65 protein-coding genes, 3 tRNA genes and 1 pseudogene (1 of these 69 running past the window's edge) are annotated in these 53,939 nt (G+C 61.3%); 30 read left to right on the top strand and 39 right to left on the bottom strand.

Annotated features, from left to right (window positions below):
- Positions 1–354: the 5' portion of an NYN domain-containing protein gene (locus O2S87_RS05790; protein WP_475407850.1), read on the bottom strand. Its footprint begins 93 nt before the window's first position; only the first 354 of its 447 coding nucleotides appear in the window; it begins with the start codon at positions 352–354; its stop codon lies beyond the left edge, outside the window.
- Between the two features lie 145 nt (positions 355–499).
- On the opposite strand from O2S87_RS05790, the gene O2S87_RS05785 reads away from it, so the two are divergent.
- The 7 genes from O2S87_RS05785 to O2S87_RS05755 all read left to right on the top strand — a co-directional run bounded on the left by O2S87_RS05785 (position 500) and on the right by O2S87_RS05755 (position 6,463).
- Positions 500–805 carry a DUF7999 family protein gene (locus O2S87_RS05785; RefSeq protein WP_475407849.1) on the top strand — a complete coding sequence of 102 codons (306 nt, stop codon included), beginning with the start codon at positions 500–502 and terminating at the stop codon, positions 803–805.
- Between the two features lie 56 nt (positions 806–861).
- Positions 862–1,119, top strand: a complete 258-nt coding sequence (locus O2S87_RS05780) for a DUF7999 family protein (protein ID WP_475407848.1) — start codon at positions 862–864, stop codon at positions 1,117–1,119.
- Between the two features lie 180 nt (positions 1,120–1,299).
- Entirely contained in the window at positions 1,300–2,400 is a 1,101-nt protein-coding gene (gene gcvT / locus O2S87_RS05775; RefSeq protein WP_475407847.1) for a glycine cleavage system aminomethyltransferase GcvT, read from the top strand.
- 45 nt (positions 2,401–2,445) lie between these two features.
- On the top strand, positions 2,446–2,826 hold the full coding sequence (gene gcvH, locus O2S87_RS05770) for a glycine cleavage system protein GcvH (RefSeq protein ID WP_475407846.1): 381 nt from the start codon (positions 2,446–2,448) through the stop codon (positions 2,824–2,826).
- 19 nt (positions 2,827–2,845) lie between these two features.
- The gene (gene gcvPA / locus O2S87_RS05765; protein ID WP_475407845.1) at positions 2,846–4,174 is read left to right on the top strand and encodes an aminomethyl-transferring glycine dehydrogenase subunit GcvPA; all 1,329 of its coding nucleotides are present in this window, start codon (positions 2,846–2,848) and stop codon (positions 4,172–4,174) included.
- Entirely contained in the window at positions 4,174–5,598 is a 1,425-nt protein-coding gene (gene gcvPB, locus O2S87_RS05760) for an aminomethyl-transferring glycine dehydrogenase subunit GcvPB (protein WP_475407844.1), read from the top strand. The genes gcvPA and gcvPB overlap by 1 nt, the downstream gene beginning before the upstream one ends.
- A 67-nt stretch (positions 5,599–5,665) precedes the next feature.
- The gene (locus O2S87_RS05755) at positions 5,666–6,463 is read left to right on the top strand and encodes an SDR family oxidoreductase (RefSeq protein ID WP_475407843.1); all 798 of its coding nucleotides are present in this window, start codon (positions 5,666–5,668) and stop codon (positions 6,461–6,463) included.
- Between the two features lies 1 nt (position 6,464).
- On the opposite strand, the gene O2S87_RS05750 is transcribed toward O2S87_RS05755, so the two are convergent.
- From O2S87_RS05750 to O2S87_RS05725, 6 genes are all read right to left on the bottom strand, one after another.
- A complete protein-coding gene (locus O2S87_RS05750; RefSeq protein WP_475407842.1) occupies positions 6,465–6,845 on the bottom strand; it encodes a DoxX family protein in 381 nt (126 codons plus the stop codon).
- Positions 6,846–7,009: 164 nt separating this feature from the next.
- On the bottom strand, positions 7,010–9,061 hold the full coding sequence (locus tag O2S87_RS05745; RefSeq protein ID WP_475407863.1) for a SpoVR family protein: 2,052 nt from the start codon (positions 9,059–9,061) through the stop codon (positions 7,010–7,012).
- Positions 9,058–10,374 carry a DUF444 family protein gene (locus tag O2S87_RS05740; protein ID WP_475407841.1) on the bottom strand — a complete coding sequence of 439 codons (1,317 nt, stop codon included), beginning with the start codon at positions 10,372–10,374 and terminating at the stop codon, positions 9,058–9,060. Before O2S87_RS05740 ends, O2S87_RS05745 begins: the two co-directional genes overlap by 4 nt.
- Complete coding sequence (locus tag O2S87_RS05735) at positions 10,365–12,629, bottom strand: PrkA family serine protein kinase (protein ID WP_475407840.1); 2,265 nt, start codon at positions 12,627–12,629, stop codon at positions 10,365–10,367. Before O2S87_RS05735 ends, O2S87_RS05740 begins: the two co-directional genes overlap by 10 nt.
- Positions 12,622–14,697: a PrkA family serine protein kinase gene (locus O2S87_RS05730; RefSeq protein WP_475407839.1), complete on the bottom strand. Its 2,076-nt coding sequence runs from the start codon at positions 14,695–14,697 to the stop codon at positions 12,622–12,624. Before O2S87_RS05730 ends, O2S87_RS05735 begins: the two co-directional genes overlap by 8 nt.
- A 4-nt stretch (positions 14,698–14,701) precedes the next feature.
- Positions 14,702–14,833, bottom strand: a complete 132-nt coding sequence (locus tag O2S87_RS05725) for a hypothetical protein (RefSeq protein WP_475407838.1) — start codon at positions 14,831–14,833, stop codon at positions 14,702–14,704.
- Between the two features lie 389 nt (positions 14,834–15,222).
- Between O2S87_RS05725 and O2S87_RS05720 the strand changes: the two genes are divergently transcribed.
- On the top strand, positions 15,223–15,606 hold the full coding sequence (locus O2S87_RS05720; RefSeq protein WP_475407837.1) for a DUF5820 family protein: 384 nt from the start codon (positions 15,223–15,225) through the stop codon (positions 15,604–15,606).
- A 51-nt stretch (positions 15,607–15,657) separates the two neighbouring features.
- The gene (locus O2S87_RS05715; RefSeq protein WP_475407836.1) at positions 15,658–16,101 is read left to right on the top strand and encodes a UPF0179 family protein; all 444 of its coding nucleotides are present in this window, start codon (positions 15,658–15,660) and stop codon (positions 16,099–16,101) included.
- A 23-nt stretch (positions 16,102–16,124) separates the two neighbouring features.
- Here O2S87_RS05715 and O2S87_RS05710 read toward each other — a convergent pair whose 3' ends face one another.
- Positions 16,125–16,928, bottom strand: a complete 804-nt coding sequence (locus O2S87_RS05710) for a M14 family metallopeptidase (RefSeq protein ID WP_475407835.1) — start codon at positions 16,926–16,928, stop codon at positions 16,125–16,127.
- 103 nt (positions 16,929–17,031) lie between these two features.
- Positions 17,032–17,511, bottom strand: a complete 480-nt coding sequence (locus tag O2S87_RS05705; protein WP_475407834.1) for a DUF309 domain-containing protein — start codon at positions 17,509–17,511, stop codon at positions 17,032–17,034.
- Between the two features lie 88 nt (positions 17,512–17,599).
- Here O2S87_RS05705 and O2S87_RS05700 point away from each other — a divergent pair, with 88 nt between their 5' ends.
- The 3 genes from O2S87_RS05700 (at position 17,600) to O2S87_RS05690 (ending at position 20,090) form a co-directional block, all read left to right on the top strand.
- Complete coding sequence (locus O2S87_RS05700) at positions 17,600–18,853, top strand: PQQ-dependent sugar dehydrogenase (protein ID WP_475407833.1); 1,254 nt, start codon at positions 17,600–17,602, stop codon at positions 18,851–18,853.
- Between the two features lie 236 nt (positions 18,854–19,089).
- Positions 19,090–19,356, top strand: a complete 267-nt coding sequence (locus O2S87_RS05695) for a hypothetical protein (RefSeq protein WP_475407832.1) — start codon at positions 19,090–19,092, stop codon at positions 19,354–19,356.
- A 338-nt stretch (positions 19,357–19,694) separates the two neighbouring features.
- Positions 19,695–20,090, top strand: a complete 396-nt coding sequence (locus O2S87_RS05690) for a YbaB/EbfC family nucleoid-associated protein (protein WP_475407831.1) — start codon at positions 19,695–19,697, stop codon at positions 20,088–20,090.
- A 156-nt stretch (positions 20,091–20,246) separates the two neighbouring features.
- Here the strand turns inward: O2S87_RS05690 and O2S87_RS05685 are convergent.
- The 4 genes from O2S87_RS05685 to O2S87_RS05670 all read right to left on the bottom strand — a co-directional run bounded on the left by O2S87_RS05685 (position 20,247) and on the right by O2S87_RS05670 (position 23,498).
- Positions 20,247–20,320, bottom strand: a tRNA-Thr gene (locus tag O2S87_RS05685).
- 50 nt (positions 20,321–20,370) lie between these two features.
- A complete protein-coding gene (hpt, locus tag O2S87_RS05680; protein ID WP_475407830.1) occupies positions 20,371–20,937 on the bottom strand; it encodes a hypoxanthine/guanine phosphoribosyltransferase in 567 nt (188 codons plus the stop codon).
- Positions 20,938–21,017: 80 nt separating this feature from the next.
- Positions 21,018–22,661 carry an SDR family NAD(P)-dependent oxidoreductase gene (locus tag O2S87_RS05675; RefSeq protein ID WP_475407829.1) on the bottom strand — a complete coding sequence of 548 codons (1,644 nt, stop codon included), beginning with the start codon at positions 22,659–22,661 and terminating at the stop codon, positions 21,018–21,020.
- A 66-nt stretch (positions 22,662–22,727) separates the two neighbouring features.
- Positions 22,728–23,498: a hypothetical protein gene (locus O2S87_RS05670; protein ID WP_475407828.1), complete on the bottom strand. Its 771-nt coding sequence runs from the start codon at positions 23,496–23,498 to the stop codon at positions 22,728–22,730.
- Between the two features lie 250 nt (positions 23,499–23,748).
- On the opposite strand from O2S87_RS05670, the gene O2S87_RS05665 reads away from it, so the two are divergent.
- From O2S87_RS05665 to O2S87_RS05655, 3 genes are all read left to right on the top strand, one after another.
- Entirely contained in the window at positions 23,749–24,492 is a 744-nt protein-coding gene (locus O2S87_RS05665; RefSeq protein WP_475407827.1) for a CDP-alcohol phosphatidyltransferase family protein, read from the top strand.
- An 89-nt stretch (positions 24,493–24,581) separates the two neighbouring features.
- Positions 24,582–25,724 carry a glycosyltransferase family 4 protein gene (locus O2S87_RS05660; protein ID WP_475407826.1) on the top strand — a complete coding sequence of 381 codons (1,143 nt, stop codon included), beginning with the start codon at positions 24,582–24,584 and terminating at the stop codon, positions 25,722–25,724.
- Positions 25,721–26,701: a class I SAM-dependent methyltransferase gene (locus O2S87_RS05655; RefSeq protein ID WP_475407825.1), complete on the top strand. Its 981-nt coding sequence runs from the start codon at positions 25,721–25,723 to the stop codon at positions 26,699–26,701. The genes O2S87_RS05660 and O2S87_RS05655 overlap by 4 nt, the downstream gene beginning before the upstream one ends.
- Here the strand turns inward: O2S87_RS05655 and O2S87_RS05650 are convergent.
- From O2S87_RS05650 to O2S87_RS05630, 5 genes are all read right to left on the bottom strand, one after another.
- Positions 26,682–27,677: a PAS domain-containing sensor histidine kinase gene (locus tag O2S87_RS05650; RefSeq protein ID WP_475407824.1), complete on the bottom strand. Its 996-nt coding sequence runs from the start codon at positions 27,675–27,677 to the stop codon at positions 26,682–26,684. The two genes, O2S87_RS05655 and O2S87_RS05650, sit on opposite strands and share 20 nt — an antisense overlap.
- 303 nt (positions 27,678–27,980) lie before the next feature.
- Positions 27,981–28,547: a hypothetical protein gene (locus O2S87_RS05645; protein WP_475407823.1), complete on the bottom strand. Its 567-nt coding sequence runs from the start codon at positions 28,545–28,547 to the stop codon at positions 27,981–27,983.
- Positions 28,544–28,933 (bottom strand): 6-pyruvoyl trahydropterin synthase family protein, encoded by a 390-nt coding sequence (locus tag O2S87_RS05640; protein ID WP_475407822.1) that lies wholly within the window; start codon positions 28,931–28,933, stop codon positions 28,544–28,546. Before O2S87_RS05640 ends, O2S87_RS05645 begins: the two co-directional genes overlap by 4 nt.
- A gap of 4 nt (positions 28,934–28,937) precedes the next feature.
- Complete coding sequence (locus O2S87_RS05635; RefSeq protein WP_475407821.1) at positions 28,938–29,984, bottom strand: zinc-dependent alcohol dehydrogenase; 1,047 nt, start codon at positions 29,982–29,984, stop codon at positions 28,938–28,940.
- A gap of 5 nt (positions 29,985–29,989) precedes the next feature.
- Positions 29,990–30,775 carry a GTP cyclohydrolase III gene (locus O2S87_RS05630; protein WP_475407820.1) on the bottom strand — a complete coding sequence of 262 codons (786 nt, stop codon included), beginning with the start codon at positions 30,773–30,775 and terminating at the stop codon, positions 29,990–29,992.
- Between the two features lie 124 nt (positions 30,776–30,899).
- On the opposite strand from O2S87_RS05630, the gene O2S87_RS05625 reads away from it, so the two are divergent.
- Together O2S87_RS05625 and O2S87_RS05620 are read left to right on the top strand one after the other, a co-directional pair.
- Positions 30,900–31,682, top strand: a complete 783-nt coding sequence (locus O2S87_RS05625) for an HAD-IIA family hydrolase (RefSeq protein WP_475407819.1) — start codon at positions 30,900–30,902, stop codon at positions 31,680–31,682.
- A 70-nt stretch (positions 31,683–31,752) separates the two neighbouring features.
- On the top strand, positions 31,753–31,890 hold the full coding sequence (locus O2S87_RS05620) for a hypothetical protein (protein WP_475407818.1): 138 nt from the start codon (positions 31,753–31,755) through the stop codon (positions 31,888–31,890).
- A gap of 97 nt (positions 31,891–31,987) precedes the next feature.
- Here O2S87_RS05620 and O2S87_RS05615 read toward each other — a convergent pair whose 3' ends face one another.
- Both O2S87_RS05615 and O2S87_RS05610 read right to left on the bottom strand, forming a co-directional pair.
- Entirely contained in the window at positions 31,988–32,386 is a 399-nt protein-coding gene (locus tag O2S87_RS05615; RefSeq protein WP_475407817.1) for an OsmC family protein, read from the bottom strand.
- A 78-nt stretch (positions 32,387–32,464) separates the two neighbouring features.
- Positions 32,465–33,196, bottom strand: a complete 732-nt coding sequence (locus O2S87_RS05610) for a metal-dependent hydrolase (RefSeq protein ID WP_475407816.1) — start codon at positions 33,194–33,196, stop codon at positions 32,465–32,467.
- An 89-nt stretch (positions 33,197–33,285) separates the two neighbouring features.
- Between O2S87_RS05610 and O2S87_RS05605 the strand changes: the two genes are divergently transcribed.
- From O2S87_RS05605 to O2S87_RS05570, 8 genes are all read left to right on the top strand, one after another.
- A complete protein-coding gene (locus O2S87_RS05605) occupies positions 33,286–34,044 on the top strand; it encodes a fumarylacetoacetate hydrolase family protein (protein WP_475407815.1) in 759 nt (252 codons plus the stop codon).
- A 36-nt stretch (positions 34,045–34,080) separates the two neighbouring features.
- On the top strand, positions 34,081–35,070 hold the full coding sequence (locus O2S87_RS05600) for a mechanosensitive ion channel family protein (RefSeq protein ID WP_475407814.1): 990 nt from the start codon (positions 34,081–34,083) through the stop codon (positions 35,068–35,070).
- A 57-nt stretch (positions 35,071–35,127) separates the two neighbouring features.
- Positions 35,128–35,316 carry a CbtB domain-containing protein gene (locus O2S87_RS05595; protein ID WP_475407813.1) on the top strand — a complete coding sequence of 63 codons (189 nt, stop codon included), beginning with the start codon at positions 35,128–35,130 and terminating at the stop codon, positions 35,314–35,316.
- 3 nt (positions 35,317–35,319) lie between these two features.
- Positions 35,320–36,054: a CbtA family protein gene (locus tag O2S87_RS05590; RefSeq protein ID WP_475407812.1), complete on the top strand. Its 735-nt coding sequence runs from the start codon at positions 35,320–35,322 to the stop codon at positions 36,052–36,054.
- Entirely contained in the window at positions 36,051–36,389 is a 339-nt protein-coding gene (locus O2S87_RS05585; RefSeq protein ID WP_475407811.1) for a (2Fe-2S) ferredoxin domain-containing protein, read from the top strand. Before O2S87_RS05590 ends, O2S87_RS05585 begins: the two co-directional genes overlap by 4 nt.
- Positions 36,390–36,503: 114 nt before the next feature.
- Positions 36,504–37,592 carry a histidinol-phosphate transaminase gene (gene hisC, locus O2S87_RS05580; RefSeq protein WP_475407810.1) on the top strand — a complete coding sequence of 363 codons (1,089 nt, stop codon included), beginning with the start codon at positions 36,504–36,506 and terminating at the stop codon, positions 37,590–37,592.
- Positions 37,589–38,116, top strand: a complete 528-nt coding sequence (locus O2S87_RS05575) for an adenylate kinase family protein (protein ID WP_475407809.1) — start codon at positions 37,589–37,591, stop codon at positions 38,114–38,116. Before hisC ends, O2S87_RS05575 begins: the two co-directional genes overlap by 4 nt.
- Positions 38,113–38,718: a CDP-alcohol phosphatidyltransferase family protein gene (locus O2S87_RS05570; protein WP_475407808.1), complete on the top strand. Its 606-nt coding sequence runs from the start codon at positions 38,113–38,115 to the stop codon at positions 38,716–38,718. Before O2S87_RS05575 ends, O2S87_RS05570 begins: the two co-directional genes overlap by 4 nt.
- On the opposite strand, the gene O2S87_RS05565 is transcribed toward O2S87_RS05570, so the two are convergent.
- A complete protein-coding gene (locus O2S87_RS05565) occupies positions 38,622–38,924 on the bottom strand; it encodes a DUF8138 family protein (RefSeq protein WP_475407862.1) in 303 nt (100 codons plus the stop codon). The genes O2S87_RS05570 and O2S87_RS05565 overlap by 97 nt on opposite strands.
- Between O2S87_RS05565 and O2S87_RS05560 the strand changes: the two are divergent.
- Both O2S87_RS05560 and tpiA read left to right on the top strand, forming a co-directional pair.
- A pseudogene (locus O2S87_RS05560) lies at positions 38,821–39,297 on the top strand (multiprotein bridging factor aMBF1); the annotation flags it as partial. The gene O2S87_RS05565 and the pseudogene O2S87_RS05560 sit on opposite strands and share 104 nt — an antisense overlap.
- 105 nt (positions 39,298–39,402) lie before the next feature.
- Entirely contained in the window at positions 39,403–40,047 is a 645-nt protein-coding gene (gene tpiA / locus O2S87_RS05555) for a triose-phosphate isomerase (RefSeq protein WP_475407807.1), read from the top strand.
- Positions 40,048–40,056: 9 nt separating this feature from the next.
- On the opposite strand, the gene O2S87_RS05550 is transcribed toward tpiA, so the two are convergent.
- Positions 40,057–42,066: a helicase HerA domain-containing protein gene (locus O2S87_RS05550; RefSeq protein ID WP_475407806.1), complete on the bottom strand. Its 2,010-nt coding sequence runs from the start codon at positions 42,064–42,066 to the stop codon at positions 40,057–40,059.
- Positions 42,067–42,200: 134 nt separating this feature from the next.
- On the opposite strand from O2S87_RS05550, the gene O2S87_RS05545 reads away from it, so the two are divergent.
- The 3 genes from O2S87_RS05545 (at position 42,201) to O2S87_RS05535 (ending at position 43,809) form a co-directional block, all read left to right on the top strand.
- Positions 42,201–42,680: a hypothetical protein gene (locus tag O2S87_RS05545; RefSeq protein ID WP_475407805.1), complete on the top strand. Its 480-nt coding sequence runs from the start codon at positions 42,201–42,203 to the stop codon at positions 42,678–42,680.
- Between the two features lie 324 nt (positions 42,681–43,004).
- Positions 43,005–43,307 (top strand): divalent-cation tolerance protein CutA, encoded by a 303-nt coding sequence (gene cutA / locus O2S87_RS05540; RefSeq protein ID WP_475407804.1) that lies wholly within the window; start codon positions 43,005–43,007, stop codon positions 43,305–43,307.
- A gap of 271 nt (positions 43,308–43,578) precedes the next feature.
- Entirely contained in the window at positions 43,579–43,809 is a 231-nt protein-coding gene (locus O2S87_RS05535; protein WP_475407803.1) for a hypothetical protein, read from the top strand.
- Between the two features lie 7 nt (positions 43,810–43,816).
- Here O2S87_RS05535 and dinB read toward each other — a convergent pair whose 3' ends face one another.
- From dinB to O2S87_RS05450, 17 genes are all read right to left on the bottom strand, one after another.
- Positions 43,817–45,148: a DNA polymerase IV gene (gene dinB, locus O2S87_RS05530; protein WP_475407802.1), complete on the bottom strand. Its 1,332-nt coding sequence runs from the start codon at positions 45,146–45,148 to the stop codon at positions 43,817–43,819.
- A gap of 124 nt (positions 45,149–45,272) precedes the next feature.
- Positions 45,273–46,109, bottom strand: coding sequence for a 30S ribosomal protein S2 (gene rpsB / locus O2S87_RS05525; protein WP_475407801.1), 837 nt, complete (start codon positions 46,107–46,109; stop codon positions 45,273–45,275).
- The gene (gene eno / locus O2S87_RS05520; RefSeq protein WP_475407800.1) at positions 46,106–47,305 is read right to left on the bottom strand and encodes a phosphopyruvate hydratase; all 1,200 of its coding nucleotides are present in this window, start codon (positions 47,303–47,305) and stop codon (positions 46,106–46,108) included. Before eno ends, rpsB begins: the two co-directional genes overlap by 4 nt.
- Positions 47,302–47,478: a DNA-directed RNA polymerase subunit K gene (locus tag O2S87_RS05515; RefSeq protein ID WP_475407799.1), complete on the bottom strand. Its 177-nt coding sequence runs from the start codon at positions 47,476–47,478 to the stop codon at positions 47,302–47,304. Before O2S87_RS05515 ends, eno begins: the two co-directional genes overlap by 4 nt.
- Complete coding sequence (locus O2S87_RS05510) at positions 47,475–47,666, bottom strand: DNA-directed RNA polymerase subunit N (RefSeq protein WP_475407798.1); 192 nt, start codon at positions 47,664–47,666, stop codon at positions 47,475–47,477. The genes O2S87_RS05515 and O2S87_RS05510 overlap by 4 nt, the downstream gene beginning before the upstream one ends.
- A 12-nt stretch (positions 47,667–47,678) precedes the next feature.
- Positions 47,679–48,077, bottom strand: coding sequence for a 30S ribosomal protein S9 (locus tag O2S87_RS05505; RefSeq protein WP_475407797.1), 399 nt, complete (start codon positions 48,075–48,077; stop codon positions 47,679–47,681).
- Positions 48,071–48,508, bottom strand: a complete 438-nt coding sequence (locus tag O2S87_RS05500) for a 50S ribosomal protein L13 (protein ID WP_475407796.1) — start codon at positions 48,506–48,508, stop codon at positions 48,071–48,073. Before O2S87_RS05500 ends, O2S87_RS05505 begins: the two co-directional genes overlap by 7 nt.
- Positions 48,505–48,858 (bottom strand): 50S ribosomal protein L18e, encoded by a 354-nt coding sequence (locus O2S87_RS05495; protein ID WP_475407795.1) that lies wholly within the window; start codon positions 48,856–48,858, stop codon positions 48,505–48,507. Before O2S87_RS05495 ends, O2S87_RS05500 begins: the two co-directional genes overlap by 4 nt.
- Positions 48,859–48,884: 26 nt before the next feature.
- A tRNA-Leu gene (locus O2S87_RS05490) sits at positions 48,885–48,969 on the bottom strand.
- A gap of 175 nt (positions 48,970–49,144) precedes the next feature.
- Complete coding sequence (locus tag O2S87_RS05485) at positions 49,145–49,894, bottom strand: DNA-directed RNA polymerase subunit D (RefSeq protein ID WP_475407794.1); 750 nt, start codon at positions 49,892–49,894, stop codon at positions 49,145–49,147.
- Between the two features lie 7 nt (positions 49,895–49,901).
- Entirely contained in the window at positions 49,902–50,291 is a 390-nt protein-coding gene (locus tag O2S87_RS05480) for a 30S ribosomal protein S11 (protein ID WP_475407793.1), read from the bottom strand.
- 6 nt (positions 50,292–50,297) lie between these two features.
- Positions 50,298–50,825 (bottom strand): 30S ribosomal protein S4, encoded by a 528-nt coding sequence (locus O2S87_RS05475; protein ID WP_475407792.1) that lies wholly within the window; start codon positions 50,823–50,825, stop codon positions 50,298–50,300.
- Positions 50,822–51,346 (bottom strand): 30S ribosomal protein S13, encoded by a 525-nt coding sequence (locus O2S87_RS05470; protein WP_475407791.1) that lies wholly within the window; start codon positions 51,344–51,346, stop codon positions 50,822–50,824. Before O2S87_RS05470 ends, O2S87_RS05475 begins: the two co-directional genes overlap by 4 nt.
- Positions 51,347–51,368: 22 nt before the next feature.
- A tRNA-Ser gene (locus tag O2S87_RS05465) sits at positions 51,369–51,454 on the bottom strand.
- A 130-nt stretch (positions 51,455–51,584) separates the two neighbouring features.
- The gene (locus tag O2S87_RS05460) at positions 51,585–52,211 is read right to left on the bottom strand and encodes an NAD(P)-dependent oxidoreductase (RefSeq protein WP_475407790.1); all 627 of its coding nucleotides are present in this window, start codon (positions 52,209–52,211) and stop codon (positions 51,585–51,587) included.
- A 109-nt stretch (positions 52,212–52,320) separates the two neighbouring features.
- Complete coding sequence (moaA, locus tag O2S87_RS05455; RefSeq protein ID WP_475407789.1) at positions 52,321–53,331, bottom strand: GTP 3',8-cyclase MoaA; 1,011 nt, start codon at positions 53,329–53,331, stop codon at positions 52,321–52,323.
- Between the two features lie 240 nt (positions 53,332–53,571).
- Positions 53,572–53,799 (bottom strand): hypothetical protein, encoded by a 228-nt coding sequence (locus O2S87_RS05450; RefSeq protein WP_475407788.1) that lies wholly within the window; start codon positions 53,797–53,799, stop codon positions 53,572–53,574.
- Between the last annotated feature and the right edge of the window lie 140 nt (positions 53,800–53,939).

Below are 53,939 nucleotides of genomic sequence, written 5' to 3'. Positions count from 1 at the left end.
CCGAAGCCCACAGCTGTTTGCGACCTCTAATACGGGTTTGAAATCGGTATCTCGCGAGGCAATCGCGATCGTTTCGGCCCGGCGTTCGACCGCGAATCGCGCGGCGTCGACCGCGAGTTTCACGTCGACGTCACCGCTGGTCACGACGACCTCGAAACCACGGGCTTCGGCGGCCTGAATCAGTCCTGGTGTTGCGTGTTCGTCGACGTAGAGCCGGGTCGTCGCGAGTCGACCGATCTCGGCGGCGGCAGTCCGAATGTCGTCGAGGTCGACGTCGAACTCGTCACGAAGCATGTTCGGCCCATCGACGAACAGCCCAACGCCATCGAAGGGCTCGTCACGTTCTGTCGGCATTGTATCCGGGTCGACCCCCAGCCGGTATAGACGTGCCGCTTGACTGTCCGGTCGACCACCACGAAAAACGACAGGCCGGGAGTGCGCTCACCGTCGACTGCGTCGAGGGAGTACTCTTAATATACATAATATTCATTATACAGGTATGGTGTCATATAACCCGGTCAGAAAACCGTTCGTCGTCGACCGTCCGATGAACGACTACGGCGCGCTCACGGTGATCGAGTGCTGCGGCAACAGATCCTACCAGGTCGTGTCGTATGCCACACCAGCGGTTCGTGAGACGCTGGCCGAGGTAGCTCCGAAGACGACCGTTCGACTCAGGCTCGAACCACTCAGTTCACGAGGCGATGCGTGGTGCGCGGTCGGCGTCGACAGGTCGATCGAGAAGGTACCACAGATGTCGGAACTAATGACTCGAACCGGCGGAACGGACCCTCACCAAAAATAATGCCGTGGATACAGGAGATGATGAATTTTATTTAGCTATTCAGCGGTACACTACATATGGAGCAAGACCCTCCAGAACACCACGGCCGATCGTACACTATTGTAGATGAAATGACCGGACACGGGGGGATGACTGTCGTCGACCCCGAGACGAACAGCACGTATCAGATCGTCGAATACGACGACAGCGGCCTGCGTCGCGAACTCGCTTCGCGAGCGGTTGGTGAGACGGTTCAACTCGAACTCGAACGGGCCGGCGTTCGCGCGAACGTCTGGCGAGCCAGCCGGGTCGAACCCACACTGGTTACCGCCTGAGACGTCGACGCGCCAGATTCCAGATTCAAAACAGCCGATTCGTGCGGTTGGTCCCCGCCCATGCTATGTTGTGCAGCCTGTCTCGATTCGTACTCGCTTGGTGTCTCGTCGCTTGATTCGTTCCAGACAGTCGTGTAAATCGATAACAACACCTTACTTTCGCCGGGCTGAGGAGTATGTATGGCCCGACGACACCCGCCGCTTGCCGAGTGGCACGCGGCCAACGGCGCATCTCTCACCGAGTTCGGTGGGTGGGAGATGCCCGTCGAGTTCGACTCGATACGGACCGAACACGCGGCCGTCCGCGAGTCTGTCGGCATGTTCGACGTCTCGCACATGAGCGAGATCGAGGTCGCTGGCGAAGAGTCGACCGAACTGATGGGTCGACTCACGACCAACAACGTCGCGAGGCTCTCGCCGGGGGACGCCCAGTACGCCTGTATCACTCGCGAAGACGGCGTCATGCTCGACGACACCGTGATCTACCGGCTCGAAGATCGTGACGATGCGCCAGCGTACCTGTTCGTTCCGAACGCGGGCCACGACCGCCAGTTCACCGACTGGTGGATCGACCATCGCGACGAATGGGCGCTCGATGCGACCGTCGACAACGTCACCGACGAGTGGGCGATGTTCGCGGTTCAGGGTCCTGATGCTCCGGATCACGTCGACGAAGCCGTCGAGTCCGCCGCAGTGTCGATCGCTGATCTCGGTCGGTTCGAACACACAACCGCCCGAATCGCGGGCGTCGACTGTCGAATCGCGCGAACCGGCTACACCGGCGAGGACGGCTTCGAACTCCTCTGTCCAACCACGGCCGCCGAGGAGCTCTGGCGTGCGTTCGACTGCCAGCCCTGCGGGCTCGGCGCGCGGGATACGCTTCGGATCGAGATGGGCTACCTGCTTTCGGGCCAGGATTTCGACCCCGAATCGGAGCCACGGACGCCCTACGAAGCCGACATCGGCTTTACCGTCGATCTCGACACTGACTTTCTCGGCCGCGACGCCCTCGCCGACCAACAGCAGACGGGCGTCGATCAGCGCTTCATTGGAGTAACGATGCTCGACCGCGGCGTCCCTCGGGCGGGCTACGAGGTAGTTGATGACGGCCAGACGATTGGCACGCTCACATCCGGAACGATGAGTCCAACACGAAACGAGGGTGTGGGCCTTGGCTATCTCGATACAGCCCATACAACGCCCGGTAAGGCGGTCGACATCGTCGTTCGCGGATCGAACAAACGGGTGGAAGTCACCGCCTTACCATTCGTTTCGAAGTAATCATCACAGTCGACTACCCACCAATAGAGAGCCAGACCCCCACAGATGAGTTTCGATGTACCCGACGAACTGACCTATCTCGAATCGCACGAATGGACGACAACCGACAGCCCCGCCAGAATCGGGATCTCGGATTTCGCCCGGGATGAACTGGGCGACGTCGTCTTTGTCGAACTTCCCGCGGTCGGCGACGAAGTCGAGGCTGGTTCAGCCTTCGGTGTTGTCGAATCCATAAAGGCCGTTTCTGACCTCTATGCTCCGATTTCGGGCGAGGTGGCCGCCATCAACAAGGCCCTCTTCGAGCAGCCCGAACTCGTCAACGACGATCCGTTCGGCGAGGGCTGGATGATCGAAGTCGAGCCAGACGACGAAAGCGAGTTCGACGAGCTGCTTTCGGCCGACGAGTACCATGACCAGATCGCTTGATCGCTGGAGATAGTTATAAATGACCGCACCAGACGGCAGTCCGTTTGCACCACACACGACCGCTGAGACCGTGGCGATGCTCGAAGAAATCGGCGTCGACACCGAAGCCGACCTCTTCGAGATTCCCGACGAGGTGGCCTTCGACGGCACCTTCGACATCGAGCCACGAAGCGAGCAGGCGATTCGCGGCGAGCTTCGGCGGCTGTTCGCCCACAACGACACACTTTCCGAGTTCATGGGCCGAGGCCACTATAGCCACTACGTTCCCTCGCTCGTCGACCACCTCTCGGATCGCACGGAGTTCCTGACAAGCTACACGCAGTACCAACCCGAGATCACGCAGGGGTTTCTCCAGGCGCTGTTCGAGTACCAGTCGATGCTGGTCGAACTCACCGGGTTGCCGGTCGCCAACTGCTCGATGTACGACGGCGCAACCGCGCTTGCAGAGGCCGCGCTGTTGGCCGACCGCGTCCGCCAAACAAGCGGCCAGACGGTTCTCGTGTCCGAGCATCTCCGAGACGGAAAGCGGTCGGTACTCGAAAACTATGTCGACGGAGCCGGACTGGTCGTCGATACCTACCCGATGGACGACGGCATCGTCGACCGCGAGACCCTTGTCGACCTCGCGGACGAGAAAACGGTGATGATCTACGCCGAGAACCCAACGGTTCGTGGCACCATCGAGGAAGGGCTGGCCGAGATCGGCGAGATCGCCGACGCCAACGACGCCCTGTTCTGTCTCGGTTCGGATCTCGTCGCACTCTCGCTCCTTCAGGAACCGGCCAGCGTCGGTGCCGACGTGGTCGTCGGCGAGGCCGATGTCCTGGGCTTGCCAACCAGTTACGGGATGGGACTGGGTATCTTTGCGACGCGCGAAACGTTCCTCCGGCAGGTCCCGGGTCGACTCGTTGGCCTCAGCGAGGACGCAGACGACCGCCGGGCCTACACGCTAACGCTCCAGACGCGCGAACAGCACATCCGAAAGGAGCGAGCAACCTCGAATATCTGTACGAACCAAGCGTGGGTCGCCCTCCGCGCGGCTATACACATCGCCTCGTTGGGCCCTGACGAACTCGTCGACCTCGCCGAGGACTGCGTTCGAGACGCGGCGACGTTGGCCGAGCGCGTCGACGACATTGCGGGCTATCAGGTCCCGGTCCACGATCGACACCATTTCCGCGAGTTCGTTGCCCGGTCGGACCAGCCAGCCGAGGGAGTCGCGCAGTCGCTCGAAACGAGCGGATTCGCTGTTCACGTCGTCGACGATCACCTGCTACAGTTCTGTGTGACCGAAACCAACGCGCACGCGACCGATGGTCTAGTCGACGCCTTACGGAGGGCCGCCTGATGATCTACGACCAGGCCCGATACACCGAGGGGGACAAACACGAACCGCTGCTGTCGGAAAAAGACGAGACGACCGTCGAGATCGGCGACACTGACTCACCGCTTCCAGACGAGCTTACTCGCGACGAGCTCACCCTCCCGTCGCTCTCCGAGCCGGAGTTAGCCCGCCATTACACGCGCCTCTCGCAGATGAACTGGAGCATCGACAGCGGTCCGTACCCGCTGGGGTCGTGTACGATGAAGTACAACCCCAAGTTCACCGAAGACGTCGCCGCCGATCCGAACGCGGCGATCCACCCCGACCGCTCGGCGCGAAGCGCCCAAGGGAACCTCGGGCTGCTTTGTGGCCTCCAGGAGTACCTCGCCACCATCGGCGGCATGGACGCGGTCACCCTCCAGCCGCCAGCCGGAGCCGCCGGTGAGTTCACGGGAATTCTGATCGCCAAAGCCTACCACGAACACCACGGCACCGACCGAAGCGAAGTCATCATCCCAGCGTCGGCTCACGGGACCAACTTCGCCACGGCGGCGATGGCGGGCTACGACGTTGTCGAACTTCCATCCGACGAGAGTGGCCGCGTCGACCTCGAGGCGCTCAAGGCCGCGGTCTCGGAGGACACCGCGGCACTCATGCTCACGAACCCTAACACCGTGGGTCTTTTCGAGCGTGAGATCGTCGAGATTGCCGAAACGGTCCACGATGTCGGAGGATTGCTCTACTACGACGGCGCGAACCTGAACGCCCTTTTGGGCCGCGGTCGACCTGGAGACATGGGCTTCGACATCATGCACTACAACGTCCACAAGACGTTTGCCACGCCCCACGGCGGCGGTGGACCCGGTGCCGGACCGGTGGGCGTGGTCGACGAACTTGCCGAGTTCCTCCCCTCGCCCCGCGTTCGAGAAACCGATGATGGCGACTACGAGCGGTTTGAGCCCGACCACTCAATCGGCAAGGTCCACGGCTTTGCAGGCAACTGGCTCGTGTTAATCAAAGCCTACGCCTACATCGCACGGCTCGGCGACGAGGGGCTGTCGGATGCCAGTGCGAAAGCCGTGTTAAACGCCAACTACCTCGCCGAACAGTTGGAGATGGAGGTCCCCTACGGACCGTTCCACCACGAGTTCGCGGCGACCGCAGGCGACCGGGATGCCGCGGATGTCGCCAAACGGATGTTGGATTTCGGTGTCCACCCGCCGACGACGAAGTGGCCCGAGATGGTGCCTGAAGCGATGTTGACCGAGCCGACCGAAATCGAGAGTCGACGGACGCTCGACACGCTCGCCGAGGCGTTCAACAACGCCTACAGCGACACCGACGAGGCAATCGAGACCGCACCTTCACGGACGACCGCCAGTCGGATCGACCAGGTGAGCGCGGCGCGGAACCCACGACTCTCGTGGCAGGCACTCGACGACGAGTAGGCATTGACTACTAGCTTGTCGACCCGTTGGGATCAACGCTTATTCCGATTCTCGCAGAACAATCCGTATGGATCTCGATCTTGCAGGCAATGCCGCACTTGTTACCGCATCAAGCCGCGGACTCGGCAAGGCCGCCGCGACCGCTCTTGTCCGTGAGGGCGTCGACGTTACGATCAACGGCCGCGATGAGTCGACGCTCGAAGACACAGCCGACGAACTCCGCGAGGAAGCCGCAGACGACGCTCGTGTCGTTCCGATTAGCGGCGACCTGACCGATCCCGACGACATCAGTCGACTCGTCGAGACGACTGTCGACGAATTCGGTCGACTCGACCACCTCGTTACCTCCGCCGGTGGCCCACCGAGCGGCTCGTTTCTCGACACGACTGACAAGGACTGGTACCAGGCGTTCGATCTGCTGGTGATGAGCGTCGTCTGGCTGGTCCGTGAAAGTGCCGAGCATCTCCGGGCTGACGGTGGTGGAACTATCGTCACCATCACCTCTCGAAGCGTCAAGGAGGCACTCGACGGATTGGTGTTGTCGAACTCGGTCCGAATGGGCGTGATCGGCCTCGAAAAAACGCTGTCTCGGGAGTTGGCTCCAGAGATCAGGGTGAATGCCGTCCTGCCGGGGGCACACGAAACCAGTCGGATCGAGGAGTTGATCCAGCAAGGCGTCGACCGAGGCGAGTACGACGACTACGCCGAGGGGAGAGCCGCATTCGGTGAGGACGTGCCACTCGAACGGATCGGCGACCCCATCGAACTCGGCGAGACGGTCGCCTTCCTCTCGTCGACCGCCAGTAGCTACATCACCGGCCAAGCGATCGTCGTCGACGGTGGTAGCGGTCGGTCGAACCTGTAGCCTATCGGCGGACCGACGCGATGAGTTCGTCTGTAGTCAACAGCGAGTACCGGCCCGTCCCCAGCACGAGAATCCCGAGCGACGCCACGAGAACGGCCATGTTGAACGCGTTGATCTCCGCGGTCGCCATCGCGGTGAGCATGATCGGGACCACCAGCGCGGCTCCGAGACGGCCAGCGATACCCAACACGATGAGGGTGGCGGCAGTCAGTTCGAGCACGCCGACGACCGGGACCAGTAGCTCAGGGGCAGGGATGCCGAGTTCGGCGAAAAAGTCGACCTGTCCGCCGTAGTCGAGCAGCTTCATTGAGCCGGGGACCACGAGCACGATCAAGAATATGCGCAATGGAAGTGGAGCCCACTCCCGGAGAAACTCTGCCATGATCTCGATACAACCAACAACGCGACTCTGAATAATAGTTGCCCCCGTCGACGGCACGGCTTGCAAATCAGCACTGTCGGTGATTTGCGGCCGAATGGAACGGGAGTAACTGCGTTGGATCATGTGCTTTCGGTCGACCGACGCCAGCGATTTACGTCAGCCACTCACACCAGCCAATCGTCGGGTTTGGTATCGTAGTCGACCTCGCTGGCCTCGATTGCGCTCTGGAGTTCGGGTTTGAGGTCGAACTCCGCGAACTCCGTGCCGTCGTATCTAATGCGGATACCGACCTCGGTTCCTTCTGGCTCGCGACCGCGTCGACGCGCGACCTCCAGTTCGTGGTCGTCGTACTCCGTACGGATCGTCATCAGATTCACCGGTCGACCCCAGAGATCGAACACCCGTTCGAGCACGTCTTTGGCTTTCGGAATGTCGAGCGCAACCCCGTTGTACCGGTGGCCCAACAGGAGTTCGCCGCGGTTGGCGAAGTTCCCATCGTAGACGGCGATCGACGGCTTGCCGAAGTTGGTGAACTGCAACAGGAGCTTGGTTTTGACGTCCTCAGCGGCCGTGCTCGCCACGCGATACTCGCTTCCCGCGTGCGAATACTCGTAGGTGAAGTAGTTGTTGTTGAGGACGAACTCGGCGGTCAGGAACTCGTCGATAAAGGTCACGTCGTTGTGGCTTTCGCGGACTTCGCGCATCCGATCCCACCCGGCCGTGTAGTCGACGTCCGCGATCGCTTCGTCGATGGTTGCGTACTTCTCGTCGTCGAACATATATCGGGCGAGTTGTTCGAGTTCGGTGCGGTTGATTCCTTTGAGGAAGCCTCGATTCTGGCGTTTGGCCAGCGAGAAGTGCCGCTCGGCCAACCCCTCGTAGGTGAGTACTTTCCACGGATAGCGGTCGACATCGATCGCGTCGGGATCATCGCTGTCGAGTTCGCTGTCTCGGGTCGCAATCGCTCGATCGACCGCCTCGGTGTCGACGCGCGGATCGCCATCGTCTGCGAGCGCAGCCAGGTCGTCGAGCCGGGCCGAAGAGACACCCGCAATGACTGGCTCCGGATGAAGCAACGCGGCGATCTGCTCGAAGTCGACGACGTCGCTGAAGTTCCGCCAGGTGATCCCCTCGACGCGAAGCAGTTTATCGGCGACTTCGCGGCGGTTGGTCGTGTTTTCGAGGTGGTCCCACAGCTCCTTGCCGAGCTTGTAGGGATTTAAACCGGGCGAACCGAGCACGCGGGCCTGGTGGTCGGCGTAGGTGATGAACTCGTCCGTGCCCGCGAAGCGTTCGTCGCCCATCATCAGCGACTCCCAGTAGGCGGCCCACCCCTCGTTCATGATCTTGGTCATCTTCTGGGCGGCGAAGTAGTAGGATTCCTCCCGGAGCCGTTCGATTACGTCGGTTTCCCACTCCTCGCGGTCGACCGCCTTCCCCGCCTCGGGATCGAAGCGCTTGCCGTGATCTCGCAGAAAGGCGATCACGTCCAGTCGTGGGTCGTCGATTCCGGCGGCCTCGTCGGCCGCGGCGCGGGCGTCAAGCCACTCCTCGTCGAACACCTGCTGACGGACGTCTTCAGAGAGACCGAGTTGGTCGAGTTTGTCGTGGATGTCTTCGAGATCGCGCTCGTCGTCATCCATGTCTGCGGCCGCCAGCGTCCGGTGTTGGTCGATCGTATCCTCGATGCAGAGCACCGCGTCGATCAGCCGCTCGACCTCGGTGCGCTCGATGTCGGGATCGTCCATGTACTGGGCGATGGCTTCGCCGTGGCGTTCGAGCATGGCCGCGGCGTCGGGATCGCTGCCCGCGCTGCCGCGGTCGCTGTAGAGGCCGAACCAGCTGTTGTTGGCGAAGAAGTCGGCGTGGGCTTCGACGTGCGTAATCACGGCCTTCTGGTCGGCCATCGTATTCGACTCCTGGAGGAACGCGTGGCTGGGATTGTCGTTGTTGACGATCTCGAAGGCCTTCCCCATGCCGAACTGATCCTTCTTCTGCTGGCGATCGTACGCCATTCCCCATCGCCAGTGAGGATAGCGATCCTGAAAGCCGCTGTAGGCGATCAGTTCGTTCATTTCGTCGTGGTCGACGATCCAGTAGTTCACCGGGTAGGGGTCTAATCCGAGTTTGCGAGCCAGTAAGGCGGCCTCCTCGACCGGCTCGCGGAGCCCGGTGGCGATCCGTCTGGCGTCTAAGCGTTCGTCTTTCATTGTCAGTCACTCTCCGCGTCTTCGGTGCTGAGGATCTCGTAGATCGCGTCGATCACGTCGTCAGGATGGGTCACTCGGGTGACGGCGACGTTGCCCGTTTTCCCGAGCGCGCGTTCGACCTCCTCGGCGTGGGTCGCGTTTATCGCCGTCCCGCCGGGCTGCGTCTCGACGTAGGCGTGAAGGTTCGCCGGGATCTCCTCCATAAGCGGAATCACTCTGTCTTTGGTGTCGTTCGATGAGTTCTCCGAGTCCCCGGCGGCGAACACGTAGCGGTTCCACTCGCTGAATGGGTATTCCTCGAGAATCCCGGCGGCGAGTTCGTAGGCCGACGAGATGCGGGTCCCGCCGCCCGACCGAATCCCGAAGAAGTCCCCGCGGTCGACCTCCCAGGCGTCTGCGTCGTGGGCGATGTAGTGGAACTCGGCGTTGTCGTACTTACCAGTGAGATACCAATCGAGTGGCGTCAGGGTGCGCTCGACGAGTTCGCGCTTCTGCTCGCGCATCGACCCCGAGACGTCCCGAATGTTGATGACGACGACGTTGCGCTCTTTCTTCTCGATGATCTCGGGGTGGCGGTAGCGTTCGTCCTCACGGCGGAACGGGATCTCCGTGAGGCCGTCGCGGCGGATGCGCTGGGCGACGGTGGTTCGCTCGACGTTCGCCTCGAACTCCTCGAAACTCTCCCACTTTGTTCGCTCGTCGTCGGGTATCTCTTTATACGCCTCTTCGATCCACGCAAACGAGACGGGAACCCGCTCCTCGCGGGCCCACTCAAAGATCGCTCTGGGGCCCTTGCCCTCGATCTTGAGCGCTTCGCGGACGTACTCGTCGTCGAAGTCCATCGCGAGCTTGCGCTTCAGCCCTCGTTTAAATAGCTCCTCGAAGTCGAGCGTGCCTTTCGGGCCGACCTTCGTCACGTCGGTGAAGTCGCCTTCGACCTCTTCGACGACACGCTTGCCTTTGGGTTCGAGTTCGAGTCCGAGTTCCTCGTCGAGCTCCTCGGCGAACTCCTCGGGATCCATCTCGTAGTACTCGTGGTCGGCTCCCTCCTCGCCGGGGTCGCCGTCTTCGTCGCCTTCGCCCGGTTGCGGTGGGCCGACCGGCTGGCCCGGTTGGGGCGTGCCACCCTGGCCTTGACCGACCCCACCCATCGAGCGCTTGTCGTACTCGAACGACGGGAGGTCGACGATCTTGACGGGGATTTTGACCTGATTGGGCCGCGAGCCACCGAGATCACCGTAGCTGATGAACTCTTCCAAATCCTGTCTGCGTTGGTTGCCGATCTCACGGAATCGGTCGAGGTCGTCTCTCAATCCCATTTGTGTTGCACCTCACGCATGACCGCGCGTGTCGTCAGTTCGGCCGACGCTGGCGAGTACTGGCCCGCACACAGCGTGGCGATCGTCTCGTCTTTCAGCCGCTCGGTGACCGTCCCGGTCGGTGGGTCGTCCCACTGCCGGGGATCGAACTCCGGATAAATGCGCTTGACGTCGCCCCAGTCGTAGGTTTCGAGCACGGCTCGGATCACCGGAATCGACGTCAGGTCGACGTTGTCGATCGCGAACTCCTCGTCGCGGTGTTCCCAGGCGTAGCGGTTGAGCGCGGTGATGACTTTCTCACGGCGGAACAGTTTGACCGCCTCGGAGGGCGCATTGCCCGCGTAATCGGTCGAATCGAACCGACCGAGATGTTCGGTTTCGAACACCTTCATCAACAGCGGATCGGGGTCGATCCGACCGCGCTCGGTTTCGATCTGGTCGTCACCGTCCCACGCGTAGACGTGTTCGACGTACTCGGCGACCGTCTCTTTCGAGACGCTCTTGTTCGCAAGCAGTGCCTGCAGAACGGCGTGTTCCTGTTGGTCGAGAATGAAGTCTTTGACCATCGGCAGTCTGGTTTCGTACTCGGCGGCTTCGGCCCGCGAGAAGACGGGCGCGGTCGTCAGCTCGTCGGCCATCGCGTTCAGCACGTCCTCGGGCATCACGACGTTCTCGACCGGATGTGCCGGGTGGGCCCGGCCGGTTTCCTCGTGGAGTAGATCCGCGATGATATCGCGGGTGTAGGTGACCGGAATGCCGTGAATGCCGTCAGTTTCGAGCGAGAACTCGAACGCATCGATCTCCAGGCGTTCGTCACCGTTCTGGAGGTAGCCCTGCTCGAACAGTCGGGCCTTTTCTATCAGCGTCAGATCAGCTGGCAGATCCTCGCCATCGAGTCGACTCACGACGCTGTACATCGCTGCGGCTCCGACCGCAAAGGGCGCGAGTTCGCGCTCGCGGGTCTCGCCGCGGTTGTTACGGATAGACACCGACAGCGGCGCTCGAACCCGAGTTTCGATCTCTTCGTCGTCGAGATCCGCCCAGACGCGCTTTTCGGCGGTCAGTTCTCGTCGGATGAGTTCGGCCTCTAGTCTGCGATTGGTCAGATACCGGAACTCGTGGCGATCGAGTCGACGCTTGAGCGCCTTGAGCGGATCACGGCCGTTGCGGTCGGCGTACTGGTCGAGTTCGGCGTCGAGATCCGGGTTCGAGATCATCACCAGCTGGGTGTCGATATCCATCCCGATTCCCTTGTCCAGTTTGACGCGGCCCTCGTCGGGAACGTTCAGGAGTTTGCGGAGCAGATCGGCGTGCTGGCTGGCGTCCTCCACGATAGTTAAGAGGCCATTACCCTGCGAGAGCACGCCGTCGTAGCTGAACGCCTGTGGGTTTTTGCGCCCGCGCGAATCGAGTTCGCGCAACATACCCGGCATCCACGACCCGACGAGCCGTTCTTTCGGGCTGCCGTCGTCCTCGGAGTGGAGAATTCCGATCCCTCGACCCACGTCGACCACGTAGTTTTTGACTCGGAGATGAGCGTCGTCGGTAATCGACGAGAACAGCTTTCGGGTGCCCGCCTCGCGGTACTGGGCTTCGAGGTAGTCGTAGGCCTCGCGGCTGAACGGATCGAGTTCGCCCTCGATAACGATCGGTGGGCCTTCGGGATCGAACTCGTTGAGTTGGGCCAGTATCTGCTCACGCACGCTCTTGGGAAAGACGGTGAGCGGATGGACCTGCACCGGGCTTTCGTACCACTGGTCGTCGTCGCTGGCGTCGTCGCCGTAGCTCAGCCCGCGGCTGTTGTCCGCACCCGTGATGTTCCATTCGAGGGTGTAGCGTCGGCCGGCGGGCGTTTTCGAGTACTCCCGCAGGCCGTTGACGAGACAGCGCTTGAGCTCGGATTTCCCCGTCGCCGTGGGACCATCGAACCAGATGATTTTTTCACCCTTGCCCCGATTTGCGGCGATCGTCCGCAGATCGTCGACGAAGGCGTTGAGCACCGCCGTATTGCCGAGTACCGCATGTTCGCCGTCGTTGTGCGGATCATCAAAGAAGCGATAGCGCTCGCGCTCTTCGCCCTCCTCGATCACCGTTCGAGTACCCATCGACTCGATAGCCGCCAGCAGGTAGCGGCTGGCGTGGGCCGCAATCGAGGGTGATTCGAAGGCGGCGTCGACGTACTCGCCGAGGCTCATTGGGCCCTCGTAGGCCTGCTGGAGCTGACGGTCCGCGGCGGTGATATAGTCTTCAGACATCTTCTTCGAGCTCGCTTTTGGCGACTTCCGCCCCAGCGAACTCCAAGACCTCACGGGCACCCTCCTCGGAGTAGCCCTGTTCGCGGAGCGCGTCGATCCACGCACTGCGCTCGTCGTCGGCCATCTCGTTGGCCGACACCAACGCCGAGAAGTTGATGTTGTGTTTCTTGTCCTCCCAGAGTTTACGTTCGAGCGCGCGGCGGAGCCGGTCGTTGTCCTGTGGGTTGAAACTGATTCCCTCGCGTGCACGACGCGAGACCCAGTTGGAGACCTCCTGTCGGAAGTCGTCCTTACGGTCGGCCGGAATATCCAACTTCTCTTCGACAGACCGGAGGAACGTTTCGTCGGGCTCCTGTTCGCGGCCGGTGAGTTCGTCGGCGACGGTGGCGTCGTCGATGTACGCCATCACGTGATCCATGTACTTTTCACCTTGGCGCTGGATCTCGTCGATATCGTAGGCGAGCGCGTGGCGGACGTCCTCGATAGCCCGATTTTTGTACTCTTCGCGGACCATTTCGAGATATCGCTGGTAGCGCTCGAAGTTCTCTTCGGGAATCGAGCCGTGGTTTTCGAGGTTCTCCTCGAAGTGCCGGAAGGTAGTTAGCGGACTCAGATATCGTCGACCGCGGTGGGTCGAATCCATGATCGCCTCGGCGATCTCGTCGCCGATAAACCGCGCCGAGACGCCGTCCATCCCCTCGGCGATATCTGCTTGGGCCTCACCGTCCTCACGGAGTTTCTTGATGTCGACGTCGTCGTCATCGAGTTCACCGTTGTAGGCTTTGGCCTTCTGGATCAACGAGACAGACTCGTCGTTGGGTTCGACGATTCGGGTGAGCACCCCAAAGAGACCGGCCATCTGGAGGGTGTGTGGCTCGATGTTCATGTTGGGAACGTCGGCGTTCCGAAGCATCTTGCCGTAGATTTCGGCTTCCTGCTCGTATTCGAGGACGTATGGGTAGTCGATCCGTTTCGTCCGATCGTTGAACGCCTCCATCTTCTCGTCGCCCTTTTTTTCTCTGTATTCGGGCATATTCGTCCGCCCAACGATCACCTGGTCGATGTCGATCCGGGGGTTGTTTTTCGGCTTGATCGTCTGTTCTTGGCTCGCGTGCAAGAAGTCGTAGAGGAACTCCCGCTGGAGTTTGAGCAACTCTTCGCCCGAGAAGATGCCACGGTTGGCGTTACAAAAGGCCCCGGCGTAGTCGAACGCCCGCGGGTCAGACTCGCCGTAGATAGCGAGCTTCGAGTAGTTGACGTCGCCGGTGAGTTCGGTCTCGTCTTGGTTCTTTTTGTCCTTGGGCTCGAAGGTCTCGATCGACTGTCGTTTGTTCTCGCTGGCGACCAGTCGGATGACCTCGATGTGGTTGTCGACGACGGCTTTGAGGTCGTCGTCGTACTCGGCAAGCAAGGTGTCCATGTAGAACTCACTGGCTGGATCGAGGTGCTGCTCGTTGCGGATGGTGTACGGGGCATCGAGTCGTTCGTTGAGCCCCTCGATGATCATATCACGCTGGGCCTGCGGGAGCAAGACCAGCGGGTCCTGGTGCATCGGGGATTCGACGACGTCGTCGGCGGGGTCCTGGTCGCGGATGACGTCGCAAAGGTTGACCCACCTGAAGGTGTACATGCGCCCGTCGTCTTCGAGCGTGTAGTGCTCGAAGTAGCGGCGGACGAGCCAATCGAAGTGGGATTTGCCCGATCCCACCGGTCCCAACAGGAGTTTGATTCGTTTTTCGGGGCCGAGCCCGCGTGCGCCGGATTTGACCTTGTTGACGAACTCGTGGATCGATTCGTGGACCTCTCGGCCGTAGAACACGTTCTCGCCGTCGTGCAAGGGGTCTTCGGCCGCCATCGTGTACTCGACGACACCGGCGTCCTCGTCGTAGGTGGTGCCGTAGTGGTCGAACATATCGGCAACGCGCTGGTGGGCGTTGCGAGCGATCCGCGGATCGTCTGTCACCTCGTCGAGATACCAGTCGAACGTCTTTGCTTCGCGTAGATCCGATGGAACCGATGCTTGGTAGTGCTGACTGAGGCTTTCGAGGGTTTGTCTGTCGTTGCTCATTGTATCACTGGCCGTCGACGCGTCGACACAGGTCGGTGTGTCGACCGTCTACTGGCCGGACATGTTCCGAGAGTCGACTGCTGGTGAACCACGTCGAACCCAGCAACCGACCCTCGTATGTGGCATGTGTACTCATACCACTCCACCATGCCGAACACCCGATCGGCGACTGACAACGAGAGACTTCGAGAACCAACGAACGGCGCGTGGAGAGGTGTCGTGCCCGGTCGGAAGACCGAGACTATTTAGACTGTGTTTTTTGACATATATAAGGCTTTCTCCAATTGAGTCCACTGGTCACCGAAAGCAAGTTTTGAAGTCTGATTCGACCGAACTCGAATCGGTGACTGGTACCAATATGCACAATATATAATAGAATTGTGATAGAAGATCTACGAGGGTCATGGTTGGTAGTCGACTTGCGGTCGGCCAATCAGTAGGCTTGCGGAGCGAGCAGTCAGTCGACTTTTCGACTCGTGTGTTCGCGAACGCGAGGACTTAGTGTCACGGGAGCCACCTCTCCGTATGAGCCTCCCTGCACTCCCGACCGGTTGGCGGGTCTGGAACGAAGAGCCCGATGGCCGCGTAATTCTGGCCTACCGTCCCGACGTCTTCAATTCGAGCGACTACCCGGCAGCCTGTCTGCCAACGATCTACGTTACGAACGGCTCGCCGCAGCGTCGACCCGGCGCTGGCTCGGTCGAAACCGACGTCTGGCAGGTCAAACTCTTTCTCGAACCCGAGATCGAAGCGACCACCAGGCGGTACGACGACCGCAGCGCCGCGATCGATGGCGCAGTAGAGACGGCCCAGGCGTTCGTCGAGGGGAGCGTCGACTACCGCGCGTGCTACCAGGCCCCACGTGAAGAGTACTTCGAGAAACTCGACGAGTTGGTCGGAGCGGACTGACCTGCTCCACCGTGGGCGAACGTTAACGGGCTTGGACTCCTACAGTCGACTATGTCCACTGTCACACTCATCGGTGACCGCCTCGCCGAGGTCGACCGAGAGTTCGTCTACCGCGGCGAGGCCGCTGGCTGTGCGGGCTGTCCGTATCGGAGCCAGTGTCTCAACCTGCAAGAAGGCAAACGCTACCGGATCACTGAACTCCGAGAGAACGCCCAACTGCTCGACTGTGCGGTGCACGACACCGGGGTTCGAGCGGTCGAGGTCGAACCGACTACGGTGCCCGCAAACATCGCCTCGCGCGGAGCCTACGCCGGGAGTAAAGCCAGCCTCGAAGGGCCGTGTCCGCACACCGAGTGTCCAAGCCACGAGTACTGTGTGCCCGAAGGAGCGGCGTTCGACACCGAGTATCGGATCGCCGCCGTCACTGGCGAGCCACCCCACGACCACTGCTTACTGGATCGCTCGTTGACGCTGGTTGAGCTCACCGACGAGTAGATGACGTTCCACGAAATCGATTGTCAGGCAACGTGTCCGACCTGTTCGGCAACGTAGCCGAAGATTCCTTCGTAGCCTCGCGGCGACAGGAGGACGGGATAAAAGTCCGTTTCCGCGTACAGTGGTTCGCCGTCGACTGCCGCAAACGCGGTCCCCTCGGAAACGAGTTCGAAGTTCTCGACGAACACCTCGTAGCTGTCGCCCTCCGGCTTCGGAATCGGTCGAACAAGCCGGAAGACCTGCACCGTCTCGGGGTCGGGGATATCGAGGCGGTCGTCGGCCTCCGGCGCTGGGAGCGCGCCCGTCGCGGCGAGAAACGCCCGGATGAGGTCGTAGCCGTTTTTTGCGGCCGTTTCGGTGCCCTGGAGCCCGCATTCGACTTCGATGGTGTGGGGGTATTCGACCAATCGTCCGTCGGTGTGCGAGTCGGTTTCGATCAGGACGTCGACCGGGAGCCGTGGATAGATTGCGCGAGCCACCTCGTCGACCGACCGAATCACGCCCATTGGCTTGGGCGTCGACTGGGTCGAGTGGAGCGCAAGCGTCGTACAGCCCTGAATCTCGCGGGCGAGATCGTGGGCGAGTCGACGCTCGTGGGCTTCGGCGTCGGTATCGCCCGGAAAAACGCGATTGAGATCCGCATCGAGATACCGCTTGCCCGCCTGCAGTGCCGCCTCGTTGGCGATGATGAATTTGACCGGCCGCTGGACTGCTGGCTTTTCGGCTAACAGTCGTTCGATCGCCAGCGGCCCACACGGCTCATCTCCGTGAATGCCACCGACGACGGCGAGTTCCGGCGTTCCCTCGCCGAGTTCGTAGATCCTCATTGGAAACAGACAGGGAGTCGGGACATTTGAGCCCCCCGGTCTGGTTCGACAGTGGTCCCAGCAGTAGCGAGCGACTATTTATACAGCACGTCGACCGACTTCTTCAGTCGACCAGATACTGCTGATCCGACTCGGTGGCGACCGGGGTCTCGCCGTCGACCGTGAGCTGCCAGCCCTCGATCGATGTCGGTTCATCGAGCGCCGCCCGTAGCGTCGATCTGACATCGCGGAGGTCGACGCCGTAAAAGTCGGCTGGGACACCTTGCAGGTACTGGAGGGCGGTCAAAAAGAGGCTCCGCATGCCGTCGTCATTCTCGAAGTCGACGTGTTTGTAGGCGCCGGCGGCGACCTGCACCATCCCGTGGAGAAATGCACTTTCGGTGCTGCCGCTGCCGTAGTTGTACCACTCGTCCTCGAAGCAGTCGTGGGAGGCGTGGTACTCGCCCGCGTTGAAAAACCGGACGCCGTAGAGCACTGCCAGCCGAAGCGTGCCGTGTTCCCAGTGGCCCGTTTGGGGGTTCCAGCCGGTTGGCTCGCCGACAATGGGTGGGGCGACCGTCGGATCGTGGGTGTGGTCGTCCATTCCGCTGTGAACTCCCAGCGCGCCGACGGGCCTAACTCCACCGGTCCGGCGCGTGCCGTTTATTCGAGTTGAACCGCAAAGTCGACAGATGAACCGACGACGCTATCTGTCGGTCGCGGGCCTGACGGCCTGCGGGATGGTTGCTGGCTGTCTCGACGCAGGATCGGAGTCGGATCTCCCGTCGGGAGTAGCCGCTGAGACGGTCGTCGACGGCCTCGACGCACCGTGGGGGCTGGCGTTTCTCGACCAGACGTGGCTGGCGATCACCGAACGCGACAAGGGGCAGCTGCTGCTCGTTGATCGCGAGGAGGGGACGACGCGAAACGTCGACGGTGTCCCCACGGTCGACTCGGCGGGACAGGGTGGCCTGCTGGACGTGACGACCCATCCCGACTACCCCGACGAGCCGTGGCTCTATCTCACCTACTCGGCGGCCAACAACGCGGGCGAGACGACGACCCACCTCGGTCGTGGACGGCTCGACGTCGACGCCGCGACGCTCTCGGAGTTCGCGGTGCTCCACCGTGCCGAACCGTTTCTCGACCGGTCGAACCACTACGGCTCGCGGGTCGTCTTCGGCCCCGAAGGGTTCGTGTACGTGTCGGTCGGCGACCGCGAATTCAAGGATTTCGGCCCGGATCACGTCGCCCAAGACCTGACGAACGATCTGGGGTCGATCCTCCGCTTCGAGCCGGACGGCTCGATTCCCGACGACAATCCCTTCGTCGACAGCGAGGAACGCAGTTCCTCGGGCAGCCGGACACAGTCCGGCGACAGCGATGAGCGGAGCTCATCTGGCAGCCGGGCAAAGCCCGGCGACGAGCCCGACGCCCGCGACGGGATCTACAGCTACGGCCACCGCAACCCACAGGGGCTGGCCGTCCACCCCGAGACGGGCGAATTGTGGGAGTCCGAACACGGCGAGCGCGACGGCGACGAACTCAACCGTATCGAGGCTGGCGGCAACTACGGCTGGCCGGTGGCAAGCGAAGCCTGTCGGTACGGCACTGACGACCCGGTCGGCGAGTCGCACGACGAGCGTGAGGATGTGGTCGACCCGGTGTTCTACTGGGAGTGCGGCTCCGGGGGCTTTCCGCCTGCTGGAATGGCTTTCTACGACGGCCCCATCAGCGAGTGGCAAGGCGATCTGTTCGTCGGCAACCTCGCCGGACAGTACCTCGGTCGATTTAGAGTCGACGGCCGGGACGTGCGAGAGCTCGATCCACTACTGGCTGGTCGCGGCTGGCGTATTCGAGAGGTGGCGGCGGCTCCCGACACAGGGCATCTCTACGTCGCGGTCGACTCCGGCTCTGCGCCAATTGTGCGGTTGATTCCGGAGTAAGCGATCGATGGTGATTGAATTGATTTGCCACCAATGAGTCTGATACGCTCATTCGACATTTCCGACAAGATCACGTGAGTAGACCGGTTGCATCCAGCACGGAACTATCTACTCTCAAACATTAACTACTAGTGCCAATTTAGGTGAATGAAAACTCCATACGTAGTGATGGCGATAGTTACCAAAACCTAATTTCGGCCAATCGAGTTATGTCTTGATCCATCTTTGACAATAGTATGAATCGTCGACGATATCTCACACTTTCTACAGCAGGCTTCATCGCACTATCGGGGTGTGCTGGGAGTGAAGCTAAACAGCAGGAGCAACCTGAGAAATCAGAAGAATCTACCGACCAAGAGTCCGAACCGGAGTCGGAATCGGAAACGATCGAAGAAGAACTTGAGGAAGAGACAAAAACGGTCCAACAGAGTGATCCAATGGAATTTTCAGGGTCTGGTCAGGAGGTTACTGACACATTTGAGCTCGAACGTGGATTCACGTAGTTGGATAGCAGGTTTCTAATCGCAAGACAGCGTAGGGGTAGCTCAAAATTGTCATTTTGGAATGATGGACGTACGTCGACTAATATTTTCTAAGGCGAGTTTCTATTGACCAATCGTAAATTTAGCCGGTATAAATACACGCTCAATATAGTGATATAAAAATAGAATCTAGTTATATATGATATCAGACACAAAATTCGACGATAGAGCGTCATAGACGGTCGTTTTTGAATGAAGGAACTGCTATCCAACTACGATTCACTACCTTTGAAGTCGCTCACGATGGAGAGTCGAATTTCCAGGTCGAGTTGCTTGATGGTGGGGAGGCCATAGAGTATGTGGTAAACGAGATCGGCGAATGGGAGGCACGATATGGGCTCGGTGTGCCAGCAGGCGAATACCGGATGGACGTGAACGCCGACGGAGATTGGTCAGTGATCGTCGACCAGCCACGGCCGACGCCCGATGATCTTGAGGACGCAGCAGGTCAGACGCTATCGGGCTCGTCAAGCGATTACTTCGGTCCGTTCAGTTTCGACGGTGACACACTCTTTTCCGCGATTCACGAAGGTGACGGGAACTTCATTGTTGAAGTTCTAGACGTCAATGGGAACCTCGCCGGTCTAATATTCAACGAGATCGGTGAGTTCGAGGGAGAGACGGTCTCAGGCGCAAGCGGTGATGGGTGGGTCACCGTCGAAGCGAACGGTCAGTTCGAGATCGATCTCGAATGAGCAGTTGAAATCGCCTTATTATTATAACCCGAGTAGCAGTATTACCTCGACTGAAAACCTAAGCGGGAGGAGGGATCCGAACCACGGTCGCAGCAAGCAGCTCCCTGATTCAAATCCTCCACGCGTGGCTCTTTGTCTTACTTCGTTCGACAAAAGAGCCGGAGGAGGGATCCGAACCCTCGACCTAATCCTTACGAAGGATTCGCTCTGCCAGGCTGAGCTACTCCGGCGCGCACTACAGTGTACCGCTATACAGCAAATAAGGGTTGCGAAACCAGGGTCAGTGGTCGCCGGCTTCGTCGACGATCACCACTTCACCATCAACGACCTCGATATTGATGAGCGTCTGCACGTCGTACTCGGTGTTGTCGAGTTCGTTCTCGCCAGCTTTTTTGATCACCGCGAGCACGTCGACGATCTCGGTGTCCATCTCGGTCAGCGCGTCGAGAATCGCTCGCATCGTCCCGCCCGTCGAAAGGACGTCGTCGAGCACGAGCACGCGGTCGCCGGCCTCGACGTCATTTATATACATCTCGGATTTCGAGTAGCCAGTCACCTGCGAGAGCGAGACCTCGCCGGGCAAGCCGTACGAGCGCTTGCGGATAATGGCGATCGGAATATCGGTCATCAGCGAGACGGCCGTCGAGATGTGAATACCCATCGCCGCTGGCGTGACGATCTTGTCGACGCGCTCCAACTCGACCCGGCGGACGATCCGAACCGCGATCTCCCGGAGAAGTTCGGGCTCCAACATCGGCACGCCATCGCTGATCGGATGGACGAAGTACTCGTAGTCTCCCTTTACTGTTATCGGACTATCAAGAAGTGACTGCCGCAGGCGGTCCATACGGTGACTTTCACAGCCGAAACCTAAAGATGACGGTCCACTCGGCGAGCCCCCACCGAAACGGTCTATCACCTATTGAATCACCGACAGTCGACGACTGTAGACGAACTGATGACTGTTGGTGAGCCGATCTCGAACGCACACTCGCCATCGAAGGCTGCCAGCGGCCACGATCCCAACTCCAACGACTGAAGCGTGTCGGCCCATGGATGGTCACCGAGCGAGAAGTCGACGCCCCGGCTCAACGGGCGAAGCCCCAGTGTCCCCGATAGGCTGACCGGCGTCCGGCAGAGCGTGCCATCGAGCCGTGTATACGAGCCCAGCGACAACTCGCGTGATCGCCGCGAGGGGTCGTCGATCGTCAGCGACAGCACGCGCTGGCCGTCTTTTGTCAGTTCCGTCCTCGTTTTTCCTCCCTCCGAAGCAATCGAGATCTCGGCGACCGATTTCGGATACCCCCAGATCTCTGCGCCCAGCGCACGGGCGGGCTCGGTCGTCACCGGAAGCTGCCAGACGTAGCCACCGAGCGTCGACGAGAGACCCGAAACCAACGGGAGCCGCGCTATCGTCGAGTTGGCAACCGCCGGAACCATAATTCCGACCTCGTTGTAGGGTTCGATCTCACCCCGGCCGATTCGGTCGTAGTCGACCGACATGATCGTGAGTGTCGCCCGTGTGGGCGTCAGCCGAACCGGAGCCAACGAATCGGGAAGCAGCGAGTCGACGCCAGTGCGAGATGCCGAAAGCACGACCCCCGAAATCGATGCCTGCGTCGACAGCGGCACTGACACCTCGTGACCCGTCGACAGTCGAACCCTCGACTGCTCGTTCGAGTTCGTCGCGTCCCCAGTCGTCCGGCCAAACACCGACTCCCAAAAGCGACGCAGCGGAACCGAGCGTTCATTGAATCCCGTCGTGATCGCGTCCCGAATCCCGGTCGGGAGTAGGCGAGTCGAGACGATCGCTCGTCCCTGCAGACCGACCGGATACCGCATGGCTGGCGTCCGGTCGGTCGCAGCCTCGACGACCGTCGACGCCACCGTCTCGGGACTCACTGCCAGTGGCCCGCCGTCGAGTGTCCAGCCCCGTTCGAGCGCCTCGTAGACGGATTCGTAGGCAGGTGTCCGGCCATCGGTCGGCAGTCGGTCGGTCGCACTTCCCGAAAACTCGGTGTCGACCCACGCCGGTTCGACCAGCGAGATGTCGACGCCCGGCGTGTCACGAAGCTCCATCCGAAGCGAGTCGGCAAGCGATTCGACGGCGGCTTTCGCGGCCGAATACGTTCCCAATCCGCCAGACGGAGCAACACCGAGTACGCTGGAGACCATGATAATCCGACCCTGATTTACGTTCCGCATCGCGGGCAACACGGCCTGGATCAGTCGATGTGTGCCGTGGACAACCACATCGAACTGCTGGCGTGACTCGACCACAGAGACGTCTTCGACTGGGCCCGGAACCGCGAAGCCAGCGTTGTTGACGAGCACGTCGATACGTCCCGACTCGTCGAGCACTCGGTCGACGGTCGTCCGAACCGACGCGGCGTCGGTGACGTCGAGTTCGAGACACCGACAGCCCAATTCGACTGCGGGTGGAAACGGCGAGTCGACATCGGTCGCGTGCACACGCCAGCCACGAGCGGCAAACGCCTCGGCGGTCGACGCGCCGATGCCGGAGGCTGCACCCGTGATCAGCACTACCGGCTGGCCGCCGTCAGAACCCATCGTATACGTCGACTGAGGCAGCGCGATATAAATAACGCTCCACTGGAACGAAACCGATTCGCGTGCTCAGTTGCCTATCGACCCAGTGTACTGGATGGTCTGCCAGACGAGTGTGGCGACTCCCACCCCGGCCACGCCGACAACACCGGCCAACAGTGTCACCGCAATCGCGTCGTACGAGATCACCCCCCCAACAGCCAGATACGGGACGGCGAGCCCAACGACCAGTAGCCCTGCACCGACAGCGGTCAGCACTGTCGGAAGCCGACGCTTGCCCGTCTGCTGGCCGATAGCCTGTGCTGCGAGGACGACCGCCCCGAACGGTAGCAGGCCGAACAGCCAGATGTACGTCGACATCGGCTGGTCGGCTATACCGGTAGTCAGACCGGCGTCAGACTGGATGCCGGTTCGAAACAGGTAGGTTTGGCCGTCGACCTCGACGAGTCGAAACACCTCGTCGGGCGAGCCCTCACCGTACTGGAAGTCAGTCGGCGGCTCGCGGACCGAATCACAAACAAGCATACCATCTCGGCACACGGGAAGTTCGTAGACCCGTTCGCCATCCGCGTCGGGTTCGCTGTCGACCGTTCGCTCGACGACACGCTGGCCGGCCGGTGAAAGCTCTTCGATCGGTGTCGAATCGTCGGCCTCGAACTCGTAGAGGTCGACCAGCGTCTCGAAGCGGTCAGTGCCTTCTGCGGCGGCCCAGTGGTCATACGGTGCTGGATCGCTCGTCTCGTAGGGCGACGCGAAAATCGGATACGGAACCATGCCACTCACGATCAGCAACGAGCCGACCACCAACCCGAAAAGAAGCCGACGCCGGTCACGATCCATACGGCCCGTCAGTGCGTGAGCATCAAATCGGTTCCGACCGCCGATTCGAGACAATACGGTGGCAAACTCACAACAAAAACTAATTGAAACTGATCCGCATCTGTAACAGTATGAATGGGCTCGTCGACCGGCTCGAACGCAGCTCGCTGGGTTTGACAAACGAGGGTTCTACCCGCAACCAGAGGATACCCTAACATGGCTGGATTCAGTTGCCCGTCGACCGAGCCAAGCGACGAGACGGAGGGTCGCGGTGTCGCGTGAATACAGCGTCGACCGACCCGTCGACTGGCATCGGTGGTCGGCGACGACGCTCTGGATCGGGTTGGTCGTCGTGGGCGCAGTCGGTCTCCTATTCGTCGGCCGGGAGATGGGCCCCTCGCCCAGGTTTCTGCTCGGTGTCGGCAGCGGGCTACTGGCCGTCTCGGCGGCCATCGGCTGGCCCATCTGTCAGGCCTCGGATCAGCCCATTACGCTCGCAACGAAGCTCACGCTCGCTCGGGGGGCCGCGCTTGCCGTGTTCGCCGGCTTTCTCGTTACAGAGCCGGTCGACGGACCAGCCGCCTGGCTCCCGGCACTCTTCTTCGGGCTCGCCGCAGGGTTCGACGCCGTCGACGGACGACTCGCTCGGGCAACCGATTCGGTCTCCGAGCTCGGTGGGCGGCTCGACACCGAAATGGACGGCCTCACCGTTTTGTTCGGCACCGTTTTCGTCGTCACTGCCGACCTCGTTCCCGCCGTCTTTCTGCTCGTCGGCCTCGCACGGTATGCGTTCGTCGGCGGGATCTGGCTCCGAAACCGGCGGGCGCTCGCCGTCGGATCGCTGCCGCCGAGCCAGCTCAGACGGTTTTTGGGTGGCATGGCGATGTCGACCATCTGGATCGCGTTGCTTCCAGTGGTTGCGCCCACAACTTCCCGGGTGATCGCCCTGGTCGTCGTCGGTCCGTTTCTCCTCAGCTTCGGTCGCGACTGGCTCGCGGTTTCGGGTCGGATCTGAGCCCGGTCGTGAGGACTATTTATGTACTCAGTTCCTACGTTCGGTAACTGACCGTCTGGCGGTTTATATACCGAAGCGGTAGACACACCATGCACGTTGGATTCGTCGTTTACGGCGGGATCGATCAGACCTCCGGCGGCTACCGGTACGACCGCAAACTCGTCGACTTCCTGCGAGCCGAGGGTGACACGGTCGACGTTATCTCGCTTCCGTGGCGGTCGTACTGGCGCAACGTCCTCGGCGGATTCACTCCACAGCTTCGATCACGGCTGGATCGGCCGGTCGACGTGTTGGTGCAGGACGAACTCTGCCATCCGTCGCTCTGGCGGGTGAATCACCATCTGAGGCGTCCCGTTGCAATCGTCGGGCTCGTTCATCACCTCCAGTCTGACCAGCCGGGACGGCTGCCACGCGTTCGACGCTGGATCGAGAAAGCGTATCTCGATTCGGCCGACACAGCGATCTGTACGAGCGAGTTCACCTGTCGACGCGTCAGCCGACTCGCAACGGGCCGCGCCGACCGTCTCGTCGCGCCACCAGCAGGGCGAATCGAAGGGCCCGCGTGTACTGAAGCCCAGGTACGACAGCGATCCACCGAAGGACCGCTTCGCATCGTGTTTGTCGGTAATCTCGTCGCCCGAAAGGGACTCACGACACTGCTGTCGGCGGTTGGACGCCTCACGGACGACGACGGTTGCGACTGGGAGCTGACTGTAATCGGTAGTCACGACCCCGAGCCTGCCTACGCGAACCGTGCACAGAGTTTGGCCCACACACTGGGCGTCGACGACTGCGTCGAGTTCACCGGCGAACTCACCGACAACGAACTCGTCGCCGAACTCGAATCCAGCCACGTTCTCTGTGTGCCCTCCGAGTACGAGGGGTTCGGGATGGTGTATCTCGAAGCCATGGAGTACGGCGTCGTCCCGATAGCCAGCGCCACGGGCGGCGCAAGCGAGTTCATTACGGATGGTGAGACAGGGGCGCTGGTCGAGCCGGGAGCCGACGCTCGAATCGCCGACCTGCTCGCCGAGTGGGCTACTGATCGTCGTCGACTGGGCGACCTCGGTGTAGCAGCGCTCGAAACGGCGGCCACCCATCCGACGTGGGACGAAACGCTGTCCACCGTTCGGGCGCGACTGCAGGCCGCGGCGACTGACTCGCCAGCTAACGTCGACAGCTCCACCGCAAAAGAATCCCCTTCGAGCCCCCCGCGAGGTGAGAAACAGTGAGTCGGTTTGTCGAGTATCTCACAGCGAAACGGACAATCGAGGATCGGGCGCTCAACCGGCAGGTCTGGGATCGGTTCGTTGAGGAACTCTCCGCCCCTACCGACCCGGATCGACCGGTTCGGATCGTCGAAATCGGGGCCGGAACCGGCTCGATGCTCGCGCGGCTCGCCGAGTGGGACGCCCTTCCGGCTCGCACCTCCTACCGTGCGGTCGACCTCGACAGTGAGACGATCGCTGTCGCCCGCGACCGACTCCCCCAGTGGTTACGGGACGCGGGCTATACGGTCGACTCGGAGTTCGATCGACTCGTTGCTCAACGAGAACGGGCCGATGGCCCCAACCAGCAGATCGAAATCACACTGGAGGTCGCCGACGCCTTCGAGATCACCGACGCAGCCGACGCCGTGATCGCCTCGGCCGTGTTGGATCTGGTCGACCTCGAACCGGCGGTCGACCGGCTTTCGAAGCTGTTCGATGGTGGCGACGAAGCTGGCGATGGCCCAGCCGTCGACGATAGTGACGATAGCGGTGGTGGGCTGCTGTACGCACCGATGACGTTCAATGGGCACACCTCGTTTACGCCACCCCATCCGCTCGACGGTCGGATCGAACGACTGTATCACCGACATATGGACGAGATTCGAGACCAGCCCGGAAGCAGCCGAGCAGGCCAACAGCTCCTGGACGTGTTGCCGGCTGCGGGCTACCGGCTGCTCGAAGCCGGGGGTGGTGACTGGGTGATCCGACCGACTGCGGGCGCATACCCCGGCGCGGAGTCGACCGTGCTCGCGCATCTCCTGTCGACGATCGACGGCGCGCTGGCCGACTATCCGGCCGAGGTGCTTGCGCCGTCGACCCGGGCGACGTGGGTCGACGCTCGACGGGGCCAACTGGCGCGTGGTGAGCTCACGCTCGTTGCACACCACCTCGACGTGCTCGCACGCGTTCCGGCCGAGGTCAGCAGTCGACGCCAGTGATAACGAACTGTGCACCGTTGCGGTCACTTTCGGTGAGTGAGACGTCCCAATCGTGGGCCGCGATCACGCTGTCGACGATCGAGAGCCCCAATCCGGTGCCACCGGTTGTTGTCGAGTAGCCCCTGTCGAACACTGCATCGTGTTCGTCGGCCGTGATTCCGGGCCCGTCGTCAGCAACGTAAAAGCCGTCGACCGACTCGCAAACACCGACAGCGACAGTGACGTCCTCGCCGCCGTGTTCGATGCTGTTTCGAAACAGGTTCTCGAACAACTGCTGGAGTCGACTCCTGTCGGCTTCGATTGTCCCGTCGGTTTCGACCTCCAATGTCGCCTGTTTCGTCTCGACGTTCTCCCAACACTGGTCGGCGACCGCCGACAGCTTGATCGGTTCGACGGCCTCGACGTCCCGTCCGCTCCACGCAATCGTGAGCACGTCGCCGACGATCGCTTCGATACGGTCCAGGTTCCGCAGAATCGTCTCAGCGTCCTCGTGATCGATCATCGACACACGGCCTTTCGCGACGGCCAGTGGGTTTCTGATGTCGTGAGAGAGAATCTTTGTGAACGCTTCGAGGCGATCCCGCTGGTTCTTCAGCTCCCGTTCGCGACGGGTTCGCTCGGTGATATCCGTGTAGATCGCGAAACCGAGCTTCGAGTCGGTGTGGCTGTAGGGCACACCGCGATAGAGGAAGTCGCGGGGACCCTCCGCGGAGAGACGCGTCACAACTCCCGAGTTGTGCTTGCCGTCGGCAGTTCGTCTGTCGAAGCGGACCGATTCGGCGGTCGCCGCCTCCGGAACGATGAACTCGTTGAGCGACGCGCCGAGCAACTCCTCGCGAGGGTAGCCAAACACCTCGACGAACGCTGGATTGACCGTTCGAACGATCGGCACTCCGTCGACCAGTTCGAACTCAACAACCGGATCGCCGATCAGCTCGAACAGGTAGTGAAACCGCTTTTCGTCCGCTGTGTTCATTGTAGCGTTCCACTCCGACAGTGACACCGTTGCCAACGTGCCCACCGACGACGTTGTGGACTCAATCGACGTCCTGTCGCGTCGGTTGCCGAGCATATCGGTTTGGTCCGATCGATAGACTGCCGGTGAAATCTAATCTCACGTTTGAACGGAAATTTTCGTTTTTGTGCCTTACAAATCATTTTTCTTCGATTAGAGTTGCCCGTACTGGATTCATCTAGCCTTCATATGCATAAATATTAAACTTACCGGAAAATAAGCCAGTTGTACGAGAGTTACCAGTCGGGCAGAAGGTAGGTGTCGTCAGGAACCCGGGTAGCGCGCCCGCGCGTCGACCGAGCCATCACGACTCGCTGGTGTCGACAGCGGTTCGTCCTGTAGTATCTCGCGGACTCGACGCTCGCCTTCGGCCGGATCGTAGCCGATCTCCCTGAGGTGGGCGATCGGTGAGACGTTCGGGTTCCGCTCCCAGTGACACCAGATTTCGGTTTGGCCCGCGTTGGTCGGAAACAATCTGACGTGAAGCTGGTGTGAACCGAAGACGCCAGCCGGCCGGTAGACGTAGCTACCGACCTCGTGGACGGTTCGGTCCTCACGCTCGTAGCAGTGGAAGTAGGCCCTGACTAGCTGGTGAAAGCCGAACTCCGAGCGGAGCCGCGTTCGTGCGTCGGTCGGCGGCACGTCCCAGACGCCGACGTACTCGGGAGCCGGCGGTGGCAACACGCCGAACCGCCGAGGAACCAGCCAGTCCGGAACCGCCACGAGCGCCCGACTCACACAGAGTCGAAGCCGATAGAACGGCAGCCGGGAGGTCACTGCAACACCGAGACAGATCACCACGGCGAGTGCGAGCCACCGTCGACGGCTCATCTCGTCGGCGCGAGTGGCTGTTCGTAGCTGGCAAACGCTCGATCGTCTTCCCACAGCCGAACGCGAATCCGGTCGGGTGTCGAAACGGCAGTCTCGCCGACCAACTCCTCGCAGACGATCCGAGAGAAGTGTTCGACGCTCGGATTCAGCCCCTCGAACGCCGGCTGGTCGTTGAGCGTCGTCTCCTCGTACCGGCCGATCACGGTATCGATCGCCGCGTTGATCGCATCGATGTCGACCAGGTAGCCGTACTCGTCGAGTTGGTTGCCCTCGAACTCTACGACGGCTGTGAACTGGTGAGAGTGGAGCGTACCCTCCGGGCCGGGGTCCGGAACGGTGAGAAAATGCTGGGCGATGAACGGTCGACGAACCGAAACCGTGTACATACCTCTACAACGAGTCGTCGTAGCTAAAGAGTGTCCCCACCATGCCGTCGGTCCCGGCTTCCAGCGCCTCGTACGCCGCCGCTGCCTCCTCGATCGGATACTGGTCAGTGAGTAGCGAGCCGAGCGACAGCTCGTCGAGTAGGTCCCACGCGAGCGCCATCCGTCGACTCCGATCCCACCGTCCTCGAAGTGTGGGGTCGATCGTACTAACTTGGCTGCTCGAAAGCGAGATCCGACTCCGGTGGAACCGCCCGCCGAGGTCGAGTTCGGTCGGCTTGGTTCCGTACCACGAGCCGACGATAATCCGGCCGTCGTAGCCCGTCGTCGACACCGCCGCATCGAGCGCATCGGGATTTCCCGATAGCTCGTACGTCAGATCGGTTCCGTTCTCGGTGACCGCCGACGCGCTCGAATCGTCGCCTGGCAGCGTCAGTACGGTGTCGAGGTCGTCTGGCTCGACGCTCGCAGTGGCCCCCAGCCGACGTGAGAGATCCCGCCGGTGGTCGCTGTAGTCGACGGTCACCAGTTTCGAGAGCGGAAACCGGCCCAACAGGGCGGTCGTGGTGAGCCCGATCAGCCCCTGGCCGAAGACGGCCACCCGCTCGCCGACTTTCGGTGCGCCATCGAGCACGAGCGTGGCGGCCGTTTCGACGGTCGGTAGGAGCGTCGCCTGTGCGGTCGGGATCTCCTCAGGGACCACTGTGAGTTCGTCGACGGTCGCACAGAACTGACTTTCGTGCGGGTGAAACGCGAACACACGCCGATCGAGCCACTCGGGGTCGACCTCGTCGCCGACAGCCTCGACAACCCCAACTGCCGAATAGCCGTAGTTGAGTGGATACGAAAGCGAGCCCGAAAGCGCTTCGAGCGTCGTGTCAGTCGACATCTCGGCGGGTGCCTCGCCACTGTAAACCAGCAGTTCAGTGCCCGGGCTGATCGCCGAAGCCAGGGTTCGAACGCGGAGTTGGTCGGCTTCGGGCGCTGCAAGCGGCTCCTCGCGAACCTCGACCTCGCCGGGGTCGACGAAGTAGAGGGATCGTCGGCGAGTCATGCGTGTTAGTCGTCGCTCGTCGGAATCGGTGGCTGTGCGAACTCAACTGTCGTGCCGTCGTAGCGGCAGTCTTCAAGCGCGTGTTTGGCGGCCATTCCGGCCTCGTGGGCGCTCGCCCCGCGACCGATGCCGACTTTCAGGTCGACGCCCACATCTCGGTCGACGTGGTCAAGGGCGTCCTGATACGCCTCGGCCGACAGTGGCGGACAGACCGCGATGATGTTGTCGCCGCCGACGAAAAACGAGAGACCGCCGTGGGCCTTGCGGAGATACTCCATCAGCGAGGCGTAGCTCCGTTCGATGTGGATGAACGAGTCGAACTCGTTGAGCTGGTCGGTGTACTTGCCTGTCGCATCGTTGACGTCGAAGTGGGCGATGTGGACCGCTTCGCCGTCTGTGTCGGTCGTTTCGAGAAACTGACCAGCGAGCACTTCGGTCCGGTTTTTGTCCTGGGCGCTGCCGGCGTTCTGGAGCCGCTCGGTTGCCCCATCGAGCGCGGCCGCTGGCGTCTCTGCGACGTCGACGCCGAGACTGATCGTCACTGGATAGCGGTTGCCGATGCTCTCTTGGAGTGTGGCGTGCGCCTCGCGGTCGATGCCGTTGGTAACCGCGATCATATTATCGAATCGAGTGAAAAAAACGTAGCCGCCGCGGCCACCGATCCACTGGGCGATATCCGCGAACAGTCGCGATTGGAGCGTCTGGAGGTCCATCTCGCGTCGCGGCTCGGGCGTCACCGTCCAAGGCCCGTAGTTGTCGATCTGAACGAGCGTCAACTGAGTAATCGTCACGGTGTATCGACAATCGAGCGCCTACACATTGGGTCTTTCCGTTCGGGTGAATCATCTTCTGGCTGACATTCGACCAGCGGCACCAAATCGCGGGATTCAATTCGGTCTCGTACAACGTCTACACATGTCATACCGTGGAATTATTCTGGATGTCGACGGGACGGTCGTCCGGGGAAGTGACCCGATTCCGGGCGCTGCCGAGGGGTTAGCCGCCGTCGAGTCGGCGGGTCTCGACCGCGTGTTTCTGTCGAACAACCCCACGAAACCGCCGGCAGCCTACGAAGCCCGGTTCGCAAACGCTGGCTTCGATGTCGACGCCGAGGAGGTGGTGACCGCCGGAACGATCACGACGGAGTATTTAACCCGCGAGCATCGCGACGACGCGCTGTTCGTGATCGGCGACCCGGGCGTCGACGCGCAACTGGAGGCGGCGGAGCTACAACTCACCGACGACCCCACAGACGCCGACGTGCTGGTGGCCTCGATTGACCGCGAGTTCGGCTACGAGTCGCTGTCTCAGGCCATCATCGCGCTCGACCGACCGATCCCGTTCATCGGGACCGATCCGGATATGTTGATCCCTCAGGAAGGTCCCAACATCCCCGGCTCGGGCGCGATGATCCACGCCATCGAGGGCGTCACAGACCGGTCGGTCGACCTCGTCTGTGGCAAACCCTCAGCACTCGCTCGCCGAACGGTCGTCGATTCACTCGGGTTGCCAGCCGACGACTGTCTGGTCGTCGGCGATCGGCTCGACACCGACATCGCACTCGGTGAAGCCGCTGGGATGTCGACCGTGCTCGTCCGAACCGGGATCACCGACGACCAACGGCTGGCGAACTCCCCGATCACACCCGACTACGTCGTCGACTCGCTGGCCGAAATCGAGACGATTCTGGACGAGTGAGTAACCGACCCCATACCATGTGTGAGAGTGTCTGACAAAGATTTATACGTACTGGCGGTAAGCGATAGGTATGGAACCGAGTGACACACCGTACGTCTTCGGCGACGAACCGCCGCAGCCAGCCAGCCACGACCCCGAAGGACGGGATGTCGTCATTATCGATGGCGAGGCGATGACGTACCGGAGCTACCACCGAACTCACCAGTGATCGGTCGCTCCGTTTTTATCTAACAGGTACCGGCCGAGTGCGCACAGCGTCGACGTACTTATAAAAAAGCTCTTCGCGGAGCGTCTGCGGGTCGACGTTAGAACGCGCCGCCGTGGACGTCGATTTCGGCGTGGAGCGCCTCTTTGAGTGCGGCGTGAACGTGACAGATGCCCTCAGCGCGCTCGACGATAGCGTCGAACTCGTCGTCGTCGAGGTCGGCTTCGACGTGGATGGTAAAGCGGATCGCCGACAGGTCATCCTCGTCGTCGAGGTCGGCCTCGGCGTCGATCTGGATCGTCCCGAGATCGTCGAAGCCCTCCTTGTTGCCTCCGACGCGGAACGCGGGCAGGAAACAGGAGGCGTAGTCGGCCACGAGAACGGCGTTGGGGTTCGGACCCGTCTCGTCGGTGGCGTCAATCGAGAGTTCGAAGTCGCCGACCTGACTCGTGCTTGCGTAACCCTGTTCGCTTACTGTGGTGGTCTCAATATCAGTCATTGCGTCTCGGTCGACGCCTGCGAGCGTCCTAAACCTTGCTCACTCGCCGAGTCAAACTGAATATGAATCGTGTGCGTTCTACTCGAGAACGAACGTTTCGTCACCGTCGAGAACGTGGGTTTCGGCATCGCTCCCGGTTGCCTGCACCTCGCGCGTCCAGTCGTCGGGGTCGACGTCGATCGGTGGGAACGTGCCGTAATGCATCGGGAAGGCGTGTTCGACGTCGAGCCAGTCGACGGCGACGGCGGCCTGCCACGGTCCCATCGTGAAGTGGTCGCCGATCGGCACCGCGGCGGCGTCAGGCTCCAAGTAGGGGCCAATTACCTCGCGCATCTCGGTCATCAGGCTGGTGTCGCCCGCGTGGTAGAAGGTGGTCGACTCCTCGTCTGTTACTTGGGTTGGCTTGGTATCGCTGATGACGAACCCTGCGGGCATCCCGCCTTCGTACTCGTGTTCGGTATTGATCCCGTTGGTGTGATCAGCACGAACCATCGACACGAAGGCGTCGCCGCACTCGACGGTACCGCCGAGGTTCATACCAATGCCGCCGACCGCATCCTCGAATCCCATCTCGGCGTTCGCGTAGCCCACGATTTCGGGCGTCGCGACCAGTGTCGATTCGCTGAACTCGGGGGCGTGGGCGATGTGGTCGGCGTGGCCGTGGGTAAGGAGGACGTAGTCCGGCGTGTCGACATCGCTCGGATCGAGATCCGTCGCTGGATTGTCGAAAAACGGGTCGATCAGTAGGGTGGTGTCGTCGACGGCAACATGCCATGTCGAATGTCCGTGCCACGTGAGTTCGAACGTCATGGGCGAAACTACCGCCAGCAGCCACATAAAACTACACAAGCAAAATAGGGTGGCAAACGCTTTTTTACTCACTCCGAAACACTCTCTCTATGCACTATATTCGGTTCCGTGATCCGGCTGGCTCGATCCGCCGTGGCACCGTCGAAGACGGACGAATTCGGTTCGGCGCTCGCGAGTACGAAATGAACGACGTCGACGTGATTGCACCGACCCAGCCTTCGAAAATCGTCTGTGTCGGACTCAACTACGCCGACCACGCCGCCGAACGAGACTCCGAACTCCCCGAGCGGCCACTGTTGTTTTTCAAAACGCCGAACACGGTCGCCTCGCACGGCGATACGGTCACGCTGCCCGCAGGCGCCGAACGCGTCGACTGGGAGGCCGAACTCGCGGTCGTCATCGGCCAGCAGTGTCGAAACGTCCCAGAGAGCGAGGCGATGGACGTCGTCGAGGGTTACACCTGTTTCAACGACATCTCGAACCGCGACGATCAGGACCGCGAACAGAACTGGGTCCGCGGCAAAGCCTTCGACAACGCCGCCCCGATGGGGCCGGTGCTTGCGACACCCGACGAACTCGACGACGACGCCACGATCGAACTCCGAGTCAACAGTGAGACCAAACAGTCGTCGACGATCGACCAGTTCATCTTCTCGGTGCCCGCGCTGATCGCCGAGATTACGACCCATCTCACCCTGGAGGCTGGCGACGTGATCTCGACCGGCACGCCCGCCGGCGTCGGTCCACTGTCGGACGGCGATCACGTCGAAGTCGACATCGAGGGAATCGGCACGCTGGAACACGACGTTCGCGCACCCTCGGAGCACTGCGTGGACCGTAGTCAGTAGCTACTGGATGGTAGTCGACGACTACCCGGACGGTAGGTGGGCAGTAACCCTGTCTGGGTCGGTGTCGAATCGGTCGACTGTATGTTTCAGCTGTTTCAACTCTCATTCGGCCAACTCGTTCCCGAGGTTCTTCGGCCCTACGTTCCGTGGGCTGTAGGGCTGTGTGTTCTCCTTGTGGGCTGGTTCGGAGCGAAGCTTGTCGCGAAACTGATTCGGCCCCACTTTCTTAAGCAGGTCCCGCGTGTCAGTGTCGCGGAGACGCTTCTCGGTGTGTTTCGCGCGATCGTCATGGTGTTCGCCCTGTTCACGGTCGCCAACGTGTTCGGTTATCAACCCGAGAACGTGCTGTTGTCTGTCACAGTGCTGACCGCGGCGATCGCGTACATCATGGCACCTATCATCGGGAGCCTGATCAACGGCCTGTTCGTGATGGTCAACCGCCCCTACGAGGTCGGCGACATGATCGAACTCGTCGACACCGAGCAGCTGGGGTACGTTCGCGAGATCACACTCCGGTACACGAAGGTTCACACGCTCGAAAACACAACGCTCGTGATCCCGAACGACAGCATTCACCGCCGAGACGTCATCAACTACAGCGATAGCGACGAGCGCTCGTGGCTCTCGATCCAACTCACGATCACCTACGAAAGCGACCTCGAAACCGCACTCGAATCCCTCGAACGCGCTGGCCGACATATCGACGAGGTCGTCGACGGCGGCCCGTCGATCAGGATGGGCGGCAACCGATATCCCGCTGCGCCGACCGCGTTCGTCGACGGCTTGGGCGACCACGGAATCCGACTTGAACTCCGATTCTGGGTGTTCGAACCCTACTATCCGAAACGGGTTCGCTCGAAGGTCTACCGGGAGTTCTGGGCCGAACTCGCCGAAACGGATGTCTCGGTGGCCTACCCCCACACCCACCACGTATTCGACGAGACGAGCGGTCACGCGTCGGTCTCGCTGGATGGAACCGAGCCCCCCTGGACCACTCCTGAGCATCCCGGCCAGCGCCAGCAGTGACGAGCCCACGAACCACAAGTTTTACAATCTCATTTTCAGTAGACAAAGTACACTTTCATGACTCACACGAACGACACCGTTTCGAACAGACTCCGTATTGCCCGATCGACGCTCACGCCGGTTCAGGCTGCGACGCTCATCGCGTTCGCCGCCGCGATCACGTTCGCGCTTGTGCTCGTCCAAGAACCGATGGTCCACGACTCGCTGCACGACTTTCGCCACGCCGCCGGGGTCGCCTGCCACTGATCGATGATCTTCGAGTATCTCAAACGCGGCGTACTCGGCGGTGGCGTCGCGGGTATCGCCTATGGGCTGTATATGGCGGTCGTCGCAAACCCACTGACCGAGTCGATACACAACCTCGAAAGCGGCCACAGTCACGGTCACCACGCACAAGAGTCGGCTGGCGTCGTCACCGAGTCGACGACCGCGCTCGTCAGCATCGGTGGCGGCCTGCTGTGGGCGATCTTTCTCGGTGGCGTGTTCGGACTCGCGCTGTTCGTGTTTGAGCCGGCGATCCCCGGCACCGATGCGGTCAAACCCTACGTCGCAGCCGGTGTGGGGTTCGTTTCCGTTTCGGTAACGCCGTGGCTCGTTCTTCCACCGTCGACACCCCTCTCCGACCAGCTCTACACCGTCGACACTCGTCTAGCGATTTACGGTGGACTCGTTGTTGTCGGGATCGCCGTCTCGGCGGCAGCCATCGAGTTCTACCGACGAACCGCCCCAGGTACCCGACTCGTTGGACTCGCTGTCGGATCGGCCCCGCTCGTTGCCACCGCCATCCTCCTGCCAGCGCTCACGCCGACAGTTGTCTCGCATCCGGAGCTGTCGACCGATCTCGTCGTCGCGTACCAGGCGATGGTCGCCGCTGGGCAGGCGGGCATCTGGCTCGTGATTGCGGCAACGGTCAGCTGGCTCCAGCGACGTAATCAGTCAACACCCAACTTCTCCCGAACGGAGTCGACCGCAGAATCAGCATGAAACACCGGACTGACGAACATCGCGAGCGACTCGACGCCCATGTGCTGGTCTGTACGAACAGCCGGCAGTCGGAGTACGCCTGCTGTGCAGACGCTGGTGGCGACCAGACAGTGACCGCGGTCAAATCGTGGCTTCGTGACCGCGATGCCTTCTGGTCGACAGTGTCGGTGGCCGAAACCGGCTGTCTCGGTCTCTGTAGCGAGGGTGGAACCGCGATCTCGGTGCAACCCCACAACGAGTGGTTCTCCGATGTCCAGCCGAGTGACGTCCCGGCCCTGCTCGAATCCGTTTTCGGCCCAGATGCGGAACGCACCGACGTCGACTCGTATAAATAGTCGGTGGCTACCGTCCTGTTTTCGACCCACAACCGTCGAGTCGTCGACACAACGTGAGACCGCCCACAGCGACGTGTAATCACGCTTAAGGGCTGGCGTCTGCATCCCACGACTATGCAACCACGGGATCTCTCCGCGACCAGCCCGTACGTGCCGGGCCGTGGGATCGAGGAGGTCGCCCGCGACCTCGGACTCGACCCCGACGACCTCATCAAACTCTCGTCGAACGAAAACCCCCACGGCTCCAGCCCCAAGGCCGTCGACGCCGTCTGCGAGCGCGCCCGCGAGGGACTGCACGTGTATCCGAAGGCCGCCCACACGGACCTCACCGAGAAGCTGGCCCGAAAGTGGGACCTGGCCAGCGAGCAGGTGTGGCTCTCACCGGGAGCCGACGGTGCGATCGACTACCTTTCGCGAGCAATGCTCGATCCCGGCCAGTCGGTACTCGTCCCCGAACCGGGATTTTCTTACTATTCGATGAGTGCCCGTCACCATCACGGTGAGGTCTCGACCTACGGCCTTTCGAAGGACGATGACTTCGCCCAGACCGCCGACATCGTCCTCGAAGCCTACGACGGCGAGCGGATCGTCCATCTCACCTCACCGCACAACCCGACCGGCAGCGAGTGGGCTCGCGGAGAGATCACGACGCTACTCGAAGCAGTCGACGACCAGACGCTCGTCGTGGTCGACGAGGCCTATGGCGAGTACTCCGACCGACCGAGTAGCATCGGGTTGGTCGACGACTACGAGAACGTGGCGGTTCTCCGAACGTTCTCGAAGGCGTACGGCCTCGCCGGCCTTCGGATCGGTTACGGGGTTGTGCCCCGAGCGTGGGCCGATGCCTACGGCCGCGTCAACACCCCGTTTGCGGCCAACGAACTCGCCTGTCGGGCCGCACTCGCAGCCCTCGACGACGACGCACACGTCGACCAGTCGGTCGAGACCGCAGCGTGGGCACGCGACTACATCTACGAAAACCTCGATGCGCCGACCTTCGAGAGCGCCGGTAACTTCGTTCTTGCCGATGTTGGCGACGCAAGCCACGTCGCCGAGCGAAGCCAAGCCGAGGGCGTGATCATCCGTGATTGCAGTAGCTTCGGGCTTTCGGGCTGTGTTCGCATCTCCTGTGGCACCCGCGAGGAGACGAAGACCGCCGTCGAAACGATCAACAGAATTCTGGCCGAGGTGGCACCCACATGAGCGACCCATCGCGGATCGCTGTCACCGGCACGCCAGGAACCGGAAAAACGACCGCGACGGCATCGCTGGCTGACGACATCGTCGACCGCGTAATTCACCTCAACGACGAGATTAAAACCCACGGGTTGTGGACCGAACGGGACATCGATCGCGAGTCGTTGATAACCGACTTAGGGGCCGTGAAAACCCATCTTGGAGCGTGGGAGGGTATTCTCGAATCCCATCTCGCCCACCATTTCGACGCCGACCGTGTGATCGTGCTTCGATGTGCGCCCGATGTGCTCGAAACCCGGCTCTTGGATCGCGGTGACCCGCCCGAAAAGGCACGCGAGAACGCCGAAAGCGAGGCGCTCGATGTTGTCCTCTCGGAGGCCGTCGAACGGCACGGCACGGAGTTAGTCTACGAGATCGACACCACAGAGCGTAATCCCGAGGCCGTCGCTGAGGAGATCAGTGCAGTGATCAGCGGCGAGCGCTCACCGAGTGCTGGCGAGGTCGACTTCACGGAGTATCTCCTCGCATGACGCTCGACAAGTTCCGTCCGGTCGCCGAACGGATGCTGACGCCGTTCGTCACGGCTGCCGATAGTATTGGCCTCTCGCCCAACGGCGTAAGTGTGCTCTCGCTGGGCGTTGCGGCGGCCGCAGCAGTCGCGTTCCTGATCGGCGAGCCACAGTGGTACGCCGTGGGGGGACTCCTCGTCCTCCTAAATGGGTGGCTGGATCTGGTCGACGGCGCGCTCGCCCGAAAGCAGGGAGTCGCATCGGACGGCGGCGACCTCTTGGATCACGTGATCGACCGCTATGCCGACCTTATCATTATCGGTGGGTTGGCCGCGGGCGTCGACAGCTTCGCGCTCGGCTTTGTGGCCGTTACAGGTGTGCTCATGACCTCGTATTTGGGGACACAGATCCAGGCGGTCGGGTTAGGCCGAGCCTACGGGGGGCTCGTCGGGCGGGCCGACCGACTGGTGCTGATAACGCTCGTTGGGCTCGTCGCGGCTGTCTACACGGCTCCGGTAGTCGGTGACTACGGCGTGATCGAACTCCTGCTCGTCTTCTTTGCGGTGATCGGACACCTGACTGCGTTCCAGCGCTTTTGGGGCGCGTGGTCGGATCTCGACTGAGTGGGCCTGGCCGACGGCGTATGGTTTATACCGGGTCGAACGTTACCGGTGAGTATGCCCCAATGTGAGATGTGTGGTGCCACCGAAACGTCACTCACCACCACCAAAGTCGAGGGTGCGGAACTGGAACTCTGTGCGAACTGCACGGGGTTCGGGACGGAAGTCAAAACCCAGCAGTCCACTGGCAGTACCAGCAAGTACTCCACCTCATCGAGCAGTGGCACCTCGAACGCGGGGACATCGAGCGGATCGACCAGCTCGGGTGGATCGACCCGCCGCAAGAAGGACATGTTCGACGACATGGAGGAGTTAGCCACCGACTACGACGACCGCATCCGACAGGGCCGCGAATCGGCCGGGCTAACCCAAGAGGAGCTCGCAAACGACCTCAACGAGAAAGCCAGCCTCATTCGAAAGCTCGAACGCGGCGACATCCTCCCGAGCGATGACGTCCAGACCAAACTCGAGCGCAAACTCGATATTACCCTGACCGAGGGAACCGATGTCGACAACACCGAGTGGTCCAGCGGTTCGGGCCAGTCGATGACGCTCGGCGATGTTGTCGAGCGAAAAGACTGAGTTTCGCATTGGATAGGTTGTTGGTTGGTAGCTGCTATCATAGTCGGACCATCGTTCGTTGCCTGAAAGCTGAACCTATTTGTCGGCGGCGACACGTTATCCAGTATGTTCATCTTAGTGAACCTCAAGGCGTATCCGTGTGATCCAATCGCTGTTGCGACTGCCGCAAAGGAAGTCGCCGACGAGTCGGGCGTTCGTATCGCAGTCTCGCCACAAGCCTCACAGATCGCCGCGGTTGCTGATACTGGCGTCGAAACCTGGGCCCAACACGTGTCACCGAACGCCTACGGGAGCTTCACGGGGAGCACGCTCGCTGAGGCTGCCGCCGACGCTGGCGCAGTCGGGACGCTTATCAACCACTCCGAGAACCGCCGTAAACTCGCCGACATCGACGCCTCGGTACGCGCCGCCGAGCGCGCGGGCCTCGAAACCTGTGTCTGTGCGAACAATCCCCGACAGACCGCAGCCGCCGCCGCGCTCGGTCCGGATTCGGTCGCCGTTGAGCCGCCGGAACTCATCGGCGGCGACGTCTCGGTTGCAACGGGCGACCCCGAGATCGTCACCGACGCCGTTTCGGCTGCCGCCGCCGTCGACGAGTCGGTCGACGTCTACTGTGGAGCCGGTGTGTCGACCGGTGACGACGTCACTGCGGCTGGCGAACTCGGTGCAGAGGGTATCCTGCTGGCCAGCGGCGTTGCCAAAGCCGACGATCCGAAAGAAGCGCTCGAAGACCTCGTCTCGGGGATCTAAGCGGAGTCGTTACTCGGAGTTGAAATCGAACTGAAACGCTGGGCTTTCGGTGTTATCGTTTTCGGTAGGTTCCGGCACTGATTCTCGGAAGCTCGCCTCGATAGACGTGACCATCGACGCGACCTCATCGTCGTCGAGCCCGTAGGCGTAGGCTTCGCGGATTAGTTCGGGCACCGCGTAGGCATAGCGACCGCGACCGACGTGACGGATCAGTTGTGCTTGTCTGAGCGGACGGTTTCGACTGTATGCGAGCTGTTGGTCGTCGTCGCCACCAGCAGCGCGGTGGGCGGTGAGTGGCTCACTGGTCGTCTCCTGTTGGTAGTGACGCAGCATGCCGACCGACACCGGTGGGAGTTCGGAAATCCGTTCTCGAAGCTCTTCGACGACCGCATCTCGCGTGCCGAGTTCGACCGCTTCGGCGAACTGCATTGCCTCTTCGGCGATATCCGAACGCGTGACTGTTCCGAACTCGTCGACTCGCTGGCTGGCTGCGCGCTTGCGTTCGGCGGCGTTCGGACCAGTCACCTGGTCGGGATCGACCGGCGACGGATCGATCGGTGTCGACTCAGCAGATTGCGAACCGAACGGTGAACCGAGTGCCGCAGAGGGATCGGTCGGGATCTCCGCCGACTTCTCGGGTTGTGGTGACGAGTTGGTCGACTCGTCTGTCTGGGCAGATACGGTTGTCGGCTCCGATTCTACCGACTCCGATTCAGTGTCCCCGGTTTCCGGGTCGGGGTGGGCTGGTATCTCGATCCGTTCGGGACCGTCGGTTGATGGCGCAGTCGACGTCGAAGGATCCTGCGAGTCTCGACTCGGTTCGGCTTCTGCAATCAACGGATCGAACGCTGGCTCTCGTTGAGCATCGTGGTCTGTCGACTCGGCTTGGTCACGCTCGTAGTCGTCGAGTTCGGCCTGGTCGACGGGTCGGTTCAGATTTCGGCCTGAGCCACCGCGATACGGAGCCTCGGATTTCTGCAGGAGTGCTTGGGCGAACTGGTCGGCCATCCGACTCAGGTCTTGGGCCTCTTCGAGTTCGCGTTGGAGCCGGCGTATTTCGGCGTTCTTCGTGTCGATTTCCTGACGGAGGTCGGCCATCTCGCTCTCGCGGCGTTCTTTTTCGTCGGATATCTCTGTGAGTTCCGAGACGAGGTTTCCACTGACCGATTTGAGCTCCGGCCGCTCGAAGTCTTCGAGCCCGGGCGTCGCTCCAGCGTCGAACGTACGCTTGCGGTGAAACTGGACCCGTTGGATCGCGTCGGCCCAGTCGGCAACGAGAAAGCCTTCGCCGTCGGCCAACTCCTCGACGGCATCGGCGTACTCGCTGCCGAGGATGCGGCCGACGACTTTGGTATCATTGCGCCAGGTCAGTCGGTGCCAGACGAGCCAGTCACACTGCGTAATGAAGTCCTTTTTGACGTCGGCGGGGCGCTGGCTGATGCCGACGATGCCGAGACCGTGTTTTCGGCCGCGCTTGCCGATCTTGATCAGCATCTTGCCCGCCTCGCCCATTCCGCTCTGTTCGGGAATGTACTCGTGGCACTCCTCGATAACGACGAGGAAGGGCTTTTTCAGCTTCTTTTCTTTGGCGAACAGATGTCGGGTCGTCTCCAAGACGAGTTGGTCGGCGTCGTCCTCGTCGAGATACCCCGACACATCGAGGATGATGGGGATGTTCTCTTCGAGCGCGAGCGAGGCGATCTTCTCGGCGTGATCGGCGGTCACTTGAATGTCGCACTCGTCGTCCGCACCCACGTGGAGCACCTCGTACTCCTCTTTGAGCCCGTAGTACTCGCCGTCGCTGTCGACGATCAGGACGGGAAAGTTGTTGTCCAAGAGGTTTTCGAGGATGACCGAGACGGTGTTCGACTTGCCGCTGCCACTCTTGCCTGTCACGAAGCCTCGGCCGGTCAGAATGTCGACGACCGGGAGGTCGACCGGGGTTCCGGCGTCGATCTCGTCGGTGCCGCCGGGGCCCGCACTGACGTCCGCGACGGTGATTCGTTCTTCGTCACTCATTCAGTTTGGTAGATACTGTGAGTGGGGGCCACATAGTTCCTCCTGTCGAATACTATCGCGAGAGTCGACTGTACGCGCGGCCGTCCAGCCTGAAGCGCAAAACCTGTTACCTGTCTTGCGGTCGACCGTCGCCTATGGCCGACCGACCGAGCGCCACGGCAGTGCCCCGTACCGATGTGTCGATGCACCAATCGGCCAACTGGATTGTTGGCATCTCGCTGGTCGGACTGTTCAGCGACGCGGTGACGACGGTATTTATACTGGCAAGCAACGGGTTTTCCGAACTCAACCCGGTGATCGGAGCGCTGTGGGTGGTTCATCCGGTGGCAGTTCCGGCGTACTTCGCCGGAGTTTTCGGATTCGTCGTGACGCTCCGGTGGCTTCGACTCGACTGGGTGTCGACGGTGGTTGCAGTCTACGTCACCGTCGTGATCGGGGTCTTCGGTGGGCTCAACAACCTCGATCTCATCGCGTTTGGCGGCCCCTCGCTGTTGGAGCGCCTCTCGAATACACTGGCCGTTTCGCCGTCTACACTGACGGTAGTAATCATTCCGAGCATCGGGATCGTAACCGCTGTTGTCGTTGTGCAAGTGCTCGTCGGCCTGAACCAGTGATCGATTCGATTCCACGGACTGACGGTATTACTTCGTAGAATCCTGTTCAGGGTTGAGGTTCTCATCCAGTTCCGGGTCGTGGTTGTGCTTCAACTGGCAGGTGAATCGATCAGTAACCAGATCTGTTGGACACGCGGGGAATTCACACGAGTACCCACGAACTCCACCGAACAGGGCTGACCGTCGAACAAATGGACAACATCGAGGACGAGTTCACCCAACGTTCGAGTACGTCGGTAACCACCACGTTAGCTCGGACGGCTGCTGTGATTGATAAAAATGAGAAGGTAGGTTTTCTACGGTTTGTGATGGTACGTCTATCACATGCCGACAGTCTACGTCACCGCTCCGCGCTCGGTCGCCACAGAGCTCGCAAACACGCTCGTCGACGAACGGCTTGCCGCCTGTGTGAACGCCATCGACTGTCAGTCGACTTACCGCTGGGAGGGCGATGTCCACACCGACGACGAAACGATTCTCTTGATCAAAACGACCGTCGAGAGCTACGATCGACTCGAAACGCGAATCGAGGAACTCCATCCCTACGAAGTGCCCTGTATCGAACGGTTCGACCAAGCGGCCATCGCCGAAGCCTTCGGCACGTGGATCGACGAATCGGTCGAATGACGTTGGGAGAGCCACTCAGTCGACTCACACACTGACGCTCCGGAGAATCACAAGTCGTTTGAGAGATCTGTTAAAATATCTGATAATAGTTCCCTCTGCTGAAATCCTCCGGCAATTCGTCCGCTCACCGAGAGCGTTTTTCGCCGAGCGACCGCCTGCCGAGACGGCTGGGTCCGCTTTCGGGCTGGTCGTGTTGTTCAGTATTTGTCCGACTCTCGGGTAGGTCCTTCTCGGATCGGTCCTCGCGGGAGCGGTCGACGCGACGATCACGATGGATAACCCTGTCCGGCCACCTGAGTTCGCCTGTGAACAGTCTGTAGACGACACTGAGTCGCCGTTCGGTGAGAACTGTGACGAACCTAAGACGGTCGACCGCGACGTCGGTGAACTCTTTCAGGAAGCGATTCTGACTGTTACCGACGCCGACCTCCCGTGGCCCACAGCCGCCGTCGTCGTGGCCGTTCCACTCGGACTGTTCGTTTTGCTGAGTCAGATCACGTAACTGGTGATTACTCGAATTCCCCGAGCGACGACTGGCCCTCACGGTTGTGAGACTCCGTGTCAGCGTCGGCTGTAGACGACTCACCGTTTTCGAGCCAGTCGGTGATCCGGCTCCCGCCGTCGACGAGTTCGGCCGACTCGACTGATTTCGTGATCGTACTACCATCGCCGGCCGACTCGAAGCCATCCAGCCGGGCTTGATCCTGTGTGCCGAACGCGAGGTTCGAAACACGAACGCCGAGTTTTCGGACACGGTCGTCGTTGAACTCCCCGAGCAGGTCGAGCGCGAGCGATTCGACCAACTCGGGTTCGTCGACCGGTCCAGAGAGCGACGACGCCCGTGTGTTGACGTCGAACGGCGGCGTGACGACTTTGATTCCGATAGTGCGGTACATCGCCCCGCGGCTCTGGGCGCGGGCAGCCACATCGGCCGCAAGGGTGCGTACTTTCTCGCGTTTGGCTTCCATATTGTCGGTTGGTTCGGTGAACGCCGACTCCCGCGAGAGGCTCTTGGGTCGACCGCGCGGCTCTACCTCGCGGTCGTCCTCGCCACGGGCGCGGTCGTGGAGTTCGCGGCCTCGCTGGCCGAACTCGTCGACTAGCGGTCCGGGGTCGGCCGTCGCGAGTCCGCCGGCCGTCTCGATACCCATCTCCCGGAGTTTTCGTGCAGTTACGGGGCCAACACCGTGGAGTTCGTCGACCGTGAGTGGATCGAGGAACGACCGTATTTCGTCGGGCCGAACCACAGTGAGTCCGTTTGGTTTGTCGAAGTCACTGGCGAGTTTGGCAGTCGACATATTGGGTGCAACGCCGACGCTCGCCGGGACGCCAACTTCGCGGCTGATCTGCTGTTTGACGTGGCGGCCGTACCCCTCGGCGATCGTCCGGTCGCCCCCAGCGACGAGCCCCCAACTCGTGCGGTCGGTAACGTCTAAATAGGCCTCGTCGATGCTGACCTCGCGGACAGTCTCTGCGTGCGAGTGGAGAATCTCCTTCACGTCGCTCGCGACCTTCTTATAAAAGTCGAGGTCGACCGTTCGATAGTGGCCCACCGGGCCGTCGTACTCTTCGTCGACGTCCTCGGCTCGGGGGAGTACGTCAAGCGCCTGGCCGATCGCCTGGGCGCTCTCGACACCGTGTTCGCGAGCCTCGTAGCTGGCGGTTGCCACTGCACCGTGGCCCTCGCCGGGTTCGTAGCCCATCCCGACGACGAGCGGTTTGCCCTCTAACTGGGGCTCGCGCAGCCGCTCACAGGAGGCATAAAAGCAGTCCATGTCGACGTGGAGGATAATTCGGTCCTCAGTGTCGACATCGGCTCCCGGCAACTGCGGGCCATCCATGGTCAGTGTTGGGAGTCAGAAAGTATGACTGTTCGCCATCCGCACAGTGAAACTGAAATCCAGTGACCGTCGGCGGCTATCGCTCAGACGGATGATAAATGAAAGAATCGAGGTGAAGTCGACCTTACAGGTCGGCTTCGAAGTCGTCGAGCGCGTAGACCGTCCCTGCGTTGCGGCGGTCGAGCGTCTCGTTGGCAAGTAGCCAGTAGACGACCGACAGCGCGCGTCGACCCTTGTTGTTCGTCGGGATGACGAGGTCGACGTTGCTGACTTGGTTGTTCGAGTCACACATCGCGATGACTGGAATGCCGACCGTGATCGCCTCTTTGACCGCCTGGGCGTCGCCGATCGGGTCAGTGACGACCACGACGTCGGGCTCGATGTAACCCGCATAGTCGGGGTTCGTCAGCGTGCCGGGGATAAAGCGGCCGGTGCGAGCGCGTGCGCCGATCACGTCGGCGAACTTCTCGGCCGGGAATCGGCCGTACTGCCGCGAGGAGGTGACGAGAATCTGCTCAGGATCGTAGCCCGCCAGGAAATCAGCCGCTATTCGAATACGGCTGTCGGTCTGGCTTACATCTAGAACGTAGAGACCATCGTCACGGACACGGTGGATGAACCGCTCCATGTCTTTGGTCTTCTGCTGGGTCCCGATGTGGACACCCGCGCCGAGGTAGTCCTCGACGGGAATGAGGAGATCGACCTCCTCGTCGGGCATCACGTCGTCGTCGAACGGCGAAGCCGATTCTTCTTCGGCTTCTTGGTCGTCGACGGCGTCGGCTTCCGTACCCTCGTCAGATTCTTCTGCCTCGGTGGTCTCCGCTTCGGGAGCCTCGTCGGCGGCCGGTTCCGCGCCCTCCTCGGAGTCGACGTCGGGCTCTGCGCCGGCTCCCTCTGCGGGAGCCTCCTCGTCGATCTCCTCGGCGGCGGTCTCTAGTGCGTCGTTGTCGTTGTCGCTCATACTGCGTCTTCCGCGATTCTGATCAGTTCGTTCAGCTTAGCGGTTCGCTCGCCCGCAACCGTCCCGGTCTTGATGTAGCCAGCGTTGGTTGCGACCGCGAGGTGTGCAATCGTCGTGTCTTCGGTTTCGCCCGAGCGGTGCGAGATGATCGTCTCGTAGCCGTTGCGAACCGCCAGCTCGATCGCGTCGACAGTGTCGGACAGCGAACCGATCTGGTTGGGTTTGATGAGAATGCTGTTGGCCGCGTCCTGGTCGATCCCATCCTGCAGCCGCGAGACGTTGGTCACGAACAGGTCGTCACCACAGATGAGCGTCTGGTCGCCGACCTGCTCGGTCAGTTCCGCAAACGCCTCGTAGTCGTTCTCATCGAGTGGGTCCTCGACGTACGCGAGGTCGTACTCCTCGACGAGCTCGGCGATGTACTCGATCTGCTCGTCGGTCGACTTCTCGCCGTCGCTGTACTGGTAGGCGCCGTCTTCGTACATCTCTGAGGCGGCCACGTCGAGACCGAATTGGATCTCGAAGCCGACCTCCTCGGAGACGCGCGAAACAGCCTCGTCCATGATCTCGAAGGCCTCGGCATCGGAGACTGGCGGTGCCCATGCACCCTCGTCGCCTTTGCCTGCGCCGATTCCTCGCTCATCGAGGATGTCGCCGGCCGCGCCGTGGACCTTCGCGTTGGCGAAGACGGCCTCGGAGACGCTCGGTGCGCCCACGGGGGCGGCGAGGAACTCCTGGATATCGGTGGCGTCTTTGGCGTGTTCGCCGCCGCCGATCACGTTACCGAGCGGGATGGGGAAGTTGTCGCCGCGGAACGCGCCGCCGAGGTGCTGGTAGAGCGGAGCCCCCAACACGTCGGCAGCGGCCTTTGCGGCGGCCATCGAGATGGCGACCGCGCTGTTTGCGCCAATCTCTGAGAAGTTCTCTGTGCCGTCTGCGGCACGCAGCGCGCCGTCGACCGCGCGCTGGTCGCCCGCGTACACGGTGTCGACCAGTCGGGGGACGGCGTGTTCTCTCGCGTTGGCGATTGCCTCCTTCGGTGGGAGTTCGATCGCCTCGTACTCGCCGGTCGACGCACCCGAGGGCGCGGCTGCGCGGCCGAAGCCGCCGGATTCGGTGAGTACGTCAGCTTCAACCGTGGGGTTACCACGGGAGTCGAGCACACGTCGTAGGGCTACTGAGCTAATTTGTGTCATTGTGTATCACGTTTGACTGTAAACGGCAACACGCCCGCGTCGTACTCCTCTGCGGCAATGAGGATAGGTTCGCTCTGGGCGGTTTCGACGAGGACGGGCGCGCCGTAGGATACTTGCAGCGCTCGTGCGCCGAGAATACGGGCTTTCTCGTAGCGGTTGTACTGGCCTCTCATTGGTAGGGGGCAACAACGTCGACGAGATCAGTGTGCGAGACAATCATCCGACGACAGCAGTGGCGCGTGACGCCGAGGTCGTCGAGCACTTCGGCTGGATCTTCGCCACTCTTCGAGCGTTCGTCGAACGCCTCGTAGTGTTCACCGATGACGTTGCCACAGGTGAAACACCGGACTGGGATCATCATAGTTGGGTCACCTCAGCGGTAGGACTTCTGGTAGCGCGCACGCGCACCAGGACCTCCCCATTTTTTCGGTTCGGACTGGCGAACGTCGTTGACCAGCAGCGAGCGGTCGAACTGCATGTATGCTTCACGCAGTTCCGCATCATTAAGATGCTGGACAAGTCCACGCGCCAGCGCCGTCCGGACGGCATCTGCCTGGCCGCTGAAGCCGCCACCGTTGACGGCGACATCGATGTCGACGCTGTCGCGGAGGTCGTCGCCCGCGATGCGGAACGGTTCGAGCATCTTGAGCCGTGCCATCTCCGGTTCGACCAGCTCGACTGGCTGGGAGTTGATACGGATGCGACCTTCGCCTTCGCGCACCGTGGCGCGGGCGACGGCCGTCTTCTTTTTGCCTGATGTGTTGGTTACCATGTGACGTTCGCTCCCAGTTTCTTCGAAATCTCGCCAAGCGAGATGAACTTGATGTTCGAGAGTCGGTCCAGCGAGGTTCCCTCGAGGATTTCGCCATCCTCGTCGTACGGGTTGCCGACGTAGACGCGAACGTTCTCGAAGGCCTCGCGGCCGTGTTTCTTTTTGTACGGAATCATCCCGCGAATCGCGCGTTTGAAGATCCGGTCCGGACGCTTGGGGTAGTACGGACCCCGGTCGGAGCCGATCTCGGCGCGTTTCTGGTAGGTCGCAAGCGTGTCTTCCTTGTTGCCGGTAATGACGGCGTGTTCGGCGTTGACGACCGCAACACGCTGTCCGGCGAGTGCCTGCTGGGCGACCTCGCTGGCGACACGGCCGAGAATACAGTCTCGGGCATCGACGACGATGTCGACTTCGAACTCGGCGGCGCTCATCGGACCACCCGTACGTTCGTTCCCTCGGGGTTCTCTTCGAGAACTGATTCGAGGCTCACCGCATCGCCGACCTGCCCGATCTTCGTTTGGGCTGTCGACGAGAAGTCGACGGCGGCGACGGTGACGTTCGTTTCAAGCACACCACTGCCCAGAACCTTTCCGGGCACAACGACGGTCTCATCGTCACGGGCGTACCGTTCGATGCGACCGAGGTTGACTTCTGCGTGAGTGCGCCGTGGCTTTTCGAGACGGTCGGCGATGTCCTGCCAGACTGTGGCGTTGGAGTCGCCTGCGGCCGTCTTCAGCTCGGCGATGAGACTCTGAAGTCTCGGATTCGTCTTACTGCTCATAATAATGCTCCTGATAGAAAACGGAGTGCAGGGAGCAGGATTTGAACCTGCGGACCCCTATGGGACAGCGCCCTGAACGCTGCGCCGTTGGCCAGACTTGGCTATCCCTGCTCGCACTCCGGTGTAGCCCACACCACCTCTTACCACTTTCGATCCCACCACACCGTCGGCCTGTCATCAGGTGACGGCGTCGACCGCCCTGTGCTGTGAGCGAGACACGCGTCTCACTGACAGTGCGGGCGGCCAGTTGGATCGGTTGTGGGTGGGTCATGTGGATCGGGTCCTGTTAGGCTGTGACTGCGTCGTGTAGTTCGTCCGCGCGGGCACCGAGCGATTCGGCGGCGCGAAGCACCAGTTCCTCGACCGAAAACGAGCCGTCGGTCTCTACGTGGAACACGTAGGCACCAGGCACGTCCATGATTTCGAGCTCTTTGCCGGGATACCGGTTGGTGAGATCGTTATCGAACTCGTCGGTGAGCACGATCTCGCCGTCTTCGGTCTCGATGACTCCTCGAAGAATCTGGGGATCCTGCTCGTCGAACTCGCCGATGTCGTCAGCGACGGTCACCGACTGCAGGTGCCGGAAGCCGACCGACACACCGCCTTGGTGTTTGGCGTGGCTCTTACCGTGGTCCAACACGGCGTCGGCCTCGAACTCCAGGCGTTGACCCTCTTTGAGTTCGATGATCGGCACGTTCTGGTCGGCGGGTTGGACCAACTCGTCAGCGGATTCGATATCCCCCGAGTAGGCAGTGTCCGGCCCCTCGACATCGAGTGCGACCGTCACCGTCTCGCCGATTTCGAAATCGTCCAGCGGCGTGGTCAACGGGATGAGCCCGAGTCGGAGGGCGATCATCTCGTCGAACATCACCGAGGTGTTCTCGACGAACCGGACGGTGTCGATCGAGAACGTCGGCACGTCGGCAACCATCGCACGACGGATGCCGTTTGCGAGCGCCGGTGTCAGTCCACGAACGAGGAAGCGAGCGGCGCGCTCGTCGGCTTCGATGAACTCAACGTCGAATTCAGGTGCCATTGGTCGGTTAGACTCGCTTGTTCTTCGGTGCTCGTGTGCCGTCGTGTGGAATCGGCGTCACGTCTTCGATACGACCGATTTCGATGCCCGCACGCGCTAGCGCACGGATCGTCGCCTGCGCACCGGGGCCAGGCGATTTGTTGTCGTTTCCGCCGGGGCCACGAACGCGAATGTGAAGCCCGCCAATGCCGGCGGCCTTGACCTGTTCGGCGACGACTTCGGCCATCTGCATTGCTGCGTACGGCGATGCCTCGTCTCGGTTCTGTTTCACCACGGTCCCACCGGAGGATTTGACGATTGTCTCAGCGCCAGTCATGTCGGTGATTGTGATGAGCGTGTTGTTGAACGACGAAAACACGTGGGCGATTCCCCACTTGTCGTCTTGTGATTCACTCATAATTGCTTACTCCTGGGCCTCCGCCCGTGCTGGATGGAGGTCGTCGGCGATCGGACTCCGTTCGTCGTAGGAGACCGCGCCCTCTTGGCCCGCCTCGATCTTTCGCGAGGGTGCCTTCGCGCGGGCACCATCGACCGTGATGTGGCCGTGGGTGATGAACTGCCGCGCCTGCTGTGGCGTGCTGGCGAGTCCTTTGCGGTAGACGACTGTCTGGAGTCGGCGTTCGAGAATGTCGGTTTCGTCGAGCGAGAGCACGTCGCTGATCGTGTCGTTCTCGTCGAGAATCCCGTAGCGTCGGAGCTTCGTGAGAAACGCTTCGCCAGCGACTTCGGCGGCCTCGACGTCACCCTGCGACTCGCCGATGAGTCGACGGGCTTCGCGTCGGATCGACCGAAGCTCGGACTGGGCGCGCCAGAGCTCTTCTTTGTTCTTCAACCCGTAACGACCGAGCAGACTGCTCTCGTTGGCGATCCGCTCGCCCTGGTAAGGGTGGTTCGGCGTCTCGTAGCCTTTGGTGTTTTTGCCGGTCGTCATTCGTCGTCACCTGCGGCCTCTTCGGCCTGTTCCTGTTTGATCCGCTCGACGTTGACACCGATCGTCCCCTCGGTTCGACCCGTGGACTTGGTGCGCTGGCCGCGGACCTTCTGTCCGCGCATGTGCCGAACGCCCTTGTAGGAGTTGATCATCTGCATCCGGTTGATGTCCTGTCGGCGTTGTTGCTCGAGATCGTTTCCGACGATGTGGCTGTCCGAACCGGTGTAAAAGTCGTGTTGCCGGTTGAGCATCCACTCTGGAATGTGATCTTCGAGATTTTCGACGACGTCGACGACGGCGTCGATCTCTTCCTCGGCAAGCAGACCGAACGTCGCGGTTCGGTCTACGCCGGACGCGTCCGACACGATGCGTGCGGTCCGCTGTCCGATGCCTTTCATGTCTGTGAGACTGCGCTCGACACTCTTCGTTCCGTCAAGATCGGTCTGGCCGATCCGAACGAAGTAGCGGAGGTTCTCTTCTTCCTCCTCTGTCAAGCCGTCTTCTGGTTCTTCTGCACTCATAGCTAGTGTTCAGTTGAGCGAGCGTTGCGGCGGGGATTCGAACCCCGGAGGCAGTGACGCCACAGAGTTAGCAACCCTGCGCCTTGGGCCAGGCTTGGCTACCGCAACACGCGGTTTTGTATTGTCGCCCTCATGGACTCGGGACACAGTGCCCCTACAGTACTACAGTCCAACGAACTCGTGTCCACCACTTAAACATCACGAACCGCACTCGGGGTGTCGACGCCTGACACAGCCGTCAGGTTCGAATCTTCGGCAACATGCGGAGATAGATGCCACGCTCACAGCAATCAAGCATAAACGCGGCCAGATCGCCGTAGGAGACGCTTCCGATACCGAGTTTGATGTCACCCGTTTTGTACTGCCGAGTCGTCTCACCGTCGGTCAGTCGAAAAACACGGATCACGGTCCAGTTGAGATCTCGGCCAGTCACCTCGTCGACGTGAGCAATGGCGTAGGCGGTGACCGTCGGTCGACGCAGTCGTGACAACGTGACGGCAATCGATTCGACGACCCCCCGCCGTTCGCCGTCGCGTCGGACGGCGGCCGGAGCCACCGTCAGATATCGCGAACAACCGACCGACTCCATCGCGTCGAGAATGTTTCGTCCAGAAACAGTAACAAAGTCGGCTGGAGCCGAGGGCCAGTGCTGGAGAACGTTACAGACGACGGTCGGCACATCAAGCGCCGAGTCGACGTTCGTACCGTCATACACGTCGACTTCGACCGTCTCGACCGAGTCACGAAACGCTTGGTCTGGCGCAGTCGGCTGGACGACGGCGGTCACGTCGTGACCTCGCTTGACTGCCTGCTCAACCAGCTGTTGGCCGAGCGCTCGGCTTGCGCCAAAGACGGTCAACTTCACAGAACTATCTCGTCTCGTCTACGCATAAGTAGGCGGAACATACAACGTACCCGAAGCGATATAGGGTCGTTCTACCCGTCGAAATCCTCGTGTTCGATCGCCGTCTCACTCACGCACCGATATACTCCTCGTTGAGTTCCCACTCGCCGTTGGCGTTTTCGACGAGGTACTCGCCGTAGTAGGGCACACGGGCGTCGACGACCGCCCGAAACGCCTCGCGGATCTCCGCGCGGCTCATTTCGCCCATCGACCGCAGATCGTCGTTCCGGTTCAGACAGCCTTTGAGATAGCCTTCGTGCGTCACGCGCACGCGATGGCAGTTGCCACAGAACGTCGGATTCTCGACGGGGTCGACGATCTCGACCATTCCACACCCCGAGTCCTGATCCTCGCGTTCGGCGTCGGAGTCGGTGCTACTCACCCAGTAGCGCCGCCGGTTGTGCATCTCGCGGTGTTCGATTCGGTCGGAAATCTCGGCCAGCCAGTCGTGAACGCGCTGGATGTCGATGTTCCACTCCGGTCGACCGGTCAACTCCGGCATGTACTCGATGAGTTGGAGCTGGAGGCCCTCGCGGGTGGCGACGTGTTCGACCATTCCCTCAACGTAGCCTGCGGTCTGCTCGAACACAACCATATTTAGTTTTACGGGGGCTAACCCGGCGTCGAGCGCCGCGTCGACGCCGTCGAGCACCGACTCGTAGGCCCCCGATTTCGTGATCGCCGCGAACGCTTCGGGGTCGAGCGCATCCTGTGAAACGTTCACGCGCGCGAGCCCTGCCTCGTTGAGTGCCTCGGCACGACCGCGAAGGAAGGTTCCGTTGGTCGTCAGCGAGACCTCCATCGAGTCGGGTGTGCGGCGGATGATCTCTTCGAGATCGGCCCGGAGCATCGGCTCGCCACCGGTGAATTTGACCTTTCTGATACCGAACTCCTCGACAACCTCCAGAAAGCGGACTACCTCGTCGGCAGTCATCTCGTCGTCGGCTGGTTCCATCGGCCCGCGGGTGTCGCCGAGCCCCTCGTTGTGACAGTAGACACAGTCGAAGTTACAGCGGTCGGTCAACGAGATCCGGACCCCGGTCACCTCCCGTCCAAACTCGTCTGCGAGTGGCTCGCTCATGTACATCTATGGGCGCCACGCCAACTTAAATCAGCAGGCTTTTTCGTGAGTATTGAAACGAATATGCGTTTCGCACTCCGAGAGATGTTCGAACAAACAGTCTCAATCAGCCGTTCTGAAAAGGGGGTTATGCTCTTCGATAGAGCCCAACGAGTAGCAACGAGATGTAACCGAACGCGGCCAACACACCACCGATCGACCCCCAGATCAGGATCGTGAACATCGTTGAGCCGACGGCCATCAGTCCGACACCTCCCCGGCTGCTGGTGGCTCGTCGACCGTCGACTCGTCGAACGAGCGGATCCGTGTCGTCAACGAATCGAACTCGAAGGTCGCGGAGCCAACTGTCACCGCGACTGCGGTCACGACAACCGAAACAGCAGTTGCTCCGACGAACGCCGGAAGAAACGCTGGCTCCGGCAATACCGACTCGATTCCGGGGATGAGCGTCACGATTCCCCGAAGCATCGGGAAGTAGGCAGAGTGGTCTGCGCTATGTTTGAATCTACGGAGCGCGTATAGGCGCTAATGAAGGCTTCTCGTCGGACCAAGTTGGTGAAACATCTGTCGGAAAAAGAGCTTGATGACGCGATCAATGAAGCACAAAA

The organism is Halohasta sp. A2 (assembly GCF_056175805.1).
The sequence above is the reverse complement of the archived record's forward strand: the minus strand, read 5'-3'. Positions and strand labels throughout refer to the sequence as shown.

Coding starts and splice junctions, on each gene's coding strand:
- O2S87_RS05660 (WP_475407826.1), top strand. CDS start 24,582: ATGCACGTTGGATTCGTCGTTTACGGCGGGATCGATCAGACCTCCGGC.
- O2S87_RS05755 (WP_475407843.1), top strand. CDS start 5,666: ATGGATCTCGATCTTGCAGGCAATGCCGCACTTGTTACCGCATCAAGC.
- dinB (WP_475407802.1), bottom strand. CDS start 45,148: ATGGATGGCCCGCAGTTGCCGGGAGCCGATGTCGACACTGAGGACCGA.
- O2S87_RS05575 (WP_475407809.1), top strand. CDS start 37,589: ATGAGCGACCCATCGCGGATCGCTGTCACCGGCACGCCAGGAACCGGA.
- O2S87_RS05535 (WP_475407803.1), top strand. CDS start 43,579: ATGGATAACCCTGTCCGGCCACCTGAGTTCGCCTGTGAACAGTCTGTA.
- O2S87_RS05640 (WP_475407822.1), bottom strand. CDS start 28,933: ATGTACACGGTTTCGGTTCGTCGACCGTTCATCGCCCAGCATTTTCTC.
- O2S87_RS05620 (WP_475407818.1), top strand. CDS start 31,753: ATGGAACCGAGTGACACACCGTACGTCTTCGGCGACGAACCGCCGCAG.
- O2S87_RS05570 (WP_475407808.1), top strand. CDS start 38,113: ATGACGCTCGACAAGTTCCGTCCGGTCGCCGAACGGATGCTGACGCCG.
- O2S87_RS05715 (WP_475407836.1), top strand. CDS start 15,658: ATGTCCACTGTCACACTCATCGGTGACCGCCTCGCCGAGGTCGACCGA.
- O2S87_RS05670 (WP_475407828.1), bottom strand. CDS start 23,498: ATGGATCGTGACCGGCGTCGGCTTCTTTTCGGGTTGGTGGTCGGCTCG.
- O2S87_RS05700 (WP_475407833.1), top strand. CDS start 17,600: ATGAACCGACGACGCTATCTGTCGGTCGCGGGCCTGACGGCCTGCGGG.
- moaA (WP_475407789.1), bottom strand. CDS start 53,331: ATGAGCGAGCCACTCGCAGACGAGTTTGGACGGGAGGTGACCGGGGTC.
- O2S87_RS05590 (WP_475407812.1), top strand. CDS start 35,320: ATGATCTTCGAGTATCTCAAACGCGGCGTACTCGGCGGTGGCGTCGCG.
- O2S87_RS05550 (WP_475407806.1), bottom strand. CDS start 42,066: ATGAGTGACGAAGAACGAATCACCGTCGCGGACGTCAGTGCGGGCCCC.
- O2S87_RS05650 (WP_475407824.1), bottom strand. CDS start 27,677: ATGAACACAGCGGACGAAAAGCGGTTTCACTACCTGTTCGAGCTGATC.
- O2S87_RS05605 (WP_475407815.1), top strand. CDS start 33,286: ATGCACTATATTCGGTTCCGTGATCCGGCTGGCTCGATCCGCCGTGGC.
- O2S87_RS05705 (WP_475407834.1), bottom strand. CDS start 17,511: ATGGACGACCACACCCACGATCCGACGGTCGCCCCACCCATTGTCGGC.
- O2S87_RS05675 (WP_475407829.1), bottom strand. CDS start 22,661: ATGGGTTCTGACGGCGGCCAGCCGGTAGTGCTGATCACGGGTGCAGCC.
- gcvPB (WP_475407844.1), top strand. CDS start 4,174: ATGATCTACGACCAGGCCCGATACACCGAGGGGGACAAACACGAACCG.
- O2S87_RS05710 (WP_475407835.1), bottom strand. CDS start 16,928: ATGAGGATCTACGAACTCGGCGAGGGAACGCCGGAACTCGCCGTCGTC.
- O2S87_RS05505 (WP_475407797.1), bottom strand. CDS start 48,077: ATGGTAACCAACACATCAGGCAAAAAGAAGACGGCCGTCGCCCGCGCC.
- O2S87_RS05720 (WP_475407837.1), top strand. CDS start 15,223: ATGAGCCTCCCTGCACTCCCGACCGGTTGGCGGGTCTGGAACGAAGAG.
- O2S87_RS05595 (WP_475407813.1), top strand. CDS start 35,128: ATGACTCACACGAACGACACCGTTTCGAACAGACTCCGTATTGCCCGA.
- hpt (WP_475407830.1), bottom strand. CDS start 20,937: ATGGACCGCCTGCGGCAGTCACTTCTTGATAGTCCGATAACAGTAAAG.
- O2S87_RS05695 (WP_475407832.1), top strand. CDS start 19,090: ATGAATCGTCGACGATATCTCACACTTTCTACAGCAGGCTTCATCGCA.
- O2S87_RS05740 (WP_475407841.1), bottom strand. CDS start 10,374: ATGGGATTGAGAGACGACCTCGACCGATTCCGTGAGATCGGCAACCAA.
- gcvPA (WP_475407845.1), top strand. CDS start 2,846: ATGACCGCACCAGACGGCAGTCCGTTTGCACCACACACGACCGCTGAG.
- rpsB (WP_475407801.1), bottom strand. CDS start 46,109: ATGAGCGACAACGACAACGACGCACTAGAGACCGCCGCCGAGGAGATC.
- O2S87_RS05470 (WP_475407791.1), bottom strand. CDS start 51,346: ATGAGTGCAGAAGAACCAGAAGACGGCTTGACAGAGGAGGAAGAAGAG.
- tpiA (WP_475407807.1), top strand. CDS start 39,403: ATGTTCATCTTAGTGAACCTCAAGGCGTATCCGTGTGATCCAATCGCT.
- O2S87_RS05780 (WP_475407848.1), top strand. CDS start 862: ATGGAGCAAGACCCTCCAGAACACCACGGCCGATCGTACACTATTGTA.
- gcvT (WP_475407847.1), top strand. CDS start 1,300: ATGGCCCGACGACACCCGCCGCTTGCCGAGTGGCACGCGGCCAACGGC.
- O2S87_RS05585 (WP_475407811.1), top strand. CDS start 36,051: ATGAAACACCGGACTGACGAACATCGCGAGCGACTCGACGCCCATGTG.
- O2S87_RS05485 (WP_475407794.1), bottom strand. CDS start 49,894: ATGGCACCTGAATTCGACGTTGAGTTCATCGAAGCCGACGAGCGCGCC.
- eno (WP_475407800.1), bottom strand. CDS start 47,305: ATGACACAAATTAGCTCAGTAGCCCTACGACGTGTGCTCGACTCCCGT.
- O2S87_RS05615 (WP_475407817.1), bottom strand. CDS start 32,386: ATGACTGATATTGAGACCACCACAGTAAGCGAACAGGGTTACGCAAGC.
- O2S87_RS05480 (WP_475407793.1), bottom strand. CDS start 50,291: ATGAGTGAATCACAAGACGACAAGTGGGGAATCGCCCACGTGTTTTCG.
- gcvH (WP_475407846.1), top strand. CDS start 2,446: ATGAGTTTCGATGTACCCGACGAACTGACCTATCTCGAATCGCACGAA.
- O2S87_RS05645 (WP_475407823.1), bottom strand. CDS start 28,547: ATGAGCCGTCGACGGTGGCTCGCACTCGCCGTGGTGATCTGTCTCGGT.
- O2S87_RS05545 (WP_475407805.1), top strand. CDS start 42,201: ATGGCCGACCGACCGAGCGCCACGGCAGTGCCCCGTACCGATGTGTCG.
- O2S87_RS05495 (WP_475407795.1), bottom strand. CDS start 48,858: ATGAGCAGTAAGACGAATCCGAGACTTCAGAGTCTCATCGCCGAGCTG.
- O2S87_RS05500 (WP_475407796.1), bottom strand. CDS start 48,508: ATGAGCGCCGCCGAGTTCGAAGTCGACATCGTCGTCGATGCCCGAGAC.
- O2S87_RS05635 (WP_475407821.1), bottom strand. CDS start 29,984: ATGACTCGCCGACGATCCCTCTACTTCGTCGACCCCGGCGAGGTCGAG.
- O2S87_RS05730 (WP_475407839.1), bottom strand. CDS start 14,697: ATGAGCAACGACAGACAAACCCTCGAAAGCCTCAGTCAGCACTACCAA.
- O2S87_RS05735 (WP_475407840.1), bottom strand. CDS start 12,629: ATGTCTGAAGACTATATCACCGCCGCGGACCGTCAGCTCCAGCAGGCC.
- O2S87_RS05785 (WP_475407849.1), top strand. CDS start 500: ATGGTGTCATATAACCCGGTCAGAAAACCGTTCGTCGTCGACCGTCCG.
- O2S87_RS05515 (WP_475407799.1), bottom strand. CDS start 47,478: ATGAGAGGCCAGTACAACCGCTACGAGAAAGCCCGTATTCTCGGCGCA.
- O2S87_RS05750 (WP_475407842.1), bottom strand. CDS start 6,845: ATGGCAGAGTTTCTCCGGGAGTGGGCTCCACTTCCATTGCGCATATTC.
- cutA (WP_475407804.1), top strand. CDS start 43,005: ATGCCGACAGTCTACGTCACCGCTCCGCGCTCGGTCGCCACAGAGCTC.
- O2S87_RS05610 (WP_475407816.1), bottom strand. CDS start 33,196: ATGACGTTCGAACTCACGTGGCACGGACATTCGACATGGCATGTTGCC.
- O2S87_RS05725 (WP_475407838.1), bottom strand. CDS start 14,833: ATGAGTACACATGCCACATACGAGGGTCGGTTGCTGGGTTCGACGTGG.
- O2S87_RS05450 (WP_475407788.1), bottom strand. CDS start 53,799: ATGCTTCGGGGAATCGTGACGCTCATCCCCGGAATCGAGTCGGTATTG.
- O2S87_RS05475 (WP_475407792.1), bottom strand. CDS start 50,825: ATGACGACCGGCAAAAACACCAAAGGCTACGAGACGCCGAACCACCCT.
- O2S87_RS05510 (WP_475407798.1), bottom strand. CDS start 47,666: ATGATGATCCCAGTCCGGTGTTTCACCTGTGGCAACGTCATCGGTGAA.
- hisC (WP_475407810.1), top strand. CDS start 36,504: ATGCAACCACGGGATCTCTCCGCGACCAGCCCGTACGTGCCGGGCCGT.
- O2S87_RS05625 (WP_475407819.1), top strand. CDS start 30,900: ATGTCATACCGTGGAATTATTCTGGATGTCGACGGGACGGTCGTCCGG.